The organism is Mesorhizobium sp. (genome assembly GCF_004963255.1).
Taxonomy (GTDB): Bacteria; Pseudomonadota; Alphaproteobacteria; order Rhizobiales; family Rhizobiaceae; genus Mesorhizobium.
The window spans coordinates 804-56,856 of record NZ_SUGA01000030.1 but is presented as its reverse complement, the minus strand read 5'-3'; the positions used below and the strand labels follow the sequence as shown (position 1 = coordinate 56,856).

Below are 56,053 nucleotides of genomic sequence, written 5' to 3'. Positions count from 1 at the left end.
CTCAATGCGGCCTATAAGAACATCGTCAGCAGCAACGATCAGGCCTCGAACAAGCTGCTGCAGACGGCGCAGCGCGCCTGGATCGCCTTCCGTGACGCCGAATGCGCATATTCGACCGCCGACAGCGAGGGCGGCTCCATCCATCCGATGGAGGTGTCGCAGTGCCTGACCAAGCTCACCAACGAGCGCGTCAAGCAGCTCTCCTCCGACGCCAACTGCAAGCTGAGCGATCCGAGCTGCGCCGGCTCCGACGCCGGCAGCGACGACCAGGATATGCAATAGCGGGTTATTTCGGCCTGACGAGGCGCGTGAAATGGCCCATCTTGCGGCCGGGGCGCGACTCGGCCTTGCCGTAGAGATGCAGCATCAGGTCGGGCTCTGCGAGCAGCGCCGCCACTTTCAGCATGTCGTCGCCGATCAGGTTTTCCATCACGCAATCGGAATGCCTGGCAGGCGAGCCCAGCGGCAGGCCGGCGACGGCGCGGATATGCTGCTCGAATTGCGAGACGACGCAGGCGGCCTCCGTCCAGTGGCCGGAATTGTGCACGCGCGGCGCCAGCTCGTTGGCCAGGAGTGAGCCATCGGCAAGGACGAAGAACTCGACGCCGATGACGCCGACATAGTCGAGCGCGGAAAGGATTTTCGCGGCCGCATCCTTGGCGGCGGCCGCCCTCTGCGGACCGATGGCGGCCGGCAAGGTCGAGCTGCGCAATATGCCTTCGCGATGGACGTTTTCGGCCGGATCGAACGCGGCGATTGTTCCGTCGAGACCGCGCACGGCGATCACCGAAATCTCACGCTCGAAAGCGACGAGCGATTCCAGGATCAGCGGCACATTGCCCATCGCCTCGTAGGTGCCGGCAAAGCCGCCTGCTTCCATGTTGCGGAAGACACGCTGGCCCTTGCCGTCATAGCCCATGCGGCGGGTTTTCAGCACGCCGCTGCCGTTGAACGTCCTCAATGCCTCGGTAAGCTGGTCGTCATTATCGACCGAACGGAACTCGGCCGTCGGGATGCCGATGCCGTTGAGGAAGCTTTTCTCGGTGACGCGATCCTGCGCGACTTCGAGCGCGCGGGCCGGCGGGTAGACAGGGACCGTTGCCGCCAGCATTCGCGCCGCGGCGACCGGAACATTCTCAAATTCATAGGTAACGACGGCGCTGGCAGCGGCGAGCTCGGCAAGCGCCGCCCGATCGTCATAGGCGGCCGCGATCTGCCGGTTGGCGACCTGGGCCGCCGGACAGTCGGCCTGCGGCTCCAGGACCACGATGCGGTAGCCGAGGCGGGCGGCGGCCATCGCCAGCATGCGGCCGAGCTGGCCACCGCCGATGATGCCGATGGTCGATCCGGGCGCCAGGCTCACGGCGCGTCCGTCGGCTCGGCGGCGACCTTGGCGGTCTGCGCCGCGCGCCAGGCGTCGAGCCGGGCGGCGAGCTTGTCGTCGTTGAGCGCAAGCACCGCCGCGGCGAGAAGTGCGGCATTGGCGGCGCCGGCCTTGCCGATCGCCAGCGTGCCGACCGGAATGCCGGCTGGCATCTGCACGATCGAGAGCAGCGAATCCTGGCCGGACAGCGCCTTGGATTCGACCGGGACGCCGAAGACGGGCAGCGGCGTCATCGCCGCCGTCATGCCGGGCAAATGCGCGGCGCCGCCGGCGCCGGCGATGATCACCTTGTAACCGGCGGCCTTGGCCCCCTTGGCGAACTCATAGAGGCGGTCGGGCGTGCGGTGCGCCGAGACGATCAGCCTTTTGTGCGGAATGCCCAGCGCATCCAGGGTTTCGGCCGCCTGGCGCATCGTCGCCCAGTCGGACTGGCTGCCCATGATGATGGCGACGTCGGCACGCTGATCGGTCAAGGTTTCGCTCCCGGCGGCAAAGGCGCGCCTTAGCGGAATTCGCCGATAGCCGCAAGGATTGTCGCGATGGCAGCCAGCTAGTCCGGCCAGCGCAATGAGCCCGCCGAATCCTTGCGGGCGACCTTCATTGCGCCGGCGGGCCGGTCCTTCGCCGTCAGCACGGCGCGCAGTTGCTCGGCCACGATCTCCGCCTCGCCGGGATGCAGATTGCAAGGGTCGAGGAAGAAATGGCCGCGCTCGACCTCGTGGTTGCGCACGATGATCGGCGGCGAGCCGGTAGCGAGCGCGGAGGCAAGTCCGGCAGCCGTGAAGCGGCTCTCCGGGCGCACATAGACCTGCAGGCGATCGAGGGGGTTGTTGGTCGGGTCGGGAATGATCTGCGCATTGATACCCGGAATGCCCTGCAGCGCGTCCTTCCACAGATTGAGCGCCGCCTCCTCGCGCCGGCGGATGCCGGCATGGTCGCGCTTTTCCCAGGCCTCGAGCGCCGCCATGGTGCCGGCGATGCTTTCCTTGCCGACCTTCATGGCGCGCGCCACGCCACGGTTCTGCAGAAAGGCGGCGCGGACCAGGTCCTTGCGGCCGGTGACGATGCCGCTGGTTGGCCCTGAAAGGAATTTGTGGCCGCTGTAGACGACGATGTCGGCGCCGCGCGCCAGGAAGCTGCGAAGGTCGTATTCCGAGGCGGCGTCGACGATCACCGGGACGCCCTTGGCGTGACAGATCTCGCAAAATTCCTCCAGCGAAAGCATGCCGTATTGCACGGTGTGGTGGGCGACGACGTAGAGAGCCGCCGCCGTGCGCTCGTTGATTGCCTCGCGCACATGGTAGTCCTGGGTGACGCTAACGGTGCCCGCCGGAATGACTTTGGCGCCGGCCACCCGGATAGACTGGTCGATCGGCGCGCCGTAATTGACGATATGGCCGAGCTGGATGACGACTTCAGACTTCAGCCCTTCGGTGTCGTCCGGCAGCCGCTCGATTGCCAGAAGATTGGTGCCGGTCATCGCGCCGGCAACCGCCATGGTGATGCCTGAGGCGCAGCACGCGGTGATGAAGCCGGCTTCGCCGCCGGTGAGTCGGGCGACGACTGCGCTCGCTGTGCGCTGCAGATCGTCCATCTCCACCCATTGCGAGGCCATCTCGGCCATGGCGCTGATCGCCTCGGGTACGATGATCGAAGCACCCAATGCCGTCATCGTGCCGGAGACGTTGATGATGGGTCTCAGCCCCAGACGCTCGCGGATCGTCGTGTTGGAGCCGGCGTCGGAATAGGTTTTCATGAGGGCGAACTCCTAAAGTCAGGCGGTGATTTCGACGACCGCTTCGATTTCGACGGTGATGTTGCCGGGCAGCGAGCCCACGCCGATCGCCGAGCGGGCATGGCCGCCGATCTTGTCGAAGACATCGGCGAAAAGGTCCGAGCAGCCGTTGACCACCTTGGGGTGGTCGCTGAAGGTCGGGGTCGCGTTGACGAAGCCGAGCAGCTTCACGACGCGCACGATGCGGCCGAGGTCACCCGCCGCCGCATGCATGACGGCAAGCAGGTTGAGGCCCGTAAGGCGGGCATGCTCATAGGCCTGTTCGACGGTCACGTCCTCGCCGACCTTGCCGGTGCACAGCGTGCCGTCAGCGCGCAGCGGCCCCTGGCCCGAAAGGAAGATCAGACGGCCGCTCTCGGCATGGGTTACGAAATTGGCGATAGGTGTCGGCGGCTCGGGCAGGGTCAGGCCGAGTTCAGCGAGCCGTTCGTAAGGCGACATGGAAGGGTACTCCTTGGATGGCGAAAGCCATCCGCTTTCAGAAATGCGAGGCACGGAAACGCGCCAGGAAGGTGCGCAGCCGCTCATTGGTGGTCTCGGCGGCGAGAACCTCCTTCGGCGGCCCCACGGCCGAGACGCCGCCATCGGCCATGAAGACGATGCGGCTGGAGGCGTCGCGGGCGAAGGCCATTTCATGCGTCACCATCACCATGGTCATGCCGTCTTCGGCGAGGCTTTTCACCACGGCCAGCACCTCGCCGACGAGTTCGGGGTCGAGCGCCGAGGTGATCTCGTCGAGCAGCAGGATCTTCGGCTCCATGGCGACGGCGCGGGCAATCCCGACCCGCTGCTGCTGGCCGCCTGAAAGCTCCGCCGGCAGGCTGTCGGCCTTGTGAGCGAGGCCGACGCGGCCGAGCCAATGCTCGGCGATCGAGCGGGCTTCGGCATTGCTCTTGCCGCGCACCTTGGTGAGGCCGAGCATGATGTTGCCGGCCGCGGTCAGATGCGGGAAGAGGTTGAAGCTCTGAAACACCATGCCGGTTTCGGCGCGCATGGCGGCCAAATCGCGTTCGCTGCGGCGCTGCCGCGTCCCGGAATCACGGTATCCGACTTCCTTGCCGTCGATGCGGATCGAGCCCGAGTCATAGCTCTCGAGGAAGTTCACGCAGCGCAGCAGTGTGGTCTTGCCGCTGCCGGAAGGGCCGATGATGGTGACAACCTCGCCCTTGGTGACCTGCAGGCTGACCGAGCGCAGCACCGCGACCGGGCCGAAGGATTTAGAGACCTCGGCGATCTCGAGAAGCGCTGGGCTGTTGCTGGAGCTGGTGGCCATGGTTAGTCCCGGATGAAGGCGAAGCGCCGTTCCAGCCTGCGGCTGGCGTAGGAAAGCGCGTAGTTGACGGCGAAATAGATCACGGCGCCGAGGATGTAGAGCGGCATCGCCTCATAGGTGCGGCCGATGACCTGGTTGATGGCCTGCATCAGATCGGTGATGCCGAGCAGCGAGACCAGGGCGCTGCCCTTCACGGCGTCGGTGACGCCGTTGATCCAGGGCGGCAGGAAGCGGCGGAAGGCCTGCGGGAAGATGACCGAGGTGAGGCGCTGCCGGAAGGTCAGGCCGATCGCCATCGCCGCCTCCGACTGGCCCTTCGGTATCGAAGCGACGGCGCCGCGCACATATTCGACGACCTGCGCCGTCTTGAACAGCGTGAGCGCCAGCACCGCCGCCCAGAAGGACTGCAGATGCAGTCCGACCGCGGGCAGGCCGTAATAGACGAAGAACATCAGCACTAGGATCGGAATGCCGCGGATGGTGTCCGAGAAAATGCGCACCGACCAACGCAGCGGCGCCGGCCCATAGACGAGGCCGACACCCAGCAGCACCCCTGCGATCAAAGACAGGACCACGACCAGCAGCGAGACCCACAAAGTCAAGGCGAAGCCCTCGGCGAGGAACGGCAGGGCGTAGAGAATCTGGCTCAGCATCTCAGCGCGCCGCCCTGAAACGGCGTTCGACCAGCCTGAGCGCGAACAGCAGGGCGTAACCGGTCACCAGATACATCGCCGTCGTCACCAGATAGACCTCGACGATGCGGAAGGTGTTGAAGTTGATCCACTGGGCGCCATAGGTCAGCTCGGGCACGGAGATGACCGAAGCGATCGAGGTGTCCTTGAACAGCGAGATGAAGGTGTTGGACAAGGCCGGCAGCGTGATGCGCAGCATCGTCGGCAGGCGCACATGGATCAGGCGCTGCCATGGGGTGAGGCCGATCGCCTTGCCGGCATCGAGCTGGCCTCGGGGCACGGCCTCCAGGCCGGAGCGAAACACCTCGACCAGATAGGCGCCGCTATAGACCGACAGCGTCACGACAAAAGAGGTGGGCGCGCTGTAAGCGAGGTCTATGACGGTCGGCACACCGTAAAAGACGAGGTAGACGAGCAGGATCAATGGCACGTTGCGGATGAATTCGACATAGGCCGCGATGATCGTGCGCACGACACGCCCGGCCGAGACGTACCAGACCGCCAGCACCAGGCCGATGACGATGCCGATGGCGATCGAGATCACGGCGAGTTCGAGGCTAAGCAGCAGGCCGCCCCACAGCTTGTCGAAATGCCGCCAGATCAGGTTGAAATTGAGCGTGTAGCCCATGCGTCCGTCTCAATGGCTCGCGGTGACGAACAATCTCTTGTTTTGGCGCAATTTCGAACGGAAAACCGCTTCACACCTTTTAGGAAATTGCTCAAGGATTCGTCACCCGCATGGCCCGTGTCGAGGAGGCGGAAGAGCGCCGTCGCGCTCCTCCGCCGGCTTGGCGTCGGCTTGGTCAGATGACCGGGAAGCCCGGATGGCGCGGCGGCGGCTCTTGGCCGAAATATTCCTTGAAGGCGGCGTCATAGAGCGCTGTCTCGTGGCCGAACATGGCGATCGTGAAGGTCTGGTTGACGAAGGTCAGCCAATCGAGGTCGCCTTGCCGAACGGCAGCGCCGTAGAGCATCGAATACCAGCTCTTGCCGGCGTCGAAATATTTGTCCGGGTTGCGCGAGGCAAGCCAGCGCACAGTCGACAAATCGACGGCCGCGGCGTCGGCTCGCTTGGATTCCAGCGCTTGCAGCACGTTCGCCTGGGTGTCGATCTGCAGCACCTGAGCCTGCGGCAAGGCAAAATGCACCGAGCTTTCGGCATCGACATTCTGGAGGATCGAGATGCGGGTGTTGGCGCCATTCGCCAGGAGCTTGTCGAAGGTCTTGTTTTCGGAGCCGGGCAGCGTCAGCAGCGCCACGCCCTCCACATAGTAGGGCCGCGAGAAATGGATCAGCTGCGAGCGCTGCGCGGTCATTGTCATGAACTGGATGGTGATGTCGACCTTGTTGGTCGTCACGTTGGGGATGCGCTGCGCCGGGTCCTGGGTGACGAACTCGACCTTGGTCGGGTCGTCGAAGAGGCCCTTTGCGAGGATGCGGCCCATGGTAATGTCCATGCCGACCAATTCACCGGCGTCGTTCTCGAAATGCCATGGCGCATTGGTGCTGCCGGTGCCGACGATCAGCTTGCCACGATCAAGCGCGGTGCGCAGCACGCTGTCGGATGCGGCTTGCGCGGCTGCCTTCTCGGCGCTGATGGCGGTAAGCGCGCCGGCGGTGGCCAGCCCCGCCATTCCAAGTTTCAGAAAATCACGTCTGCCGGATGTGTCGTTCACGGCGACCTCCTTTGATGGTGTGTTCCCCAATGCAGCAGAAATACACGCCGCAATCAGCGATTGTCTCTTACAAGAGACGTGTGTATCCTGTACAAGACAGATACTAGCACCAGGAATCGACAATGCAAGAGAGTGAAATGCTGACCGGGTGGCCGAGCGAAGGCACGGGCGAAGAGCGGCCGGCTGGCTCGCGCGAGAAAGGTCTCAACAGGGTCCTGAACATCCTGGAGTTCCTGCACGCCAACCAGCGAGCGATCGGCATCGGCGAACTGGCAAAGGGGCTCAACGCGCCGCGCTCGACCACCTACACGCTGGTGCGCGAACTGGTCGAAGCCGGTCTCCTGGAAATGGCCGGCGACGGCAATCGCGTCTATTTCGGCAAGAAGCTCTATCTCTACGGGATGGCCTATATGCGCGGCAATGACTTGCTGAGGCGCGGCCGCCAGGAGGTCGATACGCTGTCGCGCGAGACCGGGGAGACGTCCGAGCTCTGCATGCTGCAGAGCGGTCGCTACACCATCATCCATTCGAGCCCGGGCACGAGGCCGTTCCGCATCAGCTCGGCCACCGGCCTGCAGATTCCGCTGCCATGGACTGCTTCGGGCCGGTTGCTGCTCGCCGGTCTTGATCGCAGCCGGATCGAGGCGATGGTTACGGAAGAAGATCTCGTGCTGCCGGACGGCCGCAAGATAGAGATCGATGACTTCATCGATGACATCGCTCGGGCGCGCGTCACCGGCTATTGCGTCACGTCAGGCCTTGTCGACGCCTATACCAAATGCCTGGCGGCGCCCGTGTTCTCGGCGCCTGGCAAGGTCGAGGCAACGATGTGCCTTGTGGTGCCGATCGACACGTCGGAGGCGCGGACTGGCGAATTGGTCGCGTTGCTGCGCGAGCGCGCCGCCCGGCTTTCGATCTCGTAGCGGCGTTGAGCCGGTTATCGATTCAAGGCGTGTTGAGATTCAGGTCAGGCTGAGTCGGAGTCGAAGACGGGCGCGAAGCGACCAAACAAGGTGGTTTCCGAGAGCCGGAGCGGAGCGTACTTGAAGTACGCGAGTACCGGAAGCGCAGGAGGCCGCCATTTGCAGGCCGGCCTCACCTGAATATCGACACGCCTTAGGCGATGATGTCCGGAATAATGCGGTCTTCCAGCGCCGACAGCCGGTCTTTCAGCATCAGCTTCTTCTTTTTCATGCGCTGAATCTGAAGCGGGTCGCAGCCCGTGGCGATCATCGCGTTGATGGCGGCGTCGAAATCGGCGTGTTCTTGTTTGAGCCGGGAATATTCGAGGCGTATTTCAGCCTGTTCCTGTTCGGACATTATCTACCGTCTGCGTATGCATCGCCCAATCGGGCTGTTTGGGCGGGACCGGCTGGGTTTGTGACTTTTCGTCTGAGACCGGCGCGCAGCCCTTATCACATTTCACTTTGTCGTGGAATGCTACCACGTGTCATTCGACATCGAGATCGGTTGGTGGCAAACTGTCACGGTGCCGTCACAGTCTCAACCTGCGGTGGACGTGCCTGCGACGGCTGCAATCGAGGAAACCATGAAAGGGAGAACCAATCATGTCTCTTGCATCCCATCTTGATGAGTTGCAGCGGAAACACGGTGATATCGAGCGCGAGCTCACCGACGCCATGAACCATCCTTCGGTGGACGACCTCGAAATCGTGAATCTCAAGCGACGCAAGCTGGCAATCAAGGACGAGATTGAAAAGCTGAAAGCTAGCCCGACGACACACTGAAGCTCCTCCAGGCACCATCGCCGCAACCCGCCGCGGTGAAACGTCCGGTGGCAGGAAATGCCACCGGCATGGTGTTTTTTACTGAAATCTATGGAAGTTCGGTCGTGGATCTCGCGATCGGCAGAGCTGGCGTTTTTCGCGTGGCGGCTGCCGATTTGCCAACCTGGCCTGGCGCTTGCCATTGACAAGCCATCTTTGCTCCGCCACCTCATGCCCGGAACTTTCAGATGAAGGCGACCGGCATGACCGGATATTTCTCTTCTCCCTTCCCGCGGCGCAGGTCGGTCGGCGTTTCGGTCGGCGGCGTGATGGTCGGCGGCGGCGCGCCCGTCGTCGTGCAGTCGATGACCAACACCGACACCGCTGATGTCGACCAGACTGTCGCCCAGGTCGCGGCGCTGCATCGTGCCGGCTCGGAAATCGTGCGCATCACCGTCGACCGCGACGAGAGCGCGGCGGCGGTTCCGCGCATCCACGAGAGGTTGCTCAGGCTCGGCATCGATGTGCCGCTGGTCGGCGACTTCCACTATATCGGCCACAAGCTCTTGGCCGATCACCCGGCCTGCGCCGAGGCGCTGGCGAAATACCGCATCAATCCCGGCAATGTCGGCTTCAAGGACAAGAAGGACCGCCAGTTCGCGGCGATCGTCGAAATGGCGATCAAACACGACAAGCCGGTGCGCATCGGCGTCAACTGGGGCTCGCTCGACCAGGAGCTGCTGACCCGGCTGATGGACCAGAACCAGGCTCAGGGCTCGCCGCTCACAGCGCAGGAGGTCACCCGCGAGGCGATCGTGCAGTCGGCCATCCTGTCGGCCGAGATGGCGGAAGAGATCGGGCTTGGCCGCGACAAGATCATCCTGTCGGCCAAGGTCAGCGGCGTGCAGGACCTGATCGCCGTCTATACCGAGCTTGCCACACGCTCCGACCATGCGCTGCATCTGGGTCTCACCGAGGCCGGCATGGGAACCAAGGGCATCGTCGCCTCTTCGGCCGCGATGGGAATCCTGCTGCAGCAGGGCATCGGCGACACGATCCGCATCTCGCTGACGCCGGAGCCGAATGGCGACCGCACCCGCGAGGTGCAGGTGTCGCAGGAACTGCTGCAGACCATGGGCTTCCGGCAGTTCGTGCCGATCGTCGCCGCCTGCCCCGGCTGCGGGCGCACGACGTCCACCGTGTTCCAGGAACTCGCCCAGAGCATCCAGGCCGATATCCGCAAGAACATGCCGGTGTGGCGCGAGAAATATCCGGGCGTCGAGAACCTCAAGGTCGCGGTGATGGGCTGCATCGTCAATGGTCCCGGCGAATCCAAGCATGCCGACATCGGCATATCCTTGCCCGGCACCGGCGAAACGCCGACGGCGCCTGTCTTCATCGACGGCAAGAAGGCGGCGACGCTGCGCGGTCCGTCCATTGCGCAGGATTTCGAGAAGATGGTCGGCGACTATATCGAGCAGCGCTACGGACACGGCAAAGCCGCGGCCGAGTAGGCCGATGCGCCGTTTCCTCGCGGTGACCCTGGCCTTGCTGTGCGGCTTGAGTTGGGTGGCAGGCGCGTCCGCCGACCCGCCGCAGTCGAAATCGGCCGGCAAACGGCTGATCAACCGTGTCTGCGATCTGATCGAAGCTCAGGCCCTAGAGAACGGGCTGCCCAAGGATTTCTTCGCCCGGCTGATCTGGAAGGAAAGCCGCTTCGATCCGAACGCGGTGAGCCCGGTCGGCGCCGAAGGCATCGCGCAATTCATGCCGGGAACCGCCAAGATGCGCGGCCTGGCCAATTCCTTCGACATCGAGCAGGCCCTCCCGGCTTCTGCGAAATACCTCGCCGAGATGAAGGCAGGTTACGGCAATCTCGGCCTCGCGGCCGCGGCCTACAATGCCGGCGAGAACCGCGTGTCGCGCTGGCTGGCTTCCGGCGGCTTCCTGCCGATGGAAACCGAAAGCTATGTCTTCGACATCATGGGCGAACCCGTCGACAAGTTTTCCGACAAATCCTATGCCGGCACCGTCGAGCCGCTCGACCCTAAGATGAGCTTCGCGGTCGCCTGCCGCCGGCTGCCGGTGATCATGTCGCGGACCGTCGCCATGGCCTCGATCAACGTCAAGCCGTGGGGCGTGCAGGTGGCGGGCAATTTCCGCCGCTCCGCGGCGATCGGCCAATGGCTGAGGGTCAAGAGCCGGTTCCCGGCGCTGCTCGCCAGCCATGATCCGGTGGTAAGCCGGGTGCGCACGCCGATCGGGCGGCGCGGCATCTACGCGGTCAGGATCGGCGCGGACTCGCGTGGCGAGGCCAACGGCATCTGCGACAAGCTGCAAAGCGTCGGCGGCGCCTGCGTGGTGATGCGCAACCGGTAGCTACGCCGTCTTGGCCGTCACCGTCTCGCTGAGCCAGGTGCCGATCTTGGCGCCAAGGCGGTCGGGCGATACCGGCTTCGGCAGATAGTCGTCCATGCCGGCCTCGATGCATTTTTCGCGGTCCCCCTTGAGCGCGTGCGCGGTGACGCCGATGATCGGCGTGTGATCGCCGCTCTGCGCTTCGATCGCGCGGATGGCGCGGGTCGCCTCATAGCCGTTCATCTCCGGCATGGAGACGTCCATCAGCACCAGCCGGGGCCGCAGCGCGCGGTACATTTCGACCGCCGTGCGGCCATTGCCGGCGATGCGGTAGCTGAGACCGAAGCCGTTGAGGATCTGGCCGAAGACCAGCTGGTTCACGTCATTGTCCTCGGCGATCAGGATATCGATCGGGCCGCTCGGCGCTGCGGTCGACTCCGGCGCCGCCGGCACGGGCGCCGCCGGGCCGCGGATGACGGTGAAGGACGGCGGCGCCGCCTGCGCCGTGGCCGGCTCGCGCACGAAATGCGCCTTGGCGCCCTGCATGCGCGCCTTCTGGATGGCCGAAATCACCGTGCCCAGGAGCACCGCCGAACGCGCCGGCTTGGTGAGATGCGCGACGATGCCGAAATCGATGACCATCCTGCCGAAATCAACCTGGTCGACCGAGGTGAGCAGCACGACCGGGATGGACGAAAGCCGGCTGTCGGCGGCAATCGCCCTCGCGACATCGGCGCCGTTCATGCCGGGCATCTGGTAATCGAGGATAATGCAGTCGACAGAGGCGCCGAGCTGGCAGGCGCGGTCGAGGAAGGCAAGGCCGACAGCGCCGCTTTCGGCGGCCGCGCAGTCGAAACTCCAGCTTCTGAGCTGCTCCAGCAGGATCTCCCGGTTGACCGGATTGTCGTCGATGACCAGCACCCGGGCGCCCGTGACGTCGACCGGCACCAGCTTGTCGGCCGCCTCCTGGTTGTGCGTAGGCAGCGGCACCGCGAACCAGAAGACGGAGCCGCGGCCGATCTCGCTTTCGACGCCGATCTTGCCGCCCATTAGGTCGACGAGCCTGGCCGCGATCGCAAGGCCAAGCCCGGTGCCTTCGTGGCGGCGGGTCGAGGAGCCGTCGACCTGGGCGAATTTCTCGAACACGCTTTGCAGCTTTTCGGCCGGGATGCCGATGCCGGTGTCCTCGACGCGGACCTTGAGCTGGACGACACCGTCGACGACGTCGCCGCCGACATCGACCAGCACATGACCCTTCTCGGTGAACTTCACGGCGTTGCCGAGCAGATTGGTGACGATCTGGCGGAAGCGTCCGGCATCGCCGACGACGAAGGCCGGCAGGCGCGGGTCGACGCGCACGATAAGCTCGAGGTTCTTTTCGGCCACGCGCGCCGACACCAGCGTCGCCACATCCTCGACCGCTTCCGCCAGGCGGAAGGGTGCGGGGTCGAGGGTGAGCTGGCCGGCATTGATCTTCGAGAAATCGAGGATGTCGTTGATGATGGTCAGCAGCGCGTTGCCGGATTTGACGATGACATCGGTGAAGGTCTTCTGGCGGGGCGTAAGCTCGGTCTTGGCCAGCAGCTCGGCCATGCCGAGCACGCCGTTCATCGGCGTGCGGATCTCATGGCTCATATTGGCCAGGAATTCCGACTTGGCGCGATCGGCGGCCTCGGCTTTGAACAGCGACGCGGCGCTCTCGGCGAAGGCGCGGCGGATGGCGTTCTCCATCGGCCGGAAGATCAGAACCGCGGCGATGGCCAGCACGGCAAACAGCAGTCCGCTCGCCCACAAGAGCAGCCGGTCGTTGGCAGCGTCGGCGAGGCGACGCTCCTCGTCGAGCGCGGTGCGCACCTTGACCAGCATCGGCTGGGCGAACAGGTCGTTCTGGTTGCGGATCTCGCGGTAGCTCCATTCATCGACCTTCTGCGCTGTCGACATCAAATTGAAGTTGCGCACCATGTCGCGCGCCGACCAGAACAGGTCGTCGTTCACTGAAGCGGTGTCCAGCGCGTTGATGGTGTTCCTGGACAGGCGCGGCCTGATCGCGGCCAACTGCGCGTTGAGGATCCCGATCTCGCTGGTCAGTCGCTCGGAGTGGCCGCGCGCGGCAGCGGCCAGCGCATCGCGCGTCTCGCTGCGCCAGGCGGTGCCGGTCGTCTCGGCGAAATTGGTGGCGTTGCGCAGGTCGCGGGCAAAGATGACGAAATTGCCGCTGAGGGCATCGACCTCGTGGCGGTACGAATTCACACGGTTGAGCGCGAACATCACGGCGGCCGAGGCCAGCGCGAAGACAAGCAGCCCCGAAATGTAGCGGATCCGGATCGACCGGAGGAAGGAAGAATATTCCGGCATGCGCCACCCCAACACATACGCATAATTTTAATGGCCGGGATTACGCTTGATTTACATTAAAATTTCGTTGGTGGCGGGGGCGGTCCAATACCAGCAGCAGCTTTGCGCGGTGGTCCGTTCGGGCTGCAACGACCGGGCTTCGGCCCGAGCGACGTCTTCTCGCCGCCGCAACCGTGCCGAAGAGGCTACGAGCTGGCGACGAGAGTGCGGTACCGCGCGGTCACCAACGCAATGATTGCCAAGTGAAGCAGGACCGCGAGAGCTGCGCCGATCAGGTGCGGGAGAAGACCTGCCGTCCGGCCGATCGTCCAGATCGTAGCGACGCTCAGCGGCAAAAACAAAAGGACGCTGGTGATGAGACCGGGATTGTATTTGCGCAATCGCGCCGACGTGACGAGATGCGCGAGCGCGTTGACGATCATGACATAGGGAGCAACCAGGCCCCAAGCGGGCCCCCACAGGAAGGCCGCGTAAAGGGCCAGCAGGTTGATGCCCCAGACAAAGGGCAGGTTGATAACGAGAACCGAAGCGACGGTAAGGGCGTCGCGGCCGCCAAAGACATGCTCGTTGGCGAATTTGCGGAATTGGTCGCCGGTGTGCTCCTCGACCTGATGGATCATGTAGACCGGGCTGTGCAGGAAGATGAGGAACACCGGCAGCGGAAGCGCCACGATTGGCGCGGCCGCTATGAGCGATGCTGCCATGAACCCTGCGCCCACGACCCAATAGTCCGCTAGCCAGCGTTGCAGTTTAAGCATTGATTCCCGCCCTCCTCAGTCAGTGATCCTGCATGAATGGACGCACATCGCCAGAACTATTCAAGTGCGTGGACGCCTTGGCGCTCCTTGACCATGTCGGACATTGACTGCCGCGACGGCCCCTGAGACAGTCGATGGAAGATGCGCGTCTCCGAAATTTGGCACTCCATCGGCTCGGCCATCCGTTGCGCCGTCGAGCCTTCCCTTGATCCGAGGTGGAAACGCGCGCACGAGAGGTGGCCGTGAGCGAACCTACACAGCGAATAGTTGCGACCAACGGCATCCGCCTTAATATTGCTGAGCACGGAGACGGGCCCCCGGTGCTGTTGTGCCACGGCTTTCCCGAATCCTGGTATTCCTGGCGCCATCAGTTGAGCGCGCTTGCGGCAGCGGGCTTTCACGCCGTTGCCCCCGACATGCGGGGCTATGGCAAGAGCGATCGGCCGGAGGCGATCGACCAATACACGCTCTTTCATCTGGTCGGCGACATGGTGGGCCTTCTCGACGCCCTTGAGGCTCCCAGCTCCGTCATCGTCGGCCACGACTGGGGCGCGGTCGTCGCCTGGCATGCGGCGCTGCTGCGACCGGACCGCTTCCATGCCGTCATCGGGCTCAGTGTGCCGTTCCGGCCGCGCGCCAATGCTCGCCCGACCAGCCTCATGCCGCGAACGGCGGAGTCCCAGTTCTACCAGCTCTATTTCCAGCAACCCGGCATTGCCGAGGCGGAGCTGGAACGGGACCCGCGGGCCACGGTGCGCGCCATGCTTTACGCAGTGTCGGGAGACGCTCCGGACGGCGGCGCCGGAATTGTTATGGTCCCGCGCGGCGGAAGCCTCCTGCAAGCAGCGGAGGTTCCTGCAAGCCTGCCGCACTGGCTCAGCGAAAGCGACATCGATTTCTACGCCGGCGAGTTCCAGCGCGCCGGCTTCGCCGGAGGTCTCAACTGGTACCGCAACATCGACCGGAACTGGGAACTGATGGCGCCCTTTGCGGGCGCGCGGATCAAGGTTCCCGCGCTCTACATGGCAGGCGATCGCGACCTGGTGGTCGCCTTCCCCGGCACGGACCAACTGTTGGCCAATCTCAGGAACTTCATCCCGCAAATCCGCGATACGCTGATGCTGCCCGGCTGCGGGCATTGGACCCAGCAGGAGCGCCCGGGCGAGGTCAACGCCGCGATGATCGAATTCCTGCGGAGCTTGCCAAACCGGGGCTGATCCAGGCGAAGCGCGTATCGACTCCGACACGGAAGGTCGGGCGGGCCGCCCTGCAAGCGGCCCGCTTTGCTCACCCTATTCCTTGGCCCGGTAGGCGTCGGGAATGACGAAGACCTCGTCGGCGCGGCCATAGCCCCCATCGGGAACTTCCTCGATCAGCACCATCGTGGTGGGACGCACAGCTTCGCCGAAATAATCGACGAACATCTGCGTGGTCTTGTGGACCAGGTCCTCTTTCTGCGCCTTCGTGAGGGCGGCTTCGGGCATCTTGAAGTTGGCAAAGGGCATTTCCAGGTTCCTTTCAGGTTGGGTTTCGGGCTTTGGATGAAGGAGGTCGGCAAGGCCGATGCGCTCAAGGAGCTGCGCCCGAACGCGATCGGCAACGCCGTTGACGATGGCCGCGCCGTCGTCGGACGGGTCGATATGGACACGGAACGGCCGGCGGCCATGCGGCATCGCCACGAGATCGACGATGGCCTGCGCGACCTTCGAGGGATCGGCGTCGGCGGGCTCCAGGTTGGCAAGGCCCTTCAACGCCTGGTCGTCGACGCCGGCGTAAGGTCCCGACCAATAGGCGGCGGCGCGCCCGGTGTCGGCGGGCTTGCCGGAATGAGCGAAATGCTCGGTGCCCTTGGTGAAGGCGCCCGGCACCACGATGCTCGTCTCGATGCCGAAACGGGCAAGCTCCAGCGCGTAGCTCTGCGCCAGCGCATCCATGCCCGCCTTGGCGGCGAAATACGGCGCGAGGAATGGCGGCGTGCCGCCGCGCGTGCTGCTCGATCCGACCCATATCATCAAGGCCTGGCCGAGCGAGCGCATATGCGGAAGCACTGCCCGATTGACGCGCTGGGTCCCCAGCACATTGACGTCGTAGAGCGCAGCCAATTGTTCCGGCGTGAAGGCCTCGGCCGGTCCGAAGACCATGTGGCCGGCATTGTGGATGACGACGTCGATCCTGCCGGCTTCCGCGAGGATGGTTTCCACGGCCGCTTCGATCGACGGTTCCGACAGCACGTCGAGCGCGATGGCGCGGATCGCCAGGTTCTCCTCGCGGGCCAGCCTTTCGACCTCGGCCGCCGCGGCACCGCCCCGCGCCCGCGGATCGCGCATCGAGGCATAGACCCGGTGGCCGGCCCTGGCGAGCGCCTTCGCGGTCATGGCGCCGAAGCCGCTCGATGCGCCGGTGATGAGAATTGTCTGCTGCATGATGGCCTCTATCATTCAGATCGCGCCGCCATTGGCGCGGATGATCTGGCCGTTGACCCATTGGCTGTCCGGGCCGGCCAGGAAGGCGACAAGGCCGGCGATGTCGTCGGGCTGGCCGAGGCGGCCGAGCGGGATGAGTCTGGTGATCGCCTCGATCTGCGCGGCGCTCTTGCCGTCGGTGAAGAGTTCGGTGTCGACCGGGCCGGGCGCGACGGCGTTGACCGTGATGCCGCGCGGGCCGAGCTCCTTGGCAAGGACATGCGTCATCGCTTCGACGCCGGCCTTGGTCGCGGCATAGACGCCGTAGGCCGGCTGGTAGAAGCCCACGACACTTGAAGAAAAGTTGATGATACGGCCGCTATCGTTCAAGCGCGTTGCAGCTTCGCGCATGCCGCGGAACGTGCCGCCGAGATTGATGGCGAGCTGCCGTTCGAATGCAGCGTCGTCGGTGTCGGCGATGGGCGACAGCCGCATCATGCCGGCATTGTTGACGAGGATGTCGGCCTTGCCAAAGGCCTTTTCAGCCGCGTCGAACAAGGCGGCCATGCCGGTCGGTTCGCCGATGTCGGCCTGGACCGCGAGAGCGGTGCCGCCGGCGGCCTCGACGGCCGACACGACCTCGCCGGCCGCGTCCTTGCCGCGCGCATAATTGACGATGACGGCGATGTCGTCCCGGGCGAGCCGCTTGGCGATCGCGGCGCCGATGCCTCTCGATGCGCCTGTCACGATCGCGGTTCTTGTCTTCTGCATGATCGGTCTCCGTTCGTTTGTTTGTTGTGGAGCCGATATAGATCGTCTTGTCTTCCGGATAATTGGCCGGATATTGACAGCAGTATTCGGATGGAGCGAACAATCAGCCATGGATCGATTGGACAGGATGCGGCTGTTCGTGCGCGTGGTGGAGCGGCGCAATTTCACCGCGGCCGCGGCCGATCTCGGCCTGCCGCGCTCGACCGCGACCGAAGCGATCCAGCAACTGGAAGAGCATCTGGGGACGAGGCTGCTTGACCGCACCACGCGCCATGTCGCCACGACGCTCGACGGCCAGGCTTATTACGAGCGCTGCCTGTCGATCCTTGGCGAGGTGGAGGATGCCGAGGCCGGATTCCGCAGCGCCGAGCCGCGCGGCCTGCTGCGCATCGATGCGCATCCGCTGCTCACGCAGCGCTTCCTGCTGCCGCAACTGCCGGCTTTCCTCGAACGCTATCCCGGCATCGACCTGCATATCGGCCAGGGCGACCGGCTGGTCGATCTGGTGCGCGAAGGCGTCGACTGCGTCATCCGGGCCGGTGAACCGCAGGACAGCGGCATGATCATGCGGCGGCTGGCGACGATCGAAGAAATCACCTGCGCCAGCCCAGCCTATCTGAAGCGCCACGGAACGCCGGCGTCACCGGAGGCGCTGGAGGGCCAACAGGCTGTTTGCTTCGTTTCCTCGCGGACCGGCGAGGTGCTGCCGCTGGAGTTCACGATCGGAGCGAAGGTGCATCTGGCGACGTTGCCGGGCCGGGTCCGTGTCAACAATTCCGACACTGCGGCCGATCTGGCGCGCCTTGGCTTCGGGCTTCTGCAGGCGCCACGCTACCGGCTCGAAAAAGACCTGGCTGACGGGACGCTGGTGGAGGTTCTCAAGGATTTCCCGCCGACGCCGACGCCGTTGTTCGCGCTCTATCCTCAGAACCGCCAGCTCGCGCCGCGGCTGCGCGTCTTCCTGGAATGGGCGTCCCGCATCTTCGCCGAGGCAAGAGTGTAAGGATCGGGGGCGGCGTGACCGCTGAAAACCGTGGCGGCTTTGAGCGAGCCGGTCGCTTGATGGGCAAACCTCCAAGCCATTGTACCCATTCGCGCGCAGGACCGTTGACAAGCCTGCGTCCACTCGTGTTCTATTTCGCAAGCGCACAATTTCCCGCGTAACACATCGCGTCCGGCACGGCCGGGCAAGGGCAGCATGGCCTCGCCGCGTCTCATGAAAGCATGGGATGTGTGTGGGGCCTTTGTTTTTTGAGGTCCGGGTGAAGACGTTCAGGGTCGGCATCCTCTATTCGACCACCGGTCCCTACGGGGCGATCGGCCGCGACTGCCGCGCCGGCGCCGAATTTGCCATCGAGGAACTGGAGAAGGCCGGAAGCGCCGTGCGCATCGAGCCGGTCTTCGGCGATCCGGGCGGCCAGCCGGAGCGTTACCTCGATCTGATCCGCGCCATGCTGCGCGACGACCAATGCCGCAATGTGATCGGCACCATCACTTCCCTGTCGCGCAAGGATGTCATCCCGCTGGTGGAGAAATATGACGGGCTGCTCTGGTACATCTGCCCCTATGAAGGCTTCGAGGCCAACGAGAACGTCATCTACACCGGCGCCTGTCCCAACCAGCATCTGATACCGCTGTTCGACTACATGCTGCCTCGCTACGGCAAGCGCGTCTATCTCGCCGGCGCCAATTATGTCTGGGGCTGGGAGATGAATCGGCTGGCGCGCGAGCTTCTCACGCGCGCCGGCGGCGAGGTGCTCGGCGAGCGCTATTTGCCGATCGAGGAGACCGATGTCGGCCTGCTGATCGCCGATCTGGAGCGCCACCGGCCCGACTTCATCTTGAACAACATGATCGGCCCGTCGAGCTACGCCTTCCTGGCCGCCGTGCGCCGGTTGGCGGATCGCGATCCTGCCTTCGCGCCGGAACGCTGCCCGGTGCTGAGCTGCGACCTGACGGAATGCGAGCTCGGCGAGATCGAGCCGGGCACAGCCGTCGGCCAGCTCTCGACAGCCTCTTACTTCGAAAGCCTGGCGTCGCTCGAAAACCGGATTTTCAAGCAGCGCGTCGCCGCCCGTTTCGGCACCGGACGCCGCGTCTCCAGCTTCTTCGCCGGCGCTTATGCGGCGGTGAAGCTCTGCGCCGAGGCGATCACCGATGCCAATCGCGACGACCCCGCCAGCGTGCGCGGCTTCCTGCACGCCAAGCCGCGACAGACTGTGCTCGGCCCCCTCGCAATCGACCTGCGCACCAATCATGCGGCCCTGCCTTTCCATCTCGGCCGCATCAACGAGCAGTCCGGCTTCGACGTCATCGCCTCGCATGGCGCGATTGTCGCCGATCCCTATCTTGTCGGCACGCTGGCCAGCCAGCCCGTCCCGCATCTGAGGGTCGTGCAATGACGCGGACGCCGAGTTTCGTTTCCTGGCGCGCCGCGATCCTGCATCGCACCGACGACAACATCGAGCGCCTGAAGCGTCAGCTCGAACGTCTCGGCGTGACCGTCCTCGTGCAGTGGAAACCGCTCGATCTTGCCGAAACGCCGGCGGACATCGTGCTCGTCGACGCCGATCAGGGTTGGGACGATCTCTTGCCATGGGACGGGGACGAGGCGCCCGTTCCGGTGGTCGCGCTGCTCGGTTCCGAAGCGCCGGGCCGCATCGCCTGGGCGCTCGGCAAGGGCGCCGGCGCGCTCATCGCCAAGCCAGTCACCGCCTCCTCGGTCTATCCGGCGCTGGTGCTTGCCACGCACGCCCACCATGAGCGAACGGCCGTCAAGGCGCGCATTGCCGGCCTGGAGGAGCGGCTGCGGCTGAGACCGATTGTCTACGACGCGATGCGCTCGATCATGGCCGCGCAAGGCGGCGATGAGACCGGCGCCTATCGCACGCTCTGCCGCCTCGCCATGCAGCGCCGGCTCACCGTCGAGCACGTCGCCGCTTCCATAGTCGCCGGGCATGAGCCCGTGCCGCGCGCGATGTAGGCCGCTGGCATGCGGGTTCTGCGCGAACTGACAAGACGGCCTTCCGCCCTTTTCGGGCTGATCGTGGTCGTGCTCGTCCTGCTGGCGGCGATCTTCGCGCCATGGATCGCGCATTTCTCGCCGGACGACCAGCTTGCCGACGGCCTGTCGCTCGAAGGCGCGCCGCTGCCGCCCGGCGGCGACCATCTGTTCGGCACCGACACGCTCGGCCGCGACCTCTTCGCCCGCGTGCTGTTCGGCGCCCGCACGTCGCTGATCATCGGTCTCGTCGCCAACGGCGTCGCCGTCGCGATCGGATTGCTTGTCGGGCTGCTCGCCGGCTATCTGCGCGGCGCCGCCGGCAACCTGCTGATGCGCTTCACCGACCTGATGATGGCCTTTCCGGCGCTGCTGCTCGCCATCGCGCTCGCGGCGCTGCTGAGACCCAGCCTGTGGATCGTCGCCATGGTGATCGCCCTGGTGAACTGGGTGCAGGTCGCCCGCATCGTCTACACCGAAACGCGCGGCCTGGTGGAACGCGACTTCATCGTCGCCGAGCGTTCGCTGGGCGCCGGCAATGGCCGCATCATCCTTCTGCACATCCTTCCCCACCTGATGCCGACAGCGATCGTCTGGGGCACGCTCGGCATCGCCACCACGGTGCTGCTCGAGGCGACGCTGTCCTTCCTCGGCATTGGCGTGCAGCCGCCGCAGCCCTCCTGGGGCAACATCATCTTCGAGAGCCAGAGCTATTTCCAGGATGCGCCCTGGCTGGTGTTCATCCCCGGCGCGATCATCCTCGCCACGGCGCTGTCCTTCAATCTGATCGGCGACGCCCTGCGCGACATCCTCGACCCGACCCAGCGCGGGAGGCTGTGACGATGGCCTTCTTCCTCGCCCGCCGTCTCGTCCAGGCCGTGCTGATCCTGCTCGGCGTGGCCGCCATCACCTTCCTTCTGCTCTATTTCCTGCCGGCAGACCCCGCCGTGCTGATCGCCGGACGCTCCGCGACGCCGCAGATGGTGGCCGCCATCCGGCATGAGCTTGGCCTAGACCAGCCTCTGGTCATGCAGTTCCTGCATTATGTCGGCAACCTGCTGCATGGCGATCTCGGCCGCTCCTATACGCAGAAGACCGAGGTGCTGCCGCTGATCCTGGCGCGGCTGCCGGCGACGCTCATCCTCATGGCCGCCGGCATCGTCCTCGAGGTCGCGCTCGGCCTGACCTTCGGCATCATCGCGGCGGTCCGGCGCGGCGGCTTCGTCGACCGCTCGGTGATGATGCTGTCCTTCGTCGGCGTCTCGTCGCCGCAATTCGTCGTGGCGCTGCTGCTTCTCTATGTCTTTGCCGCCACGCTCGGCTGGTTCCCGATGTCCGGCTTCGGCACGGCGCGGCATGTCGTGCTGCCGGCGCTCACGCTCGGCGTGCTCGGCGCCGGCTGGTATGCGCGCATGGTGCGTTCCGCCATGATCGAGGTGCTGCGTCAGGACTATGTGCGCACCGCCCACGCCAAGGGCCTCAGCGGCCGCCGCGTCGTGCTCGGCCACGCGCTGCCCAACGCGCTTTTGCCGATCATCGCCATGGTCGGCATCGACATCGGCCAGTTCATGAGCGGCGTGGTCGTGGTCGAGGCCGTCTATGGCTGGCCCGGCATCGGCCAGCTCGCCTGGCAGGCTATCCAGCAGGTCGACGTGCCGATCATCATGGGCGTCACACTGGTCTCGGCGCTGGCCATCGTGCTCGGCAACCTTCTCGCCGACTTCGTCGCCCCGTTCGTCGATCCCCGCATCCGCAGCCAATAACCAACAAGACCAACAGAGGAGTGAACTCAGTGAACAAATTCGTCAAACAGATTGGCCTGGCGGCACTGCTCGCCACCTCGGCCCTGATGCCGGCCAGGCTCGCCTTCGCCGACACGCCGACCAATGGCGGCGACATCATCGTCACCTACAAGGACGACATCGCCACGCTCGACCCCGCCATCGGCTATGACTGGCAGAACTGGTCGATGATCAACGCCCTGTTCTCGCGCCTGGTCGACTACAAGCCGGGCACGACGGAGCTCGGACCGTCGCTCGCCGACAGTTACGACGTCTCCGACGACGGCAAGGTCTATACGTTCAAGCTGCATCCCGGCGTCAAGTTCACCAACGGCCGCGCGGTGACGGCGGCGGACGTGAAATGGTCGATCGAGCGCGCCGTCAACCCGAAGACGCAAGGCCCGGGCGCCGGCTTCTTCCACTCGATCGTGGGCGCCGACAAGATGACGGCCGGCACCGCCGACACGATGGAGGGCATCACGGCGATAGACGACCATACGGTGAAGTTCACGCTCTCGCAGCCCGACGCCACCTTCCTCAACGTGCTGGCGCTCAACTTCGCTTCGGTCGTGCCGAAGGAGGCGGTGGAGGCCGCCGGCGGCGATTTCGGCAAGCATCCGGTCGGCTCCGGCGCCTTCACGCTGAAGGAATGGACGATCGGCCAGCGCCTCGTCTTCCAGAAGAACCCCGATTATTTCATCAAGGACCGGCCGCATGTCGACTCTTTCACGATCGAGATCGGCCAGGAACCGCTGGTGGCGCTTTTGCGCCTGCAGAAGGGCGAGGTCGACATTGCCGGCGACGGCATCCCGCCAGCGAAATATCTGGAGATGAAGAAGTCCCCCGAGTTCGAGGGCATGATCGTCGACCGCCAGCAGCTGGAAACCAGTTACGTCACTTTGAACACGCAGGTAAAACCCTTCGACAACGCCAAGGTGCGGCAGGCCGTCAACATGGCCATCAACAAGGACCGTATCGTGCGCATCATCAACGGCCGCGCCACGCCGGCAAGCCAGGTGCTGCCGCCGCTGATGCCGGGCTACGACCAGAACTACAAGGGCTATGCCTACGATCCCGAAAAGGCCAAGGCGCTGCTCGCCGAAGCCGGATTGAAGGACGGCTTCTCGACCCAGATCTACACCTCCAACACCGATCCGCAGCCGCGCATCACGCAGGCGATCCAGCAGGATCTGGCGGCGATCGGCGTCAAGGCCGAGATCAAGGCAGTGGCCAATCCGAACGTGATTGCCGCCGGCGGCACGCAGGGCCAGGCGCCGATGGTCTGGTCCGGCGGGCTCGGCTGGATCGCCGACTTTCCGGATCCGTCCGACTTCTACGGGCCGATCCTCGGCTGCGGCAGCGCGGTTGCCGGCGGCTGGAACTGGTCGTGGTACTGCAACAAGGACATCGACGCCCGCGGGCAGGCGGCGGACGCCATGCCAGTGCCGGCCAAGGCCGAGGAGCGCAACAAGGTCTGGGCGCAGATCTTCACCGACATCCAGACCAATGACGCGCCCTGGATTCCGGTCTTCAACGAACGCCGCGTGGTGGCCAAGGCCAAGCGCATGGGCGGCCCGGACGAGATCTATATCGATCCGACCCGCGTGATCAATTACGAAGCGATCTATGTGAACAAATAGGCCGTCTCATTTGCCGGCGGCGGACGTCCGTCCCGCCGCCGGCAGCCTTCAACGATGCCGCCTGAACGGGAGGGCGGCTTTGCCAAAAACAAACGAGAAGCAACAGCCATGTGCGTGAAGTGCGACTACACCATCCATCGCGCCAGCCATCATTTCGGCTGGAACCGCGATTTCCAACCGGCGCTGACCGCCGGGCCGGGTTCGACGATCCATTTCGAATGCCTCGATTCCTCCGGCGGACAGTTCGACGCGAACTCCACGGTGGCGGATGTTTCGACCATGGATTTCGGCAAGGTAAATCCGGTGACCGGACCGGTCTATGTCGAGGGCGCGATGCCGGGCGATGCGCTGAAGATCACGCTGCGCCATTTCGAACCGTCGGGCCTCGGCTGGACCGCCAACATTCCGGGCTTCGGCTTGCTCGCCGACCAGTTCAAGGAGCCGGCGCTGCATATCTGGAAATATGATGCCGCCTCGCTGGCGCCGGCGCTCTACGGCCCGGGCGGGCGCGTGCCGCTGAAACCTTTCGCCGGCACGATCGGCGTGGCGCCCGCCGAACGCGGCCTGCATTCCGTGGTGCCGCCGCGCCGTGTCGGCGGCAATCTCGACATCCGCGACCTTGCGGCCGGAACCACGCTCTATCTCCCGGTCGAGGTCGAGGGAGCGCTGTTCTCGATCGGCGACACCCACGCCGCTCAAGGGGATGGCGAGGTGTGCGGCACGGCGATCGAGAGCCGCATGGACGTCGAGGCGACGATCGAGCTGGTCAAGGATGCGCGGCTGGAAAGTCCGCGCTTCACCACGCCGGGGCCGGTGACCCGCCATCTCGACGAGGCGGGCTACGAGGTCACTACCGGCGTCGGACCGGACCTGATGACCGCGGCGCGCGAAAGTGTGATGCGCATGGTCGATCTGCTCGCCGCCGACCATGGGCTGAAGCCGGTCGACGCCTACATGCTCTGCTCGGTCTGCGGTGACTTGCGCATCAGCGAGATCGTCGACATGCCGAACTGGGTCGTCTCGTTCTACTTCCCAAGGATCGTCTTCAATTGATGGCGGATGGTTCCGGGCGAGGAAGAGATGCTGTCCTGACCGTCGAGAACCTGTCGGTGGACGCGCTTACGCCTGAGGGCGCGAGGCGCGTCATCGACGGCATCAGCTTTGCGCTGGCGCCGGGCGAGACGCTCTGCCTTGCCGGCGAGTCCGGCTCGGGCAAATCGGTGACGGCGCTCTCGATCATGCGCCTGTTGCCGCGCGCCTCGCTGCGCATCGCCGGCGGCGACATCAGGCTCGAACGCCAGTCGCTTCCGCGCCTGCCGGAGCGCGCCATGCGCGACGTGCGCGGCGGCGAGATCGCGATGATCTTCCAGGAGCCGATGACGTCGCTCAACCCTGTACACTCGATCGGCGCGCAATTGACAGAGGCGATCCGGACCCACCAGGGCGCGGAAGGTTCAAGCGTCGAGCAGCGTGCCCGCGACATGCTGGATGTCGTGCATATCAGCGACCCGGCGCGGCGCATGAAGCAATATCCGCACGAGCTCTCCGGCGGCATGCGCCAGCGCGTCATGATCGCCATGGCGCTGTCCTGTCGGCCGAAAGTGCTTCTGGCCGACGAGCCGACGACGGCGCTCGACGTGACGGTGCAGGCGCAGATCCTGAAGCTGATGCGGGAACTGAAGCGGGAGTTCGGCACCGCCATCATCCTCATCACCCATGACATGGGCGTCGTCGCCGAGATGGCCGACCGGGTGGCCGTCATGCGCGAGGGACGGATCGTTGAGGCGGCATCCGTGCTCGACATCTTCGAGCGGCCGCAGGCCGACTATACGCGCGAGCTGCTCGCCGCCGTGCCGCGCCTCGGCGCCTTTGCGGGAACCGACGCGCCGCCCCGGGTCACGGCCACCCCCCGACCGCCGGTCCCAGACGGGGAAGCGCCCGTACTTTCGGTGAAGAAGCTTGTCGTCGATTACGGCGCCTCCTCCAGCCTGTTCCGCCGCCGCGCCTCGGAAGCGCCGGCGGTGCAGGATGTCTCCTTCGAGATAAGGCCGGGCCGCACGCTCGGCCTCGTCGGCGAGAGCGGCTCCGGCAAGTCCACCACCGGCAAGGCCGTGCTCGGCCTTGTTCCGTTCACCGGCTCGGTGATCATCGGCGGCACGTCCGTTCACGGCCTCTCGGCGAGCGCGATGCGGCCGGTGCGCCGCGCCGCGCAGATGATCTTCCAGGATCCCTACGCCTCGCTCGACCCGCGCATGACGGTGGGCGCCGCCATCGCCGAGCCGCTCGTCATCCACGGCATCGGCTCCAGGGACGATCGACGCGAGCGCGTGGCCTCGCTTCTTGCGCGCGTCGGGCTCGAAGCCGATCACGCCTCGCGCTATCCGCACGAATTTTCCGGCGGCCAGCGCCAGCGCATCTGCATCGCACGCGCCCTGGCGCTGGAACCGAAGCTGATCGTCGCCGACGAAAGCGTCGCCGCGCTCGACGTGTCGGTGCGCGCTCGCGTGCTCGACCTGATGCTGGAGCTGCAGGAGACGCTGGGCTTGGCCTATCTCTTCATCTCGCATGACATGGCGGTGGTCGAGCGCATGAGCCATGACGTCGCCGTCATGCGCGCCGGCCGCATCGTCGAAGCCGGCCCGCGCCGCGCGGTGCTGTCGTCGCCGCGCGAGGATTACACGCGCGAACTGATCGCCGCCGTGCCCATTCCCGATCCACGCGCCGCGAACGTGCAGAACTGACGTCGTCCCGACGCGTCGCCGTGCTCATACCGCCGCCCCTTCCGTGTGTGGACGGCGGCGGAGGCTGGCGGTGGTCAGAGCCGGTGGATTGTATGCGGCCTCGTTCAGGCCGACATCGGTGCCGGGCGGAACGATCCGGTCGATGCGGTCGAGGACGTCGTCGGTCAGGCGGATGTCGGCGCAGGCAAGCAGGTCGTCGAGATGCTGCATGGTGCGCGGGCCGAGGATCGCCGATGTCACCCCGGGATGCGCCATGACGAACGCCATCGCCATGTGAGTGAGGGACATGCCGGCTTCGGCCGCCAGAGGGATGAGCTGCTCGACCACATCGAGGCTCCGCTCATCGGACATCTGTCTCGGCATGAATTTCGCCCGTATGCTGCCCTCGGGCAGCGGCTGCCCCTTGCGGTAGCGGCCGGTAAGCAGGCCCTTGGACAGCGGGCTCCAGACCAGCACGCCCATGCCGTAGCGCTGACATGTCGGCAGCATGTCGCGTTCGATGCCGCGGTCGAGGATCGAATAGGGCGGCTGCTCGGTGCGGAAGCGCGCGAGGCCGCGCCGCTCCGCGACCCACTGCGCCTCGACGATTTCGGAAACCGGGAAGGTGGAGGAGCCGATGGCGCGCACCTTTCCCGCCTGCATCAGGTCGGTGAGCACCGAAAGCGTCTCTTCGATGTCGGTGTCCGGTGAAGGACGGTGGATCTGGTAGAGGTCGATGTAGTCCGTCTGCAGGCGCTTGAGCGAATCCTCCACCGCACGGGTGATCCAGCGCCGCGAATTGCCCTGCATGTTGGGATCATCGCCCATGGGGCCGTGGACCTTGGTGGCAAGCACGATGCTGTCGCGGCGCCCCTTCAGGGCCTTGCCGACGATCTGCTCGGATTCGCCGGCGCTGTAGCGATCGGCGGTGTCGACGAAGTTGATACCGAAATCCAGCGCCTTATGGATGATGCGGATCGCATCGTCATGATCGGCATTGGCTATGCCGCCGAACATCATCGCGCCCAGGCAATAGGGGCTGACCTTGATGCCGGTTCGCCCGAGTGTACGGTACTGCATTGCTGTTCTCCTTTGGATCCAGTGCGCCGCCTAAGCGGCCTGCGGCGGAAGCTCCCGCTGCAGGCTATGTTCGATTTGCCGTCACCGATTTGCCGTCACCAGGGGATCGTCACGTTCTCCCATCTTGTGAATGTCCCCGAGGGACCCTCCGGACCGAGCAGGGCAACGCGGACCACCTCGCGCGAGCCGTCCTCAACCGATTCCGTTCCGCCGTAATTGTTGAGGTTGGTGCGGGTGTAGGCTGGCGAGACCAGGTTGACCTTGATGCCTGTCGACTCGAGCTCAATCATCATCGCCAGCGTTATGGCGTTGAGCGCGGTCTTGGAGGCCGGATAGACCGGGCCGAACAACGCGCGATAGCCGAAGGCAGGGTCGGCGTTGGAGGTCAGCGAACCGACGCCGCTCGACACGTTGACGATGCGGGCATCCGCCGATCGGCGCAGCAGCGGCAGCATCGCCTGGTAAACGGCAAGCACGCCGAACACGTTGGTCTCCCACACGGCGCGTACTTCATCGAGGGAGACGTTGCTCGGGCGGGTCAATCTGGCATGATCCTCGACCGTCTCGTCCGGCCGGCGTCCGGTGTTCGAAATCGCGGCATTCTGCACGAGCAGGTCGAGCCGGCCGAATTCGTCGCCGATACGCGCCGCCGCGGCGGTGATCGAGTCCTGGTCCGTCACGTCGAGCTGCAGCGCGATGGCCCTCGGCCCGATCTCGCTCGCCGCCGCCTCGCCGCGCTCGAACTTGCGCGATCCGACAAGGACGGTGACCCCGTTTGCCGCGAGTTCCTTCGCGACCTGCAGACCGACACCCTGATTGGCTCCAGTGACCAGCGCGATGCGATTGTCCGGCATGATCGTCTCCTGTTGTCCGATTGATTGTCACAGCCGCCGCCCTGCACTATGTTGGCGGATGCGGAACAGTGTTCCGATTCACAAATACGGAACATTGTTCCGTTTTTCAAGAGGTATTTGGTGAGCGACAAACGGCGAACCCAAAATGAGGTGGCGGAAGGCGCCGACCGACGTGTGCGTGTCGACGTCCAGCGCAACCTCGACGCGCTGTTGCAGGCGGCCAAGGCGGTGTTCGCGACCTCAGGCGTCGATGCGCCGGTGCGCGAGATCGCCGAGAAGGCGGGTGTCGGGGTCGGTACGGTCTATCGGCACTTCCCGCGGCGCTCCGATCTCGTGGCCGCGGTGTTTCGTCGTGAAATCGATGCCTGCGCCGCCGCCGCGCCTCTCCTCGCGGCCAGCTATGAGCCTGGCGAGGCTTTGTTGAAGTGGATTGAGCGCTATGTGGCCTTTATCGCGACCAAGCGCGGCTTGGCCGAAGCGCTGCATTCAGGAGATCCCGTCTTCGAGCCGCTGCCGCTCTACTTCCAGCAGAATCTGGAGCCCGCGCTCGGCCAACTGCTGCGTGCCGCGGCGACCGCGGGAGAAATCCGCGGTGATGTCGATGCAGGGGACCTGCTCAACGCCATCGCGAGGCTGAGCGGCGCCGATCAGGCCCAGCGCATGGTCGCCTTGCTGGTCGACGGCCTCCGCTATGGCAAGAAAGCATCTTCAGGCCTCCGATAGCCTGTCGTCAGCTGTTGCGCGTCGCGATGAAGGTCGCAGCCTCCTTGAGCAACCCTGCCTGCTCGCCATAGGGATCGAGCAGCGCATGCGCCTGGTCGATCAGCCCGTGGAGTTGGCCACGCGCCCAGCCGGGGCCGTGCAGCGAAGCGAGCGTCGCCTTGCCGGCGGCGGCGTCCTTGTTGGTCGCCTTGCCCATCTGCTTGGCGTCGGCGGTGAGGTCGAGCAGGTCGTCGGCGAGCTGGAAGGCAAGCCCGATTGCCGAGCCGAATTCGGCCAGCCGCTCGCGGTCGGCGGATGGCGCGCCGGCGACGATCGCGCCGGCCTCGCAGGCGAAGCGGATCAGCGCGCCGGTCTTCATCGCCTGCAGCGTGATGATGCCTGCCTCGTCGGGCCGTTTGCGCTCGGCTTCCAGATCGAGCATCTGGCCGCCGACCATGCCGCCGGCGCCGGCGGCGCGGGCTAGCGCCAGCACGAGCGCCATTCGACGGTCGGCAGGCAAAGCCGTCGCCTCATCGGCAATGATGTCGAAGGCCAAGGTCAACAGCGCGTCGCCGGCGAGGATGGCGGTGGCCTCGTCGAAGGCCTTGTGCACCGTCGGCTGGCCGCGCCGCAGGTCGTCGTCGTCCATCGCCGGCAGGTCGTCATGGATCAGCGAATAGCAATGCACGCATTCCAGCGCCGCCGCGACACGCAGCGCCGCGTCATTGTCGGCCGAAAACAGCGCGGCACTTTCCATGACCAGAAAAGGCCGCAGCCGCTTGCCGCCGTTGAGCACGCCATGTCGCATGGCCGCCATCAGGCGCTCGGGCCGCGTGATCTCACCGGTGAGCGGACGCCCGTCGAGAATCCGGCGCAGCTCGGTCTCGACGGCCGCGGCGCGCATCAAAAGCGCGGTTTCGAAGGCGATCTGGTCGTCTTTGCTCATGGCCGGGAGCGGTAGCCGACACTCAGACATTGCGCAAGCAGGCGCGCGCCTTTATGCCGGAGGGGGCGAGGCACGGGTGGGACGGCTTGACGGAACCGATCGTCGAACATGGAAGCGAAGGGCTGGACATGGCGCGCTCGCGGCGCCTGAGCCGCGCCAGTCTGAGGCGCATCGGCCGGCGCTGCCTGGTCGTGGCGCTCGTGCTGGCGGCCATTCCGGTCGTGCTGACCTTCCTCTATTTGCCGTCCTTCGTGCATCCGATATCGACCCTGATGCTGAAGGACCTCGCGACCTTCTCGGGCTATGACCGGCGCTGGGTGTCGATCGACGACGTGGCGCCGGTGCTGGCGCATTCAGTGATCATGTCGGAAGACGGGCAGTTCTGCTTCCATCGCGGCGTCGATCTGGGTGAATTGCGCGGCGTGGTCGATGACGCGCTGGCCGGCGAGGCGACGCGCGGCGCCTCCACCATCACCATGCAGACGGTGAAGAACCTTTTCCTGTGGTCGCGGCCGCTTGGCAGCGTGCGCAAGGTCGTCGAGCTGCCTTTGGCCGTCTATTTCGACGCGGTGATGTCGAAGCGGCGGATCATGGAGATCTATCTCAACATCGCCGAATGGGGACCGGGCATCTATGGCATCGAGGCTGCCGCCCGGCATCATTTCGGCGTCTCGGCCAAGCAGCTGTCGCGCAGGCAGGCCGCCCTGCTCGCCGTCAGCCTGCCCAACCCGATCGCGCGCAATCCGGCCAAGCCGGGGCCGGGACTGAGGCGGCTGGCCTCGCTGATCGAGCGGCGCGCCAGCCGGTCCGGCGCCTACGTCGGATGCCTCGACTAGGGCGTGATCCCGAAAAGTGGGAACCGGTTTTCGGAGAAGATCACGCTCCAACGAAGACTTGGAGCAGGACGGCGTTTCGAGGAAACGGCATCCTGATCCAGACGAAGCGGCGCCGGCTCAAAAAAATTCGCGGCCAGCGCTGGCCAAAACGGCGCAAGGCGTGTATAGGCACCCGACTTTCTCAGATTATGGCCTCGATGCGGCCCTTTCGCGAGGGTTGCCGGGGCATTTTGACCATGTAGTGGAGCATATCCATGGCCGTTCCAAAAAGAAAAACCTCTCCGTCGAAGCGCGGCATGCGCCGCTCGGCCGACGCCCTCAAGGCCCCGACCTATGTCGAGGACAAGAATTCCGGCGAAATGCGCCGCCCGCACCACATCGACCTGAAGACCGGCATGTATCGCGGCCGCCAGGTTCTGGAGCCGAAGGAAAGCTGAGAAGCTTCCAAGGATTTCTGACGTTTCGAAAGACCGGCCCCTGGCCGGTCTTTTTGTTTTGGCGCCGGCGGCGTCCGGAATTGATCGCTCGCGCTGCCGATGGCGGCGCAACGGGCTGACATCGTTATTTCATTAGGTCTTACAGCGTGTTCGCCGCGGCGGCGAAAAACCTTGACGGCGCGCTTGCCGCGGATTTTACAAAAGGGGGTGCCCTGATTGGAGTCGCCCAGATGTTCGGTGCCATCCCGCTGCTGATCGTGCCTTTCGTCCTCTACAATCTCGGCCTGCTCGGATTGTTCGGCGGCGGCGACGATCCCTGGATGACCGAGATGTTCTCCTTCCGCATGATGTCGGGCGGCGTCTTCTCGATGACGCTCGGCGACCTGATGGTGCTGATCGGGCTGATCTTTCTCTTCGTCGAGATCTCGAAATCGGTGCGGACGACCAATGCCTCGATCCTGGATCACCTTCTGTCGACGCTGGTCTTCATCGCCTTTCTCGTCGAGTTCCTGTTGGTGAAGGGCGCGGCGCACTCCGTCTTCTTCACGCTGATGATCATCGCGCTATTCGACGTTCTGGCCGGCTTCTCGGTGTCGATGCGGTCGGCAAGCCGCGACATCAATCTGAACTAACCTTCGCGGGAGTTTTTGACGGGCCGCTTCCGTTGCCGGATGGCATGCGTTGACGGTTGGCGGAAACCGCCGGCTCGCGCTGACCACGGCAGCGTGACAGATTCCGGCTGCCAACGCGGCCTCAACCTGTCAAGATCGCCTGACCGCTGAACCAGATCGTCACCTGCCCTCGTATCTCACCGCATGAACCTCATCGGCGCCGCGCTCTTCTTCCTCATCGCGCTCCTCTTTGCCCTGGCCGGCATCACCCGCGCCGGCGTCTGGCTGATCGAGCGACGCTGTCCGCCGGCCGGCGAGTTCGCCGAGGTTAACGGCGCGCGCATCCATTATGCCCATGTCCCGGCGCCTGCCGGCGCCGACCTGCCGCCGGTCGTCTTCATCCATGGCGCCAGCGCCAACCTGAAGGACCAGATGCTGCCGCTGAAGCCGTCGCTCGAGGGCCGCGCCGAAATGCTGTTCCTCGACCGTCCCGGTTTCGGCTGGTCGGAGCGTGGCGATAATGAAACCTTGGCCGCTCAGGCGGACACCATTGCCCAGCTGATGGACCGCCTCGGCATTGCAAAGGCCATTGTCGTTGCGCATTCCTTCGGCGGCGCGATCACCACGGCCTTCGCTCGCCAGCATCCTGAAAAGACGCTGGGCCTGGTCTTCCTCGCGCCCGCCACGCATCCATGGCCGGGCGGCGCGACCGCCTGGTATTACAAGCTCACCGCCACGCCGGTGGTCGGCTGGCTGTTTTCCGAAACGCTCGCTTACCCGGCCGGCATGCTGCGGATCGGCGACGCGACGGCTTGCGTCTTCTCCCCCAACACCCTCCCGGACTTCTATCTCCAAAACGCCTCGATCCCGCTGGTGCTCAGGCCATCCGCCTTTCGCGCCAACGCCCGCGACGTCGCCCAGCTCCACGACTATGTCCGGGCCGCCTCTCCCGCTTACCGGGAGATCAAGGCGCCGACCGTCGTCATCTCGGGCGACCGCGACAAGGTGGTCTACGCGACGATCCACTCCGTCGGCCTCGAGCGCGACATTCCCGGCGCAGAACTGGTTTGGGTCCGCAATCTCGGCCACAAACCGGACTGGATCGCGCCCGATCTCGTGGTCGGCGCGATCCGGAAGGTGGCCGGCGCGCCGATCGATCTCCAGGCAATGGCAAGAACCGTGGAAGGCCGTATCGCCGGCGACACGCAGGGCGCCGACCGCTGCCCCGAACTCAAGGTGCCCAACGCAGAACTCGCGCCAAGTTGACCTCGAAAACCAAGCGCCTGGGATGCGTTGAGATTCAGGTCAGGCCGAGCCGGAGTCGAAGATGGGCTCGAAGCGACCAAACTGGATGGCTTCCGAGAACCGGAGCGGAACGTACTTAAAGGACGTGAGCACCGGAAGCGCAGGAAGCCGCTACGTGCAGGCCGGCCTCACCTGAATATCGGCATTCCTAGTGAGTCTCAGACCCGATATATGCAATCCGCAGCATATTGGTCGATCCGGGTGTCCTGAGCGGCACGCCGGCCGTGATGATGACGCGGTCGCCAGGCTTGCCGAAACCTTCTTCCAGCGCGATGCGGCAGGCCCGGTCGACCATGTCGTCGAGGTCGGTAGCATCCTCCGAAACCACGCAATGCGTGCCCCACAGCAGCGACAGGCGGCGCGCCGTGCTGAGGATCGGCGACAGCGCCACGATCGGCACCTGTGGGCGCTCGCGAGCGGCGCGCAGCCCGGTGGTGCCGGACGCGGTGTAGGAAATGATCGCCGACAGTTTCAGCGTCTCGGCGATCTCGCGGGCGGCAAGTGAAATGGCGTCGGCCCCGGTCGCCTCGGGTTCCGAACGCTGCGCGTTGATGATGCCGGCATAGGTCGGGTCGGTTTCGACCTTGGTGGCAATGCGGTTCATCATGCCGACAGCTTCGACCGGATAGGCGCCGGCCGCGGATTCGGCCGAAAGCATGATCGCGTCGGCGCCCTCGAAGACGGCGATCGAGACATCGGAGACCTCGGCGCGGGTCGGCACGGGCGCGGTGATCATCGATTCCAGCATCTGCGTGGCGATCACCACCGGCTTGCCGGCTCGGCGCGCGGCGCGCGTGATCTGCTTCTGGATGCCGGGCACGGCTTCGATCGGCATCTCGACGCCGAGATCGCCACGGGCGACCATCAGCGCATCGGAGAGCTCGATGATCTCGGGGAGCCGGGCGACCGCCTGCGGCTTCTCGATCTTGGCCATGATCAGCGCCCGCCCGCGCGCGATCTTGCGCGCCTCCGCCAGATCCTCCGGCCGCTGCACGAAGGACAGCGCCACCCAGTCGACGCCGGTGGCAAGCACAGCGTCGAGATCGGAGCGGTCCTTGTCGGTCAGCGCGCCGACCGGCAGGTCGGTATCGGGCAGGCTGACGCCCTTCTTGTCGGATATGCCCGAGCCGGCAACGACGGTGCAGGTGATCGACTTGCCGTCGGCCTTCAGAGCCTTCAGCTCCAGCTTGCCGTCGTCGATCAAAAGTCTGTGACCGGCCTCGACCGAGCTCAGGATTTCGGGATGCGGCAGGTACACACGTTTCGACGTACCGGGTTCCGGATTGTCGTCGAGCGTGAAGGTCTGCCCCGGTGTCAGCGCTTCCTTGCCGTTGGCGAACTTGCCGACCCTGAGCTTCGGCCCCTGCAAATCGGCGAGGATGCCGATCGGCCGGCCGACGGCGGCCTCGACGGCGCGGATGCGGCCGACCAGCGTGCGCATCAGCTCGTGGTCGGTATGGCTCATATTGATGCGGAAGACATCGGCGCCCGCTTCGAAGAGCTTCTTCAGCATTCCCTCGGAGGAGGAAGCCGGACCGATGGTGGCGAGGATCTTGACCTTGCGGTTGCGTCTCATTGACTGTTTGTTCCCGGAGCGGGGGCCGCTGCTGGCGCGCCTCCCGTTGCGGGCTCGTCGGTCAGCTGGACCATCCAGCTGGCCTGCTCGCCCGTGTCATATTCCTGAAATCCGGCGCGTTGGAAGCCCCGGGCGACGCAATCATTCACGCCGGCGATCTTGAACTCTTTTTCGGCGACGCACATGTTGATCGGGCCATCCCAGCGCCCGCCACGCTCGGCGTCTTCTGCATAAAGATAGTAAAACCTCGATGACAGCGGACCCTCGATCAGCGTCTTGCAGGTCGATCCTTCGATGTGCCACCAGCCCTCGGTGATCCAGCCGGCCTTGGCGCGATAGCCGATGCCGACGCCCACCAGATTTTGCGTTGCGTTGCAAACGCGGAAGTCGGCCCGGGCCGGCGAGGTCGCGGCTATCGCGAAAAATCCCGCACCGACGATCAGCAACGGCAGGGCCAGGCGCTTGCGCAGCCGGCCGGCAAAACCCATCGCAGATCCCCTTGCGAACCACATTTGCATCTCTCGAAGCCCCTTTTCAGCAAACTCCGGTCGCATGTCAACGCGCCGTTTTGTTCAATTCCAATCGATTTAGAAGGGCCCGTCGCGCAAATTCTCCCCGCTCCGGGGATTTTTTGCGGAAACCTTGGCCAAACAACGGCATTGCGCCGGCGTCTTCTTCGTGGAATGACGATACCACATCGCAGCCGCCATCCCCTTTTCAGCCGATGACCCGATCCACAGTTTTCACGCCGTTCGACATCGTCGAGGGCGACCGCAAGAAAGGCGTCGTGCTTCTGGCCGATCACGCCCGCCGCGACCTGCCGGAGGAATATGGCAGTCTCGGTTTGCCGGCATCCGAATTCGACCGTCACATCGCCTATGACATCGGCGTCGAGACGGTGACGCGCGAGCTCGCGGCCGCGCTCGACGCGCCGGCGGTGCTGGCCGGCTTCTCGCGGCTGTTGATCGACCCCAACCGGGGCGAGGACGACCCAACCATGATCCGTCAGCTCTATGACGGTACCGTGGTGCCGGGCAACTATCCGATGGCCTCTGAAGAACGCGAGCGGCGGCTCGACCGCTTCTACCGGCCCTATCACGACGCCGTCGGCGCGATGATCGCCTCCGTGGCGCACGCGTCGGGCAAGGCGCCGTTCATCTTCTCCGTCCATTCCTTCACGCCGGTGATGCAGGGCTTTGTTCGCCCCTGGCATGTTGGCGTGCTGTGGGACCGCGACGACCGCGTGGCGCGGCCGCTGATCGATATGTTGGCGCAGGACAAGTCCCTCGTTGTCGGCGACAACGAACCCTATGACGGCGCGCTGCGCGGCGACACCATGTTCCGCCACGCCATCATCAACGGCTACGCGCATGCGCTGATCGAAATCCGCCAGGACCTGATCGCCGACCGCGCTGGGGCGCTTGCCTGGGCTGAGCGGCTGGCGCCGATCGTTGACGCCATCGACCGCCGTGCCGATATACATCAGGTGAAGATGTTCGGCTCGCGCACCGGGCCGGTATAAGAAAGCCGACAGGCCGGGAGTTTCCGAGATGACCGAACTCAGCGACGACCAGAAGCGCGACTTCGAGGCCGCGGCTTTCCGCCGGCTGGTGGCGCATCTGCGCGAACGCGGCGATGTCCAGAACATCGACCTGATGAACCTCGCCGGCTTCTGCCGCAACTGCCTGTCCAACTGGTATCGCGAGGCCGCCGAGGCCGAGGGCGTGGCGCTGTCGAAGGATGCATCGCGCGAGATCATCTACGGCATGCCCTATGCCGAATGGCAGGCGCTCAACCAGACCGAGGCTTCAGAAGCCAAGAAGACAGAGTTCGAGGCCAAGCGGCCGAAGGATCATTGATAAGCCGAGCGTCTTCGCGCCGTCGTCATTCCAGGGCGGAGCAAGGAGCGAAGCGATGCGCGCAGACCTGGAATCCATGCCGTGACGGCTGTCGGACAATGCCGCGGTCCAGAATATCGTAACGGTACAACCCCAGAGAACATTCTGCGCCGCAGCGGAGCTCCCAGGGAACGGCATGGGTCCTCGGGTCTGCGCGCGTCGCTTCGCTCCTTGCTCCGCCCGAGGATGACGAACTGAGGGGCGCTTCTGCCAAACCTCCAAAGCTGCTGCCTGCCACGAACGACACTAGCTCCTTGGGCCGCGCCCCTTGGTCCAAGCACTTCCGCATCACGGTCCTTGACTGCCGATTGAATCGATCTAATTTGCCGCGCGAACCATTTTACATGGCGGATTTCAGAACCATGAACGTGCAAACCACGATGCAGGCCGCGACGCGCGGCCGCTGGGCCGTCGCCGGTATCTTCCTCGCCAATGGTTTTCTGACCGGCAGTTGGGCGCCGCAGATCCCGGTGTTCCTGACCCGGCTCGACATCAGCAAATTCACGCTCGGCCTGCTGATCCTTTTGTTCGGCGTCGGCGCGGTCATGGCCATGACCTGGTGCGGCCATCTCATTTCCAGGCATGGCTCGCGCAGCGTGACGCGCTGGTTCGGCATCTGCGGCAGCTTCGGCCTGCTTATGGTGGCGCTCGCGCCCAATGTTCCCCTGGCGGCGGTCGCCATGCTCATCTTCGGCGGTTCGATCGGCGGCATGGATGTCGCCATGAACTCGAATGCCGTGGTGGTTGAAAGAAGGCTTTCCCGGGCGATCATGTCGTCTTCGCACGGCTTCTGGAGCCTTGGCGGCTTCGCCGGCGGCGCGCTCGGCGGCTATTCGATCCAAAACTACGGCTATCTTCCCCATGCCGTCGCAGTCACGGTAGTCGCCTTCGCCGTGATCGCCTTCGCCATTCGCTATCTCGTCGCCGAGGACCGGCCGCAGGCTGTCGAGCATCAGAAATTCACGCTGCCGCGGCACGCGGCCGTCTATCTGGTCGGGCTGATGGCGCTGCTCACCATGATCTCGGAAGGCGCGGTGCTCGATTGGGCTGCGCTCTTCCTGCACCAGGAACTGGGCGCCGATCTCGCGGTCGCCGGCCTCGCCTATGCCGCCTTCTCCGGCGTGATGGCGCTGATGCGCTTCCTGGGCGATGGCGTGCGCAACCGCTTCGGCGCAGTGCAGACCTTGCGCGGCTCGGCGCTGGTCGCGGCCGCCGGCATGCTGGTCGCCGGCCTCTCGTCCTCGCCTTACCTCGCCATCGCCGCCTTCGCCTTCTGCGGCTTCGGCATCGCCAATATGGTGCCGATCCTGTTCTCGGCCGGCGGCAACCAGGAAGGCATGTCATCCGGCACCGGCATGAGCGTCGTCACCACCATGGGCTATTCCGGCATATTGGTGGCGCCGTCGGCGATCGGCTTCGTCGCGGAGCATTCGAGCTTCGGACCGATCTTCATTGCGCTTTCCGGCCTGCTGGTCGTCGTGCTCCTGATGGCAGGCCTCGCTCACCGGGCCGAATTCGCTCCCGAACCCGTGCCGGCCGAATAACGCTTCAGCTCCTCGTGCAGGAAATCCGCCACGCGGCGGATGCGCATGCTGGTGCGCACGTCGCGATGCATGGCGAGCCAGACAGGCAGGACCGGCAAGGGTACATCGGGCAACAGCTTTTCCAGGTCCGGATCGCGGTCGGCCAGCGGCTCCTGGCCGAGGCCGATGCCGTTTCCCGTCCGCACCGCCTCCCACAGCACAATCTGGTTGTCGGTCCTAAAGCGGAAATGGCTGCGGCCGACCGGAATGCCGAACGACGTGAAGCCGCGAATGATCTCGTCGCTGCGGTCGAAGCCGACCAAGGCGTGATCGGCGAGGTCGGCGGGTTTTTCCGGCCGGCCGCGCCGGTCGAGATAGGCGCTCGCGGCGCATAGGCAGAGCGGAATGTCGGTGACCTTGCGCGCCACCAGCTCGTTCTGCGCCGGCCTGACCATGCGGATGGCGATGTCGGCATCGCGGCGCAACAGGTTCTCGACTTGGTTGGAGGCGACGATCTCGACCTCGATGCCGGGCTCTTCCCCGCCAAGCCGCGCCATCATGTCCGGCAGCACGAAGGCGGCGACCACCTCGCTAGCGGCGATGCGCACCGTGCCCTCGATCGCCTCGACCGAGCCCAGCGCCAGCAGCGAGAACGCATTGGCCTGCTCGCTGACCGCCCGCCCGCGCTCGTAGAGCGTGCTGCCCGCTTCGGTCAGCTCGTAGCCGCGACGCCCACGCCGGAACAGCGTGACGCCAAGTGCCGCCTCCAGCTCGGCGATATGGCGGCCGAGCGTCGGCTGGCTAGCCGCGAGCCGGCGCGCGGCGCCCGACAGACTGCCGGTCTCGGCGACTGCGACAAAACTCTTGATCAGGTTCCAGTCGAATTCCTTCATTCATTTTTGAATAACAGAACGCCGACTTCAGTCAATTTCAATTCGTCGATGAAGGCATCAGATTTCAGGGGCAAACGCAAACAGCGGAGAGAACAGATGACCAAGATCGCAATCCTCGGGGCCAATGGCCGGCTCGGCCGCGTGGTCGGCAAGGCCTTCATCGATGCCGGCTTCGACGTCCGCGCCGTCACCCGCACCGGCAAGGTGCCGGCGGAACTCAAAGGCGCCACGGCTGTTGCCGGCGACGCGCTGGACCGTCAATCCCTGATCCGCGCCACGCAAGGCGTCGATATCGTCTTCAACGGCCTGAACCCGATCTACACTGATTGGGGCAAGTGCATGCCGATGGCCGAGAACGTCATGGCCGCCTGCCGTGAAAACAACGCGCTGCATCTCTTCCCGGGCACGGTCTACAATTACGGCTCGCCGATGCCGCAGGTGATCACGGAGGCGACGCCGTTCCATCCGACCACCGAGAAGGGCCGTATCCGCTGCGCCATGGAAGACCTGTTCCGCGGGGAGGCCGAAGCCGGCCGGGTCCGCACCATCGTCCTCAGAGCCGGCGACTTCTTCGGCGGCACCGGCAGCGGCTCCTGGTTCGACCTCGTCGTCGCCGCCAAGATGGAGAAGGGCGTCTACACCGCGCCCGGCCCGGCCAACCTGACCCATGAATGGGCCTACCTGCCGGACTTCGCCGTCGCCTTCGTCGGCCTGGCGAAGAACCTCGACAAAACGGGCTTCTTCGAAGCCATCAACTTCCCCGGCCACGCCATCACCGACCTCGACATGAAGTCGGCAGCCGAGAAGGCGCTGGGCCGCAAGCTGAAGCTCTCCTTCATGCCCTGGTGGGTGCTGCGCGCCGGCAGCCCGTTCGTCGCCATGTGGCGCGAGATCGTGTCGATGTCCTATCTGCGTTTCGAAGCGCACCGGCTGGTCTCGACGCGGCTGGAAAAGATCATCGGCGAAATCCCGCATACCCCGCTTGATGAAGCGGTGAAGGAGGCCTTGCAGGATATCGGCATCGCCGTGCAGCCCTCTCGCCTGGCTGCTTGATCAAAAGCTCCAACGAAAGATGAAACGGCCGGGTTTGAAAGCCCGGCCGCAATTCATTGAAGATCAGATTCTGCCCATCAGCAGCAGGATGAGCAGCACGACCAAAATGACACCGACAATGCCGGAAGGGCCGTAGCCCCAGGAGCGCGAATGCGGCCATGCCGGCACGGCGCCGATCAAGATCAGGATCAGGATTATTACGAGAATTGTGCCGATCGTCATGAAAAATCCTCGCCGTCTGGTTGAACTTCGAGGGAACAATGCAAAAAGCCGCCCGGTTGTTCCGGACGGCTTCTTGCACTGCCTATCTGGAAAAGCTCTATTCCGCGGCTTTCGGGAAGGCTTCCGTCGGCTCGACGCCGGCATCGCCAGCGGGCGCGTCGGTCGTGACCTTGCCCTTGCCACTGCGGAACAGGCGTCCGAACCAGCTGCGCCGCTGGCCGGGCTTTACCTTGGCGCGGGTGAAAACCATCAGCATCGACGGCGTCACCACCAGGGTGAGCAGCGTCGCGAAGGACAGGCCGAAGACGATCGCCGAGGACAGCGATATCCACCATTGCGTCGACGGGGCGTTGATCGTCGTCTCATGATGGAAGATTTCGAGACCGAGACCGAAGGCGATCGGCAGCACGCCGAGGATGGCCGACACCGCCGTCAGCACGACCGGGCGGGCGCGCTCGCGGCAGGTCTGCAGCACCGCGTCCATCTTGTCCCAGCCTTCCTCGCGCAATCGGTCATAGGTGTCGATGAGCACGATGTTGTTGTTCACCACCACGCCGGCCAGCGCGATGACGCCGATGCCCGACATGACGATGCCGAAGGCCTCGCCGGTCAGAAGCAAGCCGAGGAACACGCCGATCGTTGCCATGACCACGCAGGACAAGACAAGCCACACGCTGGTGAACTTGTTGAACTGCGCCAAGAGCACCAGGAAGATCAGGAAGATCGCAGCGCCAAAGGCCTTGCCGAGGAAGGCGCTGGCTTCCGCGCTGTCCTCGTTGGAGCCGGCGAGCTTCCAGCGGATGCCGCTGCCGAGATCCATGTCGGCGACGGCCTTGGTGACCTGCTCTTGCACGGCGGCGACCTGCGCGCCGGCGCTGACATTGGCCTGCACCACGACAGTGCGCGCGCCGTCGATGCGGTTGAGGATGCCGACGGTCGGCTCGGGCTTGCGCACGACGAAGTTGGAGATCGGCACCGAGCCTTGCGAGGTCTGCACGCGAAGCTCGTCGAGCGTCGACAGCGTGCGCCGGTCCTCCGGCAGGCGCAGCCGGATGTCGACCGCGTCGTCTGCGCCGGCTGGCCTGTATTCCGACAGCTTGAGGCCATTGGTCACCAACTGCACCACCGTGCCAACCGAGGTCGGGCTGATGCCGTATTGCGCCGCCTTGGCGCGATCGACCTCGAGCGCCCAGTCGACGCCAGGCGGCGGCAGGCCGTCCGAAATATCGATGACGTTGGGGATCTTGGCGATGCGCGCCGCCACCGCGCGCGCCTTGTCGTCGAGCCCGGCCGGGTCGGCGGCCGACAGCCGGATCTGGATCGGCTTGCCGGTCGGCGGGCCGGCTTCCGGAACGCGCACTTCGACATCGACGCCGGGAATGCCGGCCATCACGCCGCGCAGGTCATCGAGGATCTGGTTGGCGGATTTGCGCTGGCGCCAGTCGACGAATTCATACTGAATGACCCCGACCACGTCTTCGGGAATGTCCTGGCCGCCGCCCTGGGTCTTGCCGACGCGCGTATAGACCGACTTCACGCCGGGCCAGCCGAGCAGCCGGTTTTCCGCCGTCTTGGTGGCGGCGTCCATTTCGGCCAGCGAAAGATTGCCGCGCGCATGCACATAGAGCAGGCCGTAATCCGGCTCCACGCTCGGGAAGAACTCGACGCCCGCGCCATATTTCGAATAGGCGAAGCCGACGCCGACCAGAAGCCCGACGGTGAGCAGGATGACGGTGATCGGGAAGCGGACAGCCTGCTTGACCACGGCCATGTACCAGCCGTCGCGATTGCCTTCCTCGTGATGCTCCGGCGCCTTGGCGAAGATCGCGCCCAAAGTCGGCGCGAAGACCAGCGCGTAGAGCATCGAGGCCGACAGCGTCACGATCAGCGTGATCGGCATGTATTTCATGAAGTCGCCGATGATGCCGGGCCAGAACAAGAGCGGCGAGAAGGCGGCGATGCGCGTCATCGTCGCCGCGATGACTGGGCCGGCCATGCGCTTGGCGGCCAGCGCGAAGGCGTCCGCCTTCGGCATACCCTCGCTCATGCGCCGTTCCGCGAATTCGGTGACGATGATGGCGTCGTCCACCAGCATGCCGACAGCCAGGATGAGGCTGAACAGCACGATCATGTTGATCGTGTAGCCCATCATGGCGAGCAGCAGGATGCCCATCAGGAACGACGACGGGATGGCAAGCCCGATGAGCAGGGAAGCCCGTCCGGACAGGGCGTAGAGGATGACGATGAACACCAGGATGACGGCGATCATCACATGGTTCTGCAGATCGCCGAGCAGCTGGTTGACGAAGACCGACTTGTCCTGCGTGTAGGTGACATGCATGCCCTCGGGCATCGTCTTGATGAAATTGTCCGACACTTCCCGGACATGGGTCAGTGTATCGATCAGGTTGGCGCCGATGCGCTTCTTCACTTCGATGGCGATGGCCGGCTTGCCGTCGAGCCGGGTCACGGTCTCGGCATCCTTGAAGGTCGAGCGGATGGTGGCGACGTCCTTGGCCTGGACCACGGCGTTCGGCGTGGCGACGACCGGCAGGTTGGCGACGTCCTCAGGGGTCTCGATCAGCGACGGCACCTTGACCGCGTATTTGCCTTCCGAGCCCTCGAGATTACCGGCCGCGACCAGGCTGTTCGAGGAAGCGACGCCCTGGATCACCTGGTCGAGCTGCAGCCCGTAGGAGGACAGCTTCACCGGGTCGATGACGACCTCGACGAGGTCGTCGCGCGCGCCCTGCAGCGAGCCTTCGAGCACGCCCGGCACTTCCTCGATGCGGTCGCGCAGCTCGCGCGCGGCGGCCGTCAGCACGCGCTCCGGCACATCGCCGGAAAGTGTGACGACCAGAACCGGGAATTCCGAGACATTGACCTCGTTGACCGTCGGCTCCTCGGCCGCCTGCGGCAGGTCGGCCTTGGCGTCCTGCACCTTGCTCCGGGTATCCTGCAGCGCCGTCGCCAGATCGGTCTGCGGCTGGAATTCGACCAGCACATAGCCGCCGCCCTGGAAGGCGGCCGAGCGCATCTCCTTCAGCCCCTTGAGACTCTTGAGCTTGCTTTCCATCGGCCTCAGCAGCAGGCGCTCGGAGTCTTCCGGCGAGATGCCCTGATAGATCAGGCTGACATACATCATCGGAATCGGAACGTCGGGCTCCGCTTCCTTCGGCGTCGACTGATAGGCAACCCAGCCCGCTACGACCAGGAACAGCAGCGCCGATATTGTGAGGCGGGCGTTGTTGATGGCGAGTCTGACGATATCCATGACTTCGGCCTGTTATGCTTCAAAGGCTGCGGACCCACCGCCGGATTGGACCGGTGATGGCGCGTCGTGCTTCACTGCGTGCCGGCGGTCGCTTCGCCGATCAGCTTGTTGATGGTCGCCTGGTCGGCCTCGACGGGCTTCACCAGGTCGCCTTCCTTCACCAGCTCCTGGCCGGCGACGATGATGCGCGCATCTTCCGGAATGCCGCCCAGCACCAGGCCGTGCGGCGTGTCATCGACGAGGTCGATCGGGAAGAACGCCACCTTGTTGTCCTTGCCGACGGCGCGGATGCCGAGATCGCCCTTGTCGCCAAGCGTCACCACCGAGCGCGGCAGCATGACCGCATTGGTCGGCTCGGCGCTGAGCGTGATCTCAGCCGTCATGCCGGCGGGGATGGAGCCGTCGCCATTGGGGATCGCCACTTCGACGCGGAAGGTGCGGGTCTGCGCCGAGGCGTCGCGGCTGATGTAGCGCACCGTGCCGGTGACCTTCTGGTCGTTGACCAGGCGGACATCGGCCTCGTCGCCGATCTTGACATAGCGCAGGTCGCGCTCGCTGATCTCGCCGCGCGCGATCACCGGATCGAGCTTCAGGATCGTCGCCACCTCGCCGCCTTGCATCACCGAGCTACCGAGCTCCACCGGGATGCGGTCGATGACACCGTCGAACGGCGCCTTGACCTCGTTGCGGTCGAGCTCGGCCTGCGCGGTTTCGAGCTGCGATTGCGCCTGGGTCAGGTTCGAGCGGGCGGTGTCGAGCTGCAGCTTCGGCAGATTGCCGGTCTTGGCCAGCCGCTCGGCGGCGTCGAGCTCGGCCTTGCGCTGCACAAGCAGCTGCCTTGCGTTGTCGACCATCGAGATTTTCTCTTCGGCAGCAAGCATCAATACCAGGTCGCCTGTCTTGACGTGGTCGCCCTGCTTGACCGGCAGCTTGTCGATGACGCCGTTGACGCGCGTTGCAAGCACCGCGCGCTTGTCGGCCTCGGTCAGGCCGGAGATGCGGATAGCGCGCGCGAAGGTCTTGCGCGGTGGCGTGACCACTGCGACGGTGCGGGGCGCTGCCTTGGGCTCGGCTTGCGCCGTGTTCGGCTTGGCAGCTTCCGGCTTCGCGGCGTCCGGCTTGCCTGTGTCAGCCGGCTTGTTCGCGGCGCTGCCGACGGACGAAAACTGGCCTGTTCCCATCCAGGCGCCAAATCCGATGAGCACGGCAATGGCCGCAAGCTTGTGAAACCTGATTTTCGGCATCGTCATTTTTCCGTTGCAGGACCTGGCGAGGTCGGCGCTTCCGACTGGGGCGCGCGGCCGATATGGGTGTGCGCGGGGCCTAGTTCAATTTGCCGTGATCGGCGGACGCGCGCTTCTACCTGAAAGTTGCGGCGCAATATAGTCGGAAAAGTTGCAAGAACATTGCGGGATGGAACGCTGTGCCTCGACAAAAGCGGGCTGTTCTGCCAGCCGGCTGGCGCTTTTGACGGCGCGCCGACAGGTTTCCCCAACGTTACTGGCAGCAGCCGTCAGCATGATGCGAAAAATCATCCATAGCCGGCGACAACCGCCCGGTTGGAGCGCGGTCAAACCCCGCTATGCTCCGGTCGAGGCTGTCAAGTGATGAGATTGAGCAGCCGGAAGATCCGCTCGAATGTACTGCCATAGGGCGGGCGCAGCAGGCTGCCCGCGCTGAGCTTCGACTGGATGAAGATCGGCTTTTCCTTGCTGAAGGTGCGGAACCCCCATTCGCCGTGATAGGCGCCGGTGCCGCTCTCGCCGACGCCGCCGAAGGGCTGCCGCTCCTGCACCAGATGCAGCATGCAGTCGTTGATCGTGACGCCGCCGGCCACCGTCTCGCGCATCACCCTTTGGCGGTTGGCGCTGTCTGTGCCGAACCAGTAGAGCGCCAACGGCCGCTCGCCTCGGTTCACATGCTCGATGGCCTCGTCGACCGTGCCATATTCGACGATCGGCAGCACCGGTCCGAAAATCTCCTCGCGCATCAGCCGCAGATTGTCGCCGGCATTGCGCACCAGCACCGGCGCCATCTTGCGGTCGCTGACGCCGAGCGTCTCGTTGGCCGGGTTGACCTCGATGATATCGGCGCCGCTGTCGCGCGCTTCGGCCACCATGTCGCTCAGCCGCCGGTGATGCCGCTCGCTGACGATCGCCGTATAGTCGGGGTTGTCGCCGAGCCGCGGGTAGAGCTTGCCCATGGCGACCGCGAACTTGGCCGCGACCGCCGCGCCCTGGCCTTGCGGCACCATCAGATAGTCCGGCGCGATGCAGGTCTGTCCGGCATTGAGCAGCTTGCCATAGGCGACGCTGGCGACCGAAGCGTCGAGGTCGCAGGAGGGATCGAAGATCGCCGGCGACTTGCCGCCGAGTTCCAGCGTCACCGGCGTGAGGTTGGCGGCGGCGGCCAGCGCCACCTGGCGGCCGACGGCGGTCGAGCCGGTGAACAGGAGGTGGTCGAAAGGCAGCGACACGAATGCCTTGCCGACATCGGCGTCGCCCACCATGACGGCGACCTCGTCGGCGGCGAAATATTTCTCGAACAGGCTGGCAAGCAGGTCCGAAAACTTCGGCGTCAGCTCAGACGGCTTGATCATGACGCGGTTGCCGGCCGCGAGCGCCGCCGTCGCCGGCGCGACGGCGAGCTGGAACGGATAGTTCCAGGGCGAGACGATGCCGACGACGCCGAGCGGCTGCGGGAGCAGACGGTTGCGGCCAGGCAGGAACGGCAGGCTGGTGGCGACGCGCCGCTCGCGCATCCAGGCGCTCAGATGCGACAGCGCATGCCTGATGCCGGCGCGCACGACGAACAGTTCGGCAAGCCGCGTCTCCTCGGCCGAACGGGCGGAGAAATCGCTGTCGATCGCAGCGCATATCTCGGCCTCATGCTTTTCGGTGAGCGCCAGCAGACGCTTCAGCCGGTCCTTGCGCACATCCAGCGTCGGGAACGGCTCCTTCTCGAAGGCCCGGCATTGCGCTTCAAACCGGACGCCAAGAGCGTTCTGCCTCGTCTGCAGCATCGCAACCTCCCCTTTACGTTCAGGTAAGTTACATCGCGTCGAGGGCATGATCCAGCACCCCGCCGGTTCCCTTGCGGAAGATGCTGACAGCCGGGACGGATTTGCTGACAGCTAGGGAATAGCTCAAGCCCGACGTCGCGCCGACTCCGGCTTGATATGCGCGGCGAGGAATTCCTTGACGCGGCGTCCTGGCGCCGGGCCGCGCAACGGCTTGAAGCCGTCGTCGAGTTCACCGGAAAGGTCGAGTGTCGGCCGCTGGCCGACGGCGTCGTAATTCTCTTCCAGCCAGTCGCTTGCAGCACTGCGGCCGAGGTCGCGCAGATAGGCGATGAAAGCCCATTCGGCATTGACCTTGGACGACGCCGAGAGGTCCTTGAAAGCCTCGTCGGCATCGATGCGGTGCATGCGGATGTCGCGATATTCGCCATGCGGCAGGCGTCCGGCCGCGATCAGCTCCTTGACGAAGGCGATCGAACGGAATTCGCGCAGCAGGCCGGCGTTGAAGGTGATCTCGTCGATGCGGTTCTGGATCTCGTTGGCGCTTTTCGGCGTGCCTTCGCGCACCACGGGATTGATCTGCACCAGGAGCACATCCTCGGTGGCCGCCGCCTTGAAGAACGGAAAGAGCGCCGGATTGCCGCCATAGCCGCCATCCCAATAGGGAACGCCCTTGATCTCGACGGCGCGGAACAATTGCGGCAGGCAGGCCGACGCCATCACCGTGTCGAGGTCGATCTCGCCGTCGGAGAAGACGCGCAGCTGTCCGGTCTCGACATTGGTCGCCGAGATGAACAGCTCCATCGACTTGCAGGCGCGCACATTGCCGAAGTCGATCTCCTTCGCCACCACGTCGCGCAGCGGGTTGAGGCCGAGCGGATTGGCGACATAGGGCGAGAACACCCGCGACATCGTGTCGAAGAAGAGATAGCCCGGCGTGTTCTCGATCGACCAATTGCCCCACGCGACGTCCCACGGCATGCGCTGCACCGGGCTGAAACGGCCCTTCGAGGCCACCGCCCGCCAGAAATCGTCGAGCTTCTTTCGCGCGCCTTCTACGCCGCCCCGGACAAAACCGTCGGCCAGCGCCACCGCGTTCATAGCGCCGGCGCTGGTGCCGGACACCGCCGAGATCTCCAGCCGGCCGTCCTCGAGGAGGCGGTCGAGCACACCCCAAGAGAACGCGCCATGCGAGCCGCCGCCCTGGAGCGCGATGTTGATCTTCTTCTTTTCATCCGCCTTGCCGTTCTTCGCCATGGCGTTCCTTGTCTTGATGCGCCGGCCTGCCCTTGCGTCATTTGGACGGAGCCGGCGCGGTCAGTCTATGTTGCAGTGCAGCATATAAGGGCTAACCAAGGCAAGAACACGAACACACAAGCGTGATCACATGAAGTTTCGGTCATGAAAGCTCCTTTCCTCGTCCCACGAAGTGGGCCCGCGTTGCGGGGGCGAGGAACAAGGTTCAGGCCACAAGATCCGGCACCGGCCCGACATAGCGCGACTGCGGCCGGATCAGCCGTCCGGTCGCCTGCTGCTCGCGGGCGTGCGCGATCCAGCCAGCGACGCGGCCGGCGGCAAAGACGTTGGAGAACGCCTCTTTCGGGAAGCCGACCGCTTCGAGCAGAAGCGCGGTATAGAATTCGACATTGGTCTGGATCGAGCGCTGCGGCTTGGCGATCCTGAGCACTTCGAGCGCCGCCTGCTCCACCGTCTCGGCAAAGGCCAGCCGGCTGCCCATCTCCTTGCTGCTCGCTTCGTTACGGGAACCGAGCTGCCGCACCACCGCCTTCAACGCGTCGGCGCGGGGATCTCGCACGCGGTAGATGCGATGGCCGAAGCCCATGATGCGCTCGCCATGCGCGATCTCGGCGCTGAGCCAGGCGGTTGCATCGCCGCTGGCCTCGATGGCGTCCAGCATCTCGATCACCGGCCCCGGCGCGCCGCCATGCAGCGGGCCTTTCAACGCGCCGAGCCCGGCCAGGATCGCCGAGGTCAGCCCGGCCTGCGTCGACGCCACCACGCGGGTCGCGAAGGTGGAGGCGTTTAGCCCGTGGTCGCAGACCGTCACCAGATAGCTGTCGAGCGCCTTGGCAAGCGCCGGCGAGGCGGCGCCGGCGAGCATCCTCAGCATATCGCCGGCATGATCGGCTTTTGCGTCGGGAGCGATCGGCGTCTCGCCCCGGCCAAGGCGCAGCAGGGCCGGCGTCAGCACCGCCGGCGCGGCGATTAAGCGCAGCGCGTCGGCAAGTCCGTCGCCGTCCGGCAGGATGGCCATGCCCGCTCGCATGCCGCTGTAGATGTCGAGCGGCGCGAGCTGCGCAAGCAACGGTTTCACACGATCGAATACCTCCACCCGCGCCTTGCCGATCGCGTTCTCAAATTCGGCATCGCCGGGGAGATCGTCGAAGAAGCCGTCGAACAGCAGCCGCACCACCTGCGCGTAGCGCCAGCGGCCGGCGAGTTCCGCAAGCGAATGGCCGCGGATGGTGAGGTGCCCGCCCACACCGTCGACATCGGAAAGCACCGTGTCGGCCGCCACAACATCATCGAGCCCATTCGCCATGATCGTCTCCTTGACCTTTTGCGCCTTGCAATTAATGCTGCGCAATCAATGCATCAATCTTGATCAAGATAATCAATATAAGGCGGCGAATGACGGAATGGCTGACGCGGGAGCAAGCGCTGGAGCGGCTGAACGTCCGGCCGCAGACGCTCTATGCCTATGTCAGCCGCGGCCGCATCGGCATGAAGCCGGACGATGCCGACCCGCGCCGCAGCCAGTACCGCGCCGACGACATCGCAGCACTTGCCACGCGCCGCGACCGCGGACGGAGCCCGCAGGCGATCGCCGAAAGCGCCATCGCCTGGGGTGAGCCGGCCATCGCCACATCGATCTCGACTGTGCTGCATGGCCGTCTCATCTACCGCGGCAAGGACGCGGTGGAGTTTTCGGCGACGGCGACGCTCGAGGAGACCGCCGGACTGCTGTGGGCCTCCGGCCGTCAGGTGTCCTTCGCCTCGCTGACTCCTTCGGCCGCCCGGCAAAGCGGCACGCCGACCGCCTTCGCCAGGCTCTCGGCGCTTGCGGCCGAAGGCTGGCCCTCGCTCGGCCGCAGGCCGGCCATGCTGCAGCAGGACGGCGCCGCCGCCATCAGCGCGCTGGCCACCGCGCTCGGCGCGACGCCGGGCTCCGAATCCGTCCACATCAGGCTGGCGCAGGGCTGGTCCGTTGAGGCGGCCAGCGCCGACCTTATCCGCAGGGCGCTGGTGCTGCTGGCCGATCACGAGCTCAACGCCTCGACCTTCGCCGCCCGCGTCGCGGCCTCCACCGGTGCGCCGGTCGCCGCCTGCCTGCTCGCGGGTCTCGCGACGTTGACCGGCCCACGCCACGGCGGCGCGGGTGCTGCGGCGATCGCGCTGGTCGAGGATGCGGAGCGGCTGGACGCGGACGAAGCGATCGCACGCTGGCTGGCGCATGACCGGCCGCTGCCCGGCTTCGGCCACCCGCTCTATCCGGAAGGCGACCCGCGCGCCGAGGGCGTCTTCTCCGGCCTCGATATCGACGAGAAACTGTCGCGCCTTCGCAAGGCGGTCCTTGCCGCGACCGGCCTGCACCCCAACATTGATTTCGCCCTGGCTGCTATAACGCGCAGCCTGCGCCTGCCGGCCGATGCGCCCTTCCGCTTGTTCGCGCTCGGCCGCAGCGTCGGCTGGACGGCGCATGCCATCGAGCAGGTGACCAGCAACAGGCCGATCCGGCCGCGCGCCCGCTATGACGGGCCGGTCGGAATTTAGTGGACGCCGATGGGTTATAAGGGTGAAGCGCTCAGCGCTTTGCCTTGCAGTACGGCGCGCCAGGGTGTGCCGAGATTCGGGTCAGGCCGAGTCGAGAACGATGGCTGACGAGAACCGGAGCGGAGCGTACTCAAAGTACGTGAGCACCGGAAGCGCAGGCAGCCGTCGTTCGCAGGCCGGCCTCATCCGAATATCGGCATACCCTAAGACATTGTGTCGAGCTTGCGCTGCATAGCCGCAATCTGCGCCTTCAGTTCCTGCAGATCGTCGGACTTCTCTTCCTTCTTCGGCGGCTCGGCCGGGGCCGCGGCATTGCTGCCGGCGGGCGGGAACGGCGTGAACATGCGCATGGCGTTCTGGAACATCTCGACATTGCGGCGCGTCTGTTCCTCGAGCGCCTTCATCGGCGTCTTCATCATGTCCATCGGCATCTTGCCGAAGGCGCCCTTCATCTGCTCGCGAAACCGCTCCTGCTCCTTGGAGAAGGCGATCATCGACTGTTCGAGGAAGCTCGGCACGATCATCTGCATCTGATCGCCGTAGAAGGAGATGAGCTGGCGCAGGAACGGGATCGGCAGCATGTTCTGCCCGTCCTTGTTCTCCAGCTCGAAAATGATCTGCGTCAGCACCGGATGCGTGATGTCGTCGCCGGTCTTGGCGTCCTGGACGGTGAATTCTTCGCCCTTCTTGACCATCTCGGCCAGGTCTTCGAGCGTCACATAGGTGCTCGTGCCGGTGTTGTAGAGCCGGCGATTGGCATACTTCTTGATGACGATCGGGTCGTCTTTTGCGGCCATCCGGATCCTCCCCAGGACACCGGCACCTCTAGGAGTAAGCGGCCGGTAACGATTGCGCCTTCTGTTAAGGATACGCGCAAAAGCGTCACAATTCCAAGTGGTTTGTGCACTGCGGCATCAATTAATGCTGCACAGCCATTGCAAAATCCGCCGCGCGGCCAACGTCACGTTACCGCGACCGGCGCGCGCTCTGCTTGCCGCGCATGGAGGCAATGCCCATTTCCGGTTTGACTCAGATCATTGAACGGGCAAGAAAAGTCTTCAACGATAGCCTAAAATACGACACCTCGAAGTCTGGAGAAGAAAATGGCCGCTTCCAATTCAATCGTCGTCGCCAGCGCCGCTCGCACCGCGGTCGGCTCCTTCAACGGCAGCTTCGCCGCCACGCCGGCGCATGAGCTAGGCGCCGTGGTCATCAAGGAATTGCTCGCCCGCGCGAGCGTCGAGGCCGCGGAGGTCGACGAGGTCATCCTCGGCCAGGTGCTGACCGCCGCTCAGGGACAGAACCCGGCCCGCCAAGCGTCGATCAATGCCGGCCTGCCGAAGGAAACCACGGCCTGGGGCCTCAACCAGGTTTGCGGCTCGGGCCTGCGCGCCATCGCGCTCGGCATGCAGCAGATCGCCGCCGGCGATGCCAAGGTGATCATCGCCGGCGGCCAGGAATCGATGTCGTTGTCGCCGCACGCCGAGCATCTTCGCGCAGGTGTGAAGATGGGCGACTACAAGATGATCGACACCATGATCAAGGACGGCCTGTGGGACGCTTTCAACGGCTACCACATGGGCAACACCGCCGAGAACGTCGCCCGCCAGTTCCAGATCACCCGCGAAACCCAGGACGAGTTCGCGCTTGCCTCGCAGAACAAGGCCGAGGCCGCGCAGAAGGCCGGCAGGTTCAAGGACGAGATCGTCGCCTTCACCATCAAGGGCAAGAAAGGCGACACCATCGTCGACCAGGACGAATATATCCGCCATGGCGCGACGCTCGACGCCATGACCAAGCTGAGGCCCGCTTTCGACAAGGACGGCACGGTCACCGCCGCGAACGCGTCCGGAATCAATGACGGCGCCGCCGGCGCGCTGCTGATGACCGAGGCCGAGGCTGCCCGGCGCGGCGTCACCCCGCTGGTCCGCATCGCTTCCTGGGCGACCGCCGGCGTCGACCCGGCGATCATGGGCACCGGACCTATTCCCGCCTCGAAGCGGGCGCTGGAGAAGGCCGGCTGGTCGGTCAAGGACCTCGATCTCGTCGAGGCCAACGAGGCCTTCGCCGCGCAGGCCTGCGCCGTCAACCAGGGCATGGGCTGGGACCCGTCGATCGTCAACGTCAACGGCGGCGCCATCGCCATCGGCCATCCGATCGGCGCGTCCGGCGCCCGCATCTTCAACACGCTGGTCTACGAGATGCGCCGCCGCGGCGCGAAGAAAGGCCTTGCCACGCTGTGCATCGGCGGCGGCATGGGCGTCGCCATGTGCGTGGAAGCGATCTGAACAGCCAATAGTGAAGAGAGAGTAGCGAATAGGGAAGAAAAAGCGTCGCGGCGGGACATCAGACCCCTACTCGCTATTCGCTACTCCCTATTCGCTCAGTCGATTTCTAAAGGGAGGACCACATGAGCAAAATAGCAATTGTCACCGGCGGGACGCGCGGCATTGGTGCCGCGATATCGGTCGCCTTGAAGAACGCCGGCTATTCGGTCGCGGCCAACTATGCCGGCAATGACGAGGCGGCCCAGAAATTCAAGGCCGAGACCGGCATTCCGGTCTACAAATGGTCCGTCGCGGACTACGAGGCCTGCGCCGCCGGCATCAAGCAGGTCGAAGCCGATCTCGGTCCGGTCGGGGTGCTGGTCAACAATGCCGGCATCACCCGCGACGCCATGTTCCACAAGATGACGCCCGCGCAGTGGAAGGAAGTGATCGACACCAACCTTTCCGGCGTCTTCAACATGACGCACCCGCTGTGGAGCGGCATGCGCGACCGCAAGTTCGGCCGCGTCATCACCATTTCCTCGATCAACGGCCAGAAGGGCCAGGCCGGCCAAGCCAATTATTCGGCGTCGAAGGCCGGCGACATCGGCTTCTCCAAGGCGCTTGCCCAGGAAGGCGCCCGCGCCGGCATAACCGTCAACGTGATCTGCCCCGGCTATATCGCGACCGAGATGGTCAAGGCGATCGACGAGAAGGTGCTCAACGAGCGCATCATCCCGCAGATCCCGGTCGGCCGCCTCGGCGAGCCGGAAGAGATCGCGCGCTGCGTCGTCTTCCTGGCCTCCGACGAGGCCGGCTTCATCACTGGCTCGACCATCACTGCGAATGGCGGCCAGTACTTCGCCTGACAGCATTTGTCGCCATGGCGGCTCGTGTTAGCGAGTAGCGAATAGGGAGTAGCGAATAGGGAAGAACGGCGGCGTCAGCGCGGCGGCTATCACATTCCCATCCCCTATTCCTTATTCATTCGCTACTCTCTATTCGCTCCAACTTGCCTCAATTCGGGACGCAAAAGTTAACGGCCCGGCCGCGCTCTGTGCACAACGCCTCTGACAAGCTGTGAATATTCGGTGGGCAAGCTGTGGATAACACCTAGGGGTGAACAAACCGGGAAACTTCCTGCATCTCTGATTCGTCGCCGATTCGTTCTGGCTTTGGCCGAAAAGTTAACCGCGGGAAACGAAAACGTTACCCAAATCGTTAAAAGCAATTAAGAAAAATCAACAAATTCATAACCTTGACGATGGCCCTCGAATCGATCCCGACCGTTCACCGGCAAAAGTTAACGGCGGCTCGATCCGGGCGGAGGCAAGGCATGAATCGGGCCAGTTTCTCGATTCAGCATGTGGTGCGACTCTCCGTCAAGAAATCCACATATAGCCGTGAACAAAACCTGAATCAGAACGAGTCAGCGATTCGTCGCTGATTCGTTCCAGACTCGTTCCAGCCGTTAACGGCAGGCGCTTTTGACCGGGTCCGTCGATTCCTGCCTGCCCAAAAGAACATTCCGCTTTCGCTCGGCGTCCTAAATCCCTATGTGTCGGCTGTCACACGCGGCGGCGCCGCCGCGCTTCCGACCAAAGGCATGATCCCGAAAATGGGAACCGGTTTTCGGAGAAAGATCATGCTTGAACAATCGAAGCGGCAGAAACACTTATTTCCGAGCCGATGAACATCCAGCCGAAACACTCCCAGCCGCTGATCCTTTCGGGCCGCGACGTGACGGCCGTGCTCGGCCCCACCAACACCGGCAAGACCCATCTCGCCATCGAGCGCATGGTGGCGCATGAGACCGGCATCATCGGCCTGCCGCTCCGGCTGCTCGCCCGCGAGGTCTATGCGCGCGTCTGCGAGAAGGTCGGCGCCCACAAGGTGGCGCTGATCACCGGCGAGGAAAAGATCGTCCCTGCCAGCGCAAAATATTCGGTCTGCACCGTCGAGGCGATGCCGCGCGAGACCGACGCCGCCTTCGTCGCCATCGATGAAGTGCAGCTCGCCGGCGACCTCGAGCGCGGCCATATCTTCACCGACCGCATCCTGCATCTGCGCGGCCGCCAGGAGACGCTGCTGCTGGGCGCCGCCACCATGCATGGCATCCTGCAGCGCCTGTTGAAGGGCGTGTCGGTGGTGACGCGGCCTCGCCTGTCGCACCTTGCCTATGCCGGCTCGAAGAAGCTGACCCGCCTGCCGCGGCGCACGGCGATCGTCGCCTTCTCGGCCGACGAGGTCTATGCCATCGCCGAGCTGATCCGCCGTCAGCAGGGCGGCGCGGCCGTCGTGCTCGGCGCGCTCAGCCCCCGCACCCGCAATGCCCAGGTCGAGATCTTCCAGTCCGGCGATGTCGACTATCTGGTCGCCACCGACGCCATCGGCATGGGCCTGAACCTCGACCTCGAGCACGTCGCCTTCGCCCAGAACCGCAAGTTCGACGGCTACCAGTACCGCAACCTGAGCGCGGCCGAACTCGGCCAGATCGCCGGCCGCGCCGGCCGGCACCTGCGCGACGGAACGTTCGGCGTCACTGGCCAGGTCGACCCGTTCGACGAGGATCTGGTCGCCAAGATCGAGGCGCATGATTTCGACCCGGTGAAGGTGCTGCAATGGCGCACCGCCGATTTCGATTTTTCCAGCCTCGACGCGCTCAAGCGCTCGACCGAGACCAACGCGCCGGTCGAGGGGCTGACCCGCGCGCTGCCGGCTGTCGACGCGCAGGCGCTGGAGCATCTGTCGAAGGACGGCGAGATCCGTGCCTTGGCCACCGGCAAGGAGCGTGTCGCGCTGCTCTGGGAAGCCTGCGCGCTCCCCGACTACCGCAAGATCGCGCCGGCCCAGCACGCCGATCTTATCGCCTCCATCTATATGGACCTTGCGCGCCATGGCCATGTCGATGAGAATTACATGGCCGAGCAGGTGCGGCGCGCCGATACGACCGAAGGCGATATCGACACGCTCTCGCACCGGATCGCACAGATCCGCACCTGGACTTTCGTCTCCAACCGCCCTGGATGGCTGGCCGATCAGCTACACTGGCAGGAAAAGACGCGCGAAATCGAAGACAGATTGTCGGATGCGCTGCATGAGCGGTTGACGAAACGCTTCGTAGACCGCAGGACTTCCGTCCTCATGCGGCGCCTTAGAGAAAATACCATGCCTGAAGCCGAAATCAGCCCAACCGGAACCGTCCTCGTCGAAGGCCATCATGTCGGCGAGTTGCAGGGGTTCCGCTTCACCGCCGACCAAAGCGCCGGCGGCGAGGACGCCAAGGCGGTGCGCATCGCCGCTCAGAAGGCGCTCGCGGCCGAGTTCGATGCGCGCGCCGAGCGCTTTGCCGCCTGCGCCAATGGCGACCTGGCCCTGGGCTCCGACGGCGTCCTGCGCTGGATCGGCGCGCCGATCGGCACGCTGGTC

The 56,053-nt window shown here is 65.0% G+C and carries 53 protein-coding genes and 1 pseudogene (2 of these 54 only partly in view); 27 read left to right on the top strand and 27 right to left on the bottom strand.

Annotation, left to right across the window (positions count from 1 at the left end; translation table 11 throughout):
* Positions 1–282, top strand: the 3' portion of a protein-coding gene (locus tag E5X34_RS24845; protein ID WP_292570187.1) for a lysozyme inhibitor LprI family protein. The gene continues 144 nt to the left of window position 1, outside the view; the window shows 282 of its 426 coding nt (coding positions 145–426); its start codon lies beyond the left edge, outside the window; the stop codon is at positions 280–282.
* A gap of 4 nt (positions 283–286) precedes the next feature.
* Here the strand turns inward: E5X34_RS24845 and E5X34_RS24840 are convergent, their stop codons facing one another.
* From E5X34_RS24840 to E5X34_RS24805, 8 genes are all read right to left on the bottom strand, one after another.
* Entirely contained in the window at positions 287–1,363 is a 1,077-nt protein-coding gene (locus E5X34_RS24840; protein ID WP_292570183.1) for a 5-(carboxyamino)imidazole ribonucleotide synthase, read from the bottom strand.
* Positions 1,360–1,857, bottom strand: a complete 498-nt coding sequence (gene purE, locus E5X34_RS24835) for a 5-(carboxyamino)imidazole ribonucleotide mutase (RefSeq protein WP_126064066.1) — start codon at positions 1,855–1,857, stop codon at positions 1,360–1,362. The genes E5X34_RS24840 and purE overlap by 4 nt, the downstream gene beginning before the upstream one ends.
* 77 nt (positions 1,858–1,934) lie before the next feature.
* Positions 1,935–3,140, bottom strand: coding sequence for an aminotransferase class V-fold PLP-dependent enzyme (locus E5X34_RS24830; RefSeq protein WP_292570180.1), 1,206 nt, complete (start codon positions 3,138–3,140; stop codon positions 1,935–1,937).
* An 18-nt stretch (positions 3,141–3,158) separates the two neighbouring features.
* A complete protein-coding gene (locus E5X34_RS24825) occupies positions 3,159–3,620 on the bottom strand; it encodes a RidA family protein (RefSeq protein WP_292570177.1) in 462 nt (153 codons plus the stop codon).
* Positions 3,621–3,657: 37 nt separating this feature from the next.
* Positions 3,658–4,452, bottom strand: a complete 795-nt coding sequence (locus E5X34_RS24820) for an amino acid ABC transporter ATP-binding protein (protein ID WP_042641522.1) — start codon at positions 4,450–4,452, stop codon at positions 3,658–3,660.
* Between the two features lie 2 nt (positions 4,453–4,454).
* Positions 4,455–5,105 carry an amino acid ABC transporter permease gene (locus tag E5X34_RS24815; RefSeq protein ID WP_292570174.1) on the bottom strand — a complete coding sequence of 217 codons (651 nt, stop codon included), beginning with the start codon at positions 5,103–5,105 and terminating at the stop codon, positions 4,455–4,457.
* A gap of 1 nt (position 5,106) precedes the next feature.
* Positions 5,107–5,772: an amino acid ABC transporter permease gene (locus tag E5X34_RS24810; protein WP_126064064.1), complete on the bottom strand. Its 666-nt coding sequence runs from the start codon at positions 5,770–5,772 to the stop codon at positions 5,107–5,109.
* Between the two features lie 175 nt (positions 5,773–5,947).
* Positions 5,948–6,778 carry a transporter substrate-binding domain-containing protein gene (locus tag E5X34_RS24805; protein WP_189341575.1) on the bottom strand — a complete coding sequence of 277 codons (831 nt, stop codon included), beginning with the start codon at positions 6,776–6,778 and terminating at the stop codon, positions 5,948–5,950.
* A gap of 164 nt (positions 6,779–6,942) precedes the next feature.
* On the opposite strand from E5X34_RS24805, the gene E5X34_RS24800 reads away from it, so the two are divergent.
* Complete coding sequence (locus tag E5X34_RS24800) at positions 6,943–7,743, top strand: IclR family transcriptional regulator (RefSeq protein WP_292570170.1); 801 nt, start codon at positions 6,943–6,945, stop codon at positions 7,741–7,743.
* A gap of 193 nt (positions 7,744–7,936) precedes the next feature.
* Here the strand turns inward: E5X34_RS24800 and E5X34_RS24795 are convergent, their stop codons facing one another.
* Entirely contained in the window at positions 7,937–8,140 is a 204-nt protein-coding gene (locus E5X34_RS24795) for a DUF465 domain-containing protein (protein ID WP_040985243.1), read from the bottom strand.
* 248 nt (positions 8,141–8,388) lie between these two features.
* Here E5X34_RS24795 and E5X34_RS24790 point away from each other — a divergent pair, with 248 nt between their 5' ends.
* The 3 genes from E5X34_RS24790 (at position 8,389) to E5X34_RS24780 (ending at position 10,926) form a co-directional block, all read left to right on the top strand.
* Positions 8,389–8,568 carry a YdcH family protein gene (locus E5X34_RS24790; protein WP_042641511.1) on the top strand — a complete coding sequence of 60 codons (180 nt, stop codon included), beginning with the start codon at positions 8,389–8,391 and terminating at the stop codon, positions 8,566–8,568.
* 242 nt (positions 8,569–8,810) lie between these two features.
* Positions 8,811–10,061 carry a flavodoxin-dependent (E)-4-hydroxy-3-methylbut-2-enyl-diphosphate synthase gene (gene ispG, locus E5X34_RS24785; protein ID WP_292570167.1) on the top strand — a complete coding sequence of 417 codons (1,251 nt, stop codon included), beginning with the start codon at positions 8,811–8,813 and terminating at the stop codon, positions 10,059–10,061.
* A 4-nt stretch (positions 10,062–10,065) separates the two neighbouring features.
* Positions 10,066–10,926 carry a lytic transglycosylase domain-containing protein gene (locus E5X34_RS24780; RefSeq protein WP_292570164.1) on the top strand — a complete coding sequence of 287 codons (861 nt, stop codon included), beginning with the start codon at positions 10,066–10,068 and terminating at the stop codon, positions 10,924–10,926.
* Here the strand turns inward: E5X34_RS24780 and E5X34_RS24775 are convergent, their stop codons facing one another.
* Together E5X34_RS24775 and E5X34_RS24770 are read right to left on the bottom strand one after the other, a co-directional pair.
* Complete coding sequence (locus E5X34_RS24775; protein WP_292570161.1) at positions 10,927–13,260, bottom strand: response regulator; 2,334 nt, start codon at positions 13,258–13,260, stop codon at positions 10,927–10,929.
* 185 nt (positions 13,261–13,445) lie between these two features.
* Entirely contained in the window at positions 13,446–13,964 is a 519-nt protein-coding gene (locus E5X34_RS24770; RefSeq protein ID WP_292570158.1) for an HXXEE domain-containing protein, read from the bottom strand.
* Positions 13,965–14,233: 269 nt separating this feature from the next.
* Between E5X34_RS24770 and E5X34_RS24765 the strand changes: the two genes are divergently transcribed.
* The gene (locus tag E5X34_RS24765) at positions 14,234–15,235 is read left to right on the top strand and encodes an alpha/beta hydrolase (RefSeq protein ID WP_292570155.1); all 1,002 of its coding nucleotides are present in this window, start codon (positions 14,234–14,236) and stop codon (positions 15,233–15,235) included.
* Positions 15,236–15,310: 75 nt separating this feature from the next.
* Here E5X34_RS24765 and E5X34_RS24760 read toward each other — a convergent pair whose 3' ends face one another.
* From E5X34_RS24760 to E5X34_RS24750, 3 genes and pseudogenes are all read right to left on the bottom strand, one after another.
* A complete protein-coding gene (locus E5X34_RS24760; RefSeq protein ID WP_292570235.1) occupies positions 15,311–15,523 on the bottom strand; it encodes a 4-oxalocrotonate tautomerase family protein in 213 nt (70 codons plus the stop codon).
* A 33-nt stretch (positions 15,524–15,556) separates the two neighbouring features.
* A pseudogene (locus tag E5X34_RS24755) lies at positions 15,557–16,444 on the bottom strand (SDR family oxidoreductase); the annotation flags it as partial.
* 12 nt (positions 16,445–16,456) lie between these two features.
* Complete coding sequence (locus tag E5X34_RS24750; protein WP_292570152.1) at positions 16,457–17,191, bottom strand: SDR family oxidoreductase; 735 nt, start codon at positions 17,189–17,191, stop codon at positions 16,457–16,459.
* Between the two features lie 109 nt (positions 17,192–17,300).
* Here E5X34_RS24750 and E5X34_RS24745 point away from each other — a divergent pair, with 109 nt between their 5' ends.
* From E5X34_RS24745 to E5X34_RS24710, 8 genes are all read left to right on the top strand, one after another.
* Complete coding sequence (locus E5X34_RS24745) at positions 17,301–18,194, top strand: LysR family transcriptional regulator (RefSeq protein ID WP_292570149.1); 894 nt, start codon at positions 17,301–17,303, stop codon at positions 18,192–18,194.
* Between the two features lie 259 nt (positions 18,195–18,453).
* On the top strand, positions 18,454–19,593 hold the full coding sequence (locus tag E5X34_RS24740; RefSeq protein WP_292570146.1) for a transporter substrate-binding protein: 1,140 nt from the start codon (positions 18,454–18,456) through the stop codon (positions 19,591–19,593).
* Positions 19,590–20,174 (top strand): ANTAR domain-containing protein, encoded by a 585-nt coding sequence (locus tag E5X34_RS24735; RefSeq protein WP_292570143.1) that lies wholly within the window; start codon positions 19,590–19,592, stop codon positions 20,172–20,174. Before E5X34_RS24740 ends, E5X34_RS24735 begins: the two co-directional genes overlap by 4 nt.
* A 9-nt stretch (positions 20,175–20,183) precedes the next feature.
* Positions 20,184–21,032, top strand: a complete 849-nt coding sequence (locus E5X34_RS24730) for an ABC transporter permease (protein ID WP_126064052.1) — start codon at positions 20,184–20,186, stop codon at positions 21,030–21,032.
* 2 nt (positions 21,033–21,034) lie between these two features.
* Complete coding sequence (locus tag E5X34_RS24725) at positions 21,035–21,955, top strand: ABC transporter permease (protein ID WP_292570139.1); 921 nt, start codon at positions 21,035–21,037, stop codon at positions 21,953–21,955.
* Positions 21,956–22,041: 86 nt separating this feature from the next.
* Positions 22,042–23,613, top strand: a complete 1,572-nt coding sequence (locus E5X34_RS24720) for an ABC transporter substrate-binding protein (RefSeq protein WP_292570232.1) — start codon at positions 22,042–22,044, stop codon at positions 23,611–23,613.
* Between the two features lie 108 nt (positions 23,614–23,721).
* Positions 23,722–24,666, top strand: a complete 945-nt coding sequence (locus E5X34_RS24715; protein WP_292570136.1) for an acetamidase/formamidase family protein — start codon at positions 23,722–23,724, stop codon at positions 24,664–24,666.
* Positions 24,666–26,354, top strand: coding sequence for an ABC transporter ATP-binding protein (locus E5X34_RS24710; RefSeq protein ID WP_292570133.1), 1,689 nt, complete (start codon positions 24,666–24,668; stop codon positions 26,352–26,354). Before E5X34_RS24715 ends, E5X34_RS24710 begins: the two co-directional genes overlap by 1 nt.
* Positions 26,355–26,378: 24 nt before the next feature.
* On the opposite strand, the gene E5X34_RS24705 is transcribed toward E5X34_RS24710, so the two are convergent.
* Entirely contained in the window at positions 26,379–27,413 is a 1,035-nt protein-coding gene (locus E5X34_RS24705) for an aldo/keto reductase (RefSeq protein WP_292570131.1), read from the bottom strand.
* Positions 27,414–27,508: 95 nt separating this feature from the next.
* A complete protein-coding gene (locus tag E5X34_RS24700; RefSeq protein WP_292570129.1) occupies positions 27,509–28,267 on the bottom strand; it encodes an SDR family NAD(P)-dependent oxidoreductase in 759 nt (252 codons plus the stop codon).
* Between the two features lie 117 nt (positions 28,268–28,384).
* Between E5X34_RS24700 and E5X34_RS24695 the strand changes: the two genes are divergently transcribed.
* Complete coding sequence (locus tag E5X34_RS24695) at positions 28,385–28,990, top strand: TetR/AcrR family transcriptional regulator (RefSeq protein ID WP_292570126.1); 606 nt, start codon at positions 28,385–28,387, stop codon at positions 28,988–28,990.
* A gap of 7 nt (positions 28,991–28,997) precedes the next feature.
* Here the strand turns inward: E5X34_RS24695 and E5X34_RS24690 are convergent, their stop codons facing one another.
* The gene (locus tag E5X34_RS24690) at positions 28,998–29,873 is read right to left on the bottom strand and encodes a polyprenyl synthetase family protein (RefSeq protein WP_292570229.1); all 876 of its coding nucleotides are present in this window, start codon (positions 29,871–29,873) and stop codon (positions 28,998–29,000) included.
* A 170-nt stretch (positions 29,874–30,043) separates the two neighbouring features.
* Between E5X34_RS24690 and E5X34_RS24685 the strand changes: the two genes are divergently transcribed.
* The 4 genes from E5X34_RS24685 to E5X34_RS24670 all read left to right on the top strand — a co-directional run bounded on the left by E5X34_RS24685 (position 30,044) and on the right by E5X34_RS24670 (position 33,065).
* Positions 30,044–30,751, top strand: coding sequence for a transglycosylase domain-containing protein (locus E5X34_RS24685; RefSeq protein ID WP_189343365.1), 708 nt, complete (start codon positions 30,044–30,046; stop codon positions 30,749–30,751).
* Positions 30,752–31,005: 254 nt separating this feature from the next.
* Positions 31,006–31,188: a 50S ribosomal protein L32 gene (gene rpmF / locus E5X34_RS24680; RefSeq protein WP_006203806.1), complete on the top strand. Its 183-nt coding sequence runs from the start codon at positions 31,006–31,008 to the stop codon at positions 31,186–31,188.
* 230 nt (positions 31,189–31,418) lie between these two features.
* On the top strand, positions 31,419–31,820 hold the full coding sequence (locus tag E5X34_RS24675) for a hypothetical protein (RefSeq protein ID WP_095804621.1): 402 nt from the start codon (positions 31,419–31,421) through the stop codon (positions 31,818–31,820).
* A 183-nt stretch (positions 31,821–32,003) separates the two neighbouring features.
* Positions 32,004–33,065 (top strand): alpha/beta hydrolase, encoded by a 1,062-nt coding sequence (locus tag E5X34_RS24670; RefSeq protein WP_292570123.1) that lies wholly within the window; start codon positions 32,004–32,006, stop codon positions 33,063–33,065.
* 187 nt (positions 33,066–33,252) lie between these two features.
* On the opposite strand, the gene pyk is transcribed toward E5X34_RS24670, so the two are convergent.
* Together pyk and E5X34_RS24660 are read right to left on the bottom strand one after the other, a co-directional pair.
* Complete coding sequence (gene pyk, locus E5X34_RS24665; RefSeq protein ID WP_292570120.1) at positions 33,253–34,680, bottom strand: pyruvate kinase; 1,428 nt, start codon at positions 34,678–34,680, stop codon at positions 33,253–33,255.
* Positions 34,677–35,234: a DUF1036 domain-containing protein gene (locus E5X34_RS24660; RefSeq protein ID WP_292454776.1), complete on the bottom strand. Its 558-nt coding sequence runs from the start codon at positions 35,232–35,234 to the stop codon at positions 34,677–34,679. The genes pyk and E5X34_RS24660 overlap by 4 nt, the downstream gene beginning before the upstream one ends.
* 170 nt (positions 35,235–35,404) lie before the next feature.
* On the opposite strand from E5X34_RS24660, the gene E5X34_RS24655 reads away from it, so the two are divergent.
* From E5X34_RS24655 to E5X34_RS24645, 3 genes are all read left to right on the top strand, one after another.
* Complete coding sequence (locus E5X34_RS24655; RefSeq protein ID WP_292570117.1) at positions 35,405–36,202, top strand: N-formylglutamate amidohydrolase; 798 nt, start codon at positions 35,405–35,407, stop codon at positions 36,200–36,202.
* Between the two features lie 28 nt (positions 36,203–36,230).
* The gene (locus E5X34_RS24650) at positions 36,231–36,539 is read left to right on the top strand and encodes a DUF1244 domain-containing protein (RefSeq protein ID WP_292570114.1); all 309 of its coding nucleotides are present in this window, start codon (positions 36,231–36,233) and stop codon (positions 36,537–36,539) included.
* 401 nt (positions 36,540–36,940) lie between these two features.
* Positions 36,941–38,122 (top strand): MFS transporter, encoded by a 1,182-nt coding sequence (locus E5X34_RS24645; protein ID WP_292570111.1) that lies wholly within the window; start codon positions 36,941–36,943, stop codon positions 38,120–38,122.
* On the opposite strand, the gene E5X34_RS24640 is transcribed toward E5X34_RS24645, so the two are convergent.
* Positions 38,080–38,994, bottom strand: a complete 915-nt coding sequence (locus E5X34_RS24640) for a LysR family transcriptional regulator (RefSeq protein WP_292570108.1) — start codon at positions 38,992–38,994, stop codon at positions 38,080–38,082. The genes E5X34_RS24645 and E5X34_RS24640 overlap by 43 nt on opposite strands.
* 96 nt (positions 38,995–39,090) lie before the next feature.
* Here E5X34_RS24640 and E5X34_RS24635 point away from each other — a divergent pair, with 96 nt between their 5' ends.
* Positions 39,091–40,047 carry an SDR family oxidoreductase gene (locus tag E5X34_RS24635; protein WP_292570105.1) on the top strand — a complete coding sequence of 319 codons (957 nt, stop codon included), beginning with the start codon at positions 39,091–39,093 and terminating at the stop codon, positions 40,045–40,047.
* 63 nt (positions 40,048–40,110) lie between these two features.
* Here E5X34_RS24635 and E5X34_RS24630 read toward each other — a convergent pair whose 3' ends face one another.
* The 6 genes from E5X34_RS24630 to E5X34_RS24605 all read right to left on the bottom strand — a co-directional run bounded on the left by E5X34_RS24630 (position 40,111) and on the right by E5X34_RS24605 (position 49,125).
* Positions 40,111–40,269 (bottom strand): DUF3309 family protein, encoded by a 159-nt coding sequence (locus E5X34_RS24630; RefSeq protein WP_040991775.1) that lies wholly within the window; start codon positions 40,267–40,269, stop codon positions 40,111–40,113.
* Positions 40,270–40,366: 97 nt separating this feature from the next.
* Complete coding sequence (locus tag E5X34_RS24625) at positions 40,367–43,543, bottom strand: efflux RND transporter permease subunit (RefSeq protein ID WP_292570102.1); 3,177 nt, start codon at positions 43,541–43,543, stop codon at positions 40,367–40,369.
* Positions 43,544–43,614: 71 nt separating this feature from the next.
* On the bottom strand, positions 43,615–44,787 hold the full coding sequence (locus E5X34_RS24620; RefSeq protein WP_292570099.1) for an efflux RND transporter periplasmic adaptor subunit: 1,173 nt from the start codon (positions 44,785–44,787) through the stop codon (positions 43,615–43,617).
* 356 nt (positions 44,788–45,143) lie between these two features.
* Positions 45,144–46,565, bottom strand: a complete 1,422-nt coding sequence (locus tag E5X34_RS24615; protein WP_292570096.1) for a coniferyl aldehyde dehydrogenase — start codon at positions 46,563–46,565, stop codon at positions 45,144–45,146.
* A 123-nt stretch (positions 46,566–46,688) separates the two neighbouring features.
* Positions 46,689–47,819, bottom strand: a complete 1,131-nt coding sequence (locus tag E5X34_RS24610; protein ID WP_292570093.1) for a patatin-like phospholipase family protein — start codon at positions 47,817–47,819, stop codon at positions 46,689–46,691.
* 205 nt (positions 47,820–48,024) lie between these two features.
* Complete coding sequence (locus tag E5X34_RS24605) at positions 48,025–49,125, bottom strand: citrate synthase/methylcitrate synthase (RefSeq protein WP_292570090.1); 1,101 nt, start codon at positions 49,123–49,125, stop codon at positions 48,025–48,027.
* 89 nt (positions 49,126–49,214) lie between these two features.
* Here E5X34_RS24605 and E5X34_RS24600 point away from each other — a divergent pair, with 89 nt between their 5' ends.
* On the top strand, positions 49,215–50,357 hold the full coding sequence (locus E5X34_RS24600) for a citrate synthase (protein ID WP_292570087.1): 1,143 nt from the start codon (positions 49,215–49,217) through the stop codon (positions 50,355–50,357).
* Positions 50,358–50,560: 203 nt separating this feature from the next.
* On the opposite strand, the gene phaR is transcribed toward E5X34_RS24600, so the two are convergent.
* Complete coding sequence (gene phaR / locus E5X34_RS24595; RefSeq protein ID WP_292570083.1) at positions 50,561–51,154, bottom strand: polyhydroxyalkanoate synthesis repressor PhaR; 594 nt, start codon at positions 51,152–51,154, stop codon at positions 50,561–50,563.
* 306 nt (positions 51,155–51,460) lie between these two features.
* Between phaR and E5X34_RS24590 the strand changes: the two genes are divergently transcribed.
* The 3 genes from E5X34_RS24590 to E5X34_RS24580 all read left to right on the top strand — a co-directional run.
* Positions 51,461–52,645, top strand: a complete 1,185-nt coding sequence (locus E5X34_RS24590) for an acetyl-CoA C-acetyltransferase (RefSeq protein WP_126064029.1) — start codon at positions 51,461–51,463, stop codon at positions 52,643–52,645.
* Positions 52,646–52,767: 122 nt separating this feature from the next.
* A complete protein-coding gene (gene phbB / locus E5X34_RS24585; RefSeq protein WP_292570079.1) occupies positions 52,768–53,493 on the top strand; it encodes an acetoacetyl-CoA reductase in 726 nt (241 codons plus the stop codon).
* A gap of 820 nt (positions 53,494–54,313) precedes the next feature.
* Positions 54,314–56,053, top strand: part of the annotated coding region (locus E5X34_RS24580; protein ID WP_292570076.1) for a helicase-related protein (this coding region is incomplete at its 3' end). Its footprint extends 803 nt past the window's final position; 1,740 of its 2,543 annotated nt are in view.

Coding starts and splice junctions, on each gene's coding strand:
- E5X34_RS24830 (WP_292570180.1), bottom strand. CDS start 3,140: ATGAAAACCTATTCCGACGCCGGCTCCAACACGACGATCCGCGAGCGT.
- E5X34_RS24825 (WP_292570177.1), bottom strand. CDS start 3,620: ATGTCGCCTTACGAACGGCTCGCTGAACTCGGCCTGACCCTGCCCGAG.
- E5X34_RS24820 (WP_042641522.1), bottom strand. CDS start 4,452: ATGGCCACCAGCTCCAGCAACAGCCCAGCGCTTCTCGAGATCGCCGAG.
- E5X34_RS24815 (WP_292570174.1), bottom strand. CDS start 5,105: ATGCTGAGCCAGATTCTCTACGCCCTGCCGTTCCTCGCCGAGGGCTTC.
- E5X34_RS24810 (WP_126064064.1), bottom strand. CDS start 5,772: ATGGGCTACACGCTCAATTTCAACCTGATCTGGCGGCATTTCGACAAG.
- E5X34_RS24805 (WP_189341575.1), bottom strand. CDS start 6,778: ATGGCGGGGCTGGCCACCGCCGGCGCGCTTACCGCCATCAGCGCCGAG.
- E5X34_RS24800 (WP_292570170.1), top strand. CDS start 6,943: ATGCAAGAGAGTGAAATGCTGACCGGGTGGCCGAGCGAAGGCACGGGC.
- E5X34_RS24795 (WP_040985243.1), bottom strand. CDS start 8,140: ATGTCCGAACAGGAACAGGCTGAAATACGCCTCGAATATTCCCGGCTC.
- E5X34_RS24790 (WP_042641511.1), top strand. CDS start 8,389: ATGTCTCTTGCATCCCATCTTGATGAGTTGCAGCGGAAACACGGTGAT.
- ispG (WP_292570167.1), top strand. CDS start 8,811: ATGACCGGATATTTCTCTTCTCCCTTCCCGCGGCGCAGGTCGGTCGGC.
- E5X34_RS24780 (WP_292570164.1), top strand. CDS start 10,066: ATGCGCCGTTTCCTCGCGGTGACCCTGGCCTTGCTGTGCGGCTTGAGT.
- E5X34_RS24775 (WP_292570161.1), bottom strand. CDS start 13,260: ATGCCGGAATATTCTTCCTTCCTCCGGTCGATCCGGATCCGCTACATT.
- E5X34_RS24770 (WP_292570158.1), bottom strand. CDS start 13,964: ATGGCAGCATCGCTCATAGCGGCCGCGCCAATCGTGGCGCTTCCGCTG.
- E5X34_RS24760 (WP_292570235.1), bottom strand. CDS start 15,523: ATGCCCTTTGCCAACTTCAAGATGCCCGAAGCCGCCCTCACGAAGGCG.
- E5X34_RS24750 (WP_292570152.1), bottom strand. CDS start 17,191: ATGCAGAAGACAAGAACCGCGATCGTGACAGGCGCATCGAGAGGCATC.
- E5X34_RS24745 (WP_292570149.1), top strand. CDS start 17,301: ATGGATCGATTGGACAGGATGCGGCTGTTCGTGCGCGTGGTGGAGCGG.
- E5X34_RS24735 (WP_292570143.1), top strand. CDS start 19,590: ATGACGCGGACGCCGAGTTTCGTTTCCTGGCGCGCCGCGATCCTGCAT.
- E5X34_RS24730 (WP_126064052.1), top strand. CDS start 20,184: ATGCGGGTTCTGCGCGAACTGACAAGACGGCCTTCCGCCCTTTTCGGG.
- E5X34_RS24725 (WP_292570139.1), top strand. CDS start 21,035: ATGGCCTTCTTCCTCGCCCGCCGTCTCGTCCAGGCCGTGCTGATCCTG.
- E5X34_RS24720 (WP_292570232.1), top strand. CDS start 22,042: ATGCCGGCCAGGCTCGCCTTCGCCGACACGCCGACCAATGGCGGCGAC.
- E5X34_RS24715 (WP_292570136.1), top strand. CDS start 23,722: ATGTGCGTGAAGTGCGACTACACCATCCATCGCGCCAGCCATCATTTC.
- E5X34_RS24710 (WP_292570133.1), top strand. CDS start 24,666: ATGGCGGATGGTTCCGGGCGAGGAAGAGATGCTGTCCTGACCGTCGAG.
- E5X34_RS24705 (WP_292570131.1), bottom strand. CDS start 27,413: ATGCAGTACCGTACACTCGGGCGAACCGGCATCAAGGTCAGCCCCTAT.
- E5X34_RS24700 (WP_292570129.1), bottom strand. CDS start 28,267: ATGCCGGACAATCGCATCGCGCTGGTCACTGGAGCCAATCAGGGTGTC.
- E5X34_RS24690 (WP_292570229.1), bottom strand. CDS start 29,873: ATGCGCGCCGCGGCCGTCGAGACCGAGCTGCGCCGGATTCTCGACGGG.
- E5X34_RS24685 (WP_189343365.1), top strand. CDS start 30,044: ATGGCGCGCTCGCGGCGCCTGAGCCGCGCCAGTCTGAGGCGCATCGGC.
- rpmF (WP_006203806.1), top strand. CDS start 31,006: ATGGCCGTTCCAAAAAGAAAAACCTCTCCGTCGAAGCGCGGCATGCGC.
- E5X34_RS24675 (WP_095804621.1), top strand. CDS start 31,419: ATGTTCGGTGCCATCCCGCTGCTGATCGTGCCTTTCGTCCTCTACAAT.
- E5X34_RS24670 (WP_292570123.1), top strand. CDS start 32,004: ATGAACCTCATCGGCGCCGCGCTCTTCTTCCTCATCGCGCTCCTCTTT.
- pyk (WP_292570120.1), bottom strand. CDS start 34,680: ATGAGACGCAACCGCAAGGTCAAGATCCTCGCCACCATCGGTCCGGCT.
- E5X34_RS24660 (WP_292454776.1), bottom strand. CDS start 35,234: ATGCGACCGGAGTTTGCTGAAAAGGGGCTTCGAGAGATGCAAATGTGG.
- E5X34_RS24655 (WP_292570117.1), top strand. CDS start 35,405: ATGACCCGATCCACAGTTTTCACGCCGTTCGACATCGTCGAGGGCGAC.
- E5X34_RS24650 (WP_292570114.1), top strand. CDS start 36,231: ATGACCGAACTCAGCGACGACCAGAAGCGCGACTTCGAGGCCGCGGCT.
- E5X34_RS24645 (WP_292570111.1), top strand. CDS start 36,941: ATGAACGTGCAAACCACGATGCAGGCCGCGACGCGCGGCCGCTGGGCC.
- E5X34_RS24640 (WP_292570108.1), bottom strand. CDS start 38,994: ATGAAGGAATTCGACTGGAACCTGATCAAGAGTTTTGTCGCAGTCGCC.
- E5X34_RS24635 (WP_292570105.1), top strand. CDS start 39,091: ATGACCAAGATCGCAATCCTCGGGGCCAATGGCCGGCTCGGCCGCGTG.
- E5X34_RS24630 (WP_040991775.1), bottom strand. CDS start 40,269: ATGACGATCGGCACAATTCTCGTAATAATCCTGATCCTGATCTTGATC.
- E5X34_RS24625 (WP_292570102.1), bottom strand. CDS start 43,543: ATGGATATCGTCAGACTCGCCATCAACAACGCCCGCCTCACAATATCG.
- E5X34_RS24620 (WP_292570099.1), bottom strand. CDS start 44,787: ATGCCGAAAATCAGGTTTCACAAGCTTGCGGCCATTGCCGTGCTCATC.
- E5X34_RS24615 (WP_292570096.1), bottom strand. CDS start 46,565: ATGCTGCAGACGAGGCAGAACGCTCTTGGCGTCCGGTTTGAAGCGCAA.
- E5X34_RS24610 (WP_292570093.1), bottom strand. CDS start 47,819: ATGGCGAAGAACGGCAAGGCGGATGAAAAGAAGAAGATCAACATCGCG.
- E5X34_RS24605 (WP_292570090.1), bottom strand. CDS start 49,125: ATGGCGAATGGGCTCGATGATGTTGTGGCGGCCGACACGGTGCTTTCC.
- E5X34_RS24600 (WP_292570087.1), top strand. CDS start 49,215: ATGACGGAATGGCTGACGCGGGAGCAAGCGCTGGAGCGGCTGAACGTC.
- phaR (WP_292570083.1), bottom strand. CDS start 51,154: ATGGCCGCAAAAGACGACCCGATCGTCATCAAGAAGTATGCCAATCGC.
- E5X34_RS24590 (WP_126064029.1), top strand. CDS start 51,461: ATGGCCGCTTCCAATTCAATCGTCGTCGCCAGCGCCGCTCGCACCGCG.
- phbB (WP_292570079.1), top strand. CDS start 52,768: ATGAGCAAAATAGCAATTGTCACCGGCGGGACGCGCGGCATTGGTGCC.